The 57,671-nt window shown below is 63.7% G+C and carries 48 protein-coding genes (1 of these 48 running past the window's edge); 22 read left to right on the top strand and 26 right to left on the bottom strand.

The annotated features are described in order from the left end of the window. Positions 1-298, top strand: partial view of an FtsX-like permease family protein gene (locus tag VGH98_24180; protein ID HEY2379101.1) — the 3' end only. It extends 578 nt beyond the left edge of the window; 298 of the gene's 876 nt are visible here — the last part of the coding sequence; the start codon falls outside the window, past its left edge; the stop codon is at positions 296-298. 812 nt (positions 299-1,110) lie between these two features. On the opposite strand, the gene VGH98_24175 is transcribed toward VGH98_24180, so the two are convergent. Continuing rightward, positions 1,111-1,578, bottom strand: a complete 468-nt coding sequence (locus VGH98_24175; GenBank protein ID HEY2379100.1) for a hypothetical protein — start codon at positions 1,576-1,578, stop codon at positions 1,111-1,113. Beyond that, the gene (locus VGH98_24170; GenBank protein HEY2379099.1) at positions 1,575-2,243 is read right to left on the bottom strand and encodes a hypothetical protein; all 669 of its coding nucleotides are present in this window, start codon (positions 2,241-2,243) and stop codon (positions 1,575-1,577) included. The genes VGH98_24175 and VGH98_24170 overlap by 4 nt, the downstream gene beginning before the upstream one ends. Positions 2,244-2,486: 243 nt before the next feature. Between VGH98_24170 and VGH98_24165 the strand changes: the two genes are divergently transcribed. After that, positions 2,487-3,746 (top strand): c-type cytochrome, encoded by a 1,260-nt coding sequence (locus VGH98_24165; protein HEY2379098.1) that lies wholly within the window; start codon positions 2,487-2,489, stop codon positions 3,744-3,746. Positions 3,747-3,790: 44 nt separating this feature from the next. On the opposite strand, the gene VGH98_24160 is transcribed toward VGH98_24165, so the two are convergent. Beyond that, entirely contained in the window at positions 3,791-4,846 is a 1,056-nt protein-coding gene (locus VGH98_24160) for a DPP IV N-terminal domain-containing protein (GenBank protein ID HEY2379097.1), read from the bottom strand. A gap of 140 nt (positions 4,847-4,986) precedes the next feature. Here VGH98_24160 and VGH98_24155 point away from each other — a divergent pair, with 140 nt between their 5' ends. Together VGH98_24155 and VGH98_24150 are read left to right on the top strand one after the other, a co-directional pair. After that, complete coding sequence (locus tag VGH98_24155; GenBank protein HEY2379096.1) at positions 4,987-7,620, top strand: protein kinase; 2,634 nt, start codon at positions 4,987-4,989, stop codon at positions 7,618-7,620. Further along, on the top strand, positions 7,617-8,207 hold the full coding sequence (locus VGH98_24150; GenBank protein HEY2379095.1) for a sigma-70 family RNA polymerase sigma factor: 591 nt from the start codon (positions 7,617-7,619) through the stop codon (positions 8,205-8,207). Before VGH98_24155 ends, VGH98_24150 begins: the two co-directional genes overlap by 4 nt. A gap of 69 nt (positions 8,208-8,276) precedes the next feature. On the opposite strand, the gene VGH98_24145 is transcribed toward VGH98_24150, so the two are convergent. Both VGH98_24145 and VGH98_24140 read right to left on the bottom strand, forming a co-directional pair. Further along, complete coding sequence (locus VGH98_24145) at positions 8,277-9,491, bottom strand: NAD(P)/FAD-dependent oxidoreductase (GenBank protein ID HEY2379094.1); 1,215 nt, start codon at positions 9,489-9,491, stop codon at positions 8,277-8,279. Then, entirely contained in the window at positions 9,488-11,380 is a 1,893-nt protein-coding gene (locus VGH98_24140; protein HEY2379093.1) for a chloride channel protein, read from the bottom strand. Before VGH98_24140 ends, VGH98_24145 begins: the two co-directional genes overlap by 4 nt. Positions 11,381-11,902: 522 nt before the next feature. Between VGH98_24140 and VGH98_24135 the strand changes: the two genes are divergently transcribed. After that, positions 11,903-12,520, top strand: a complete 618-nt coding sequence (locus VGH98_24135) for an RsbRD N-terminal domain-containing protein (protein HEY2379092.1) — start codon at positions 11,903-11,905, stop codon at positions 12,518-12,520. 49 nt (positions 12,521-12,569) lie between these two features. On the opposite strand, the gene VGH98_24130 is transcribed toward VGH98_24135, so the two are convergent. Both VGH98_24130 and VGH98_24125 read right to left on the bottom strand, forming a co-directional pair. Then, positions 12,570-12,809 carry a hypothetical protein gene (locus tag VGH98_24130; protein ID HEY2379091.1) on the bottom strand — a complete coding sequence of 80 codons (240 nt, stop codon included), beginning with the start codon at positions 12,807-12,809 and terminating at the stop codon, positions 12,570-12,572. An 811-nt stretch (positions 12,810-13,620) separates the two neighbouring features. Beyond that, entirely contained in the window at positions 13,621-14,001 is a 381-nt protein-coding gene (locus tag VGH98_24125) for a hypothetical protein (GenBank protein HEY2379090.1), read from the bottom strand. Positions 14,002-14,398: 397 nt separating this feature from the next. On the opposite strand from VGH98_24125, the gene VGH98_24120 reads away from it, so the two are divergent. The 5 genes from VGH98_24120 (at position 14,399) to VGH98_24100 (ending at position 19,849) form a co-directional block, all read left to right on the top strand. Beyond that, a complete protein-coding gene (locus tag VGH98_24120) occupies positions 14,399-14,629 on the top strand; it encodes an ATP-binding protein (protein ID HEY2379089.1) in 231 nt (76 codons plus the stop codon). 682 nt (positions 14,630-15,311) lie between these two features. Further along, positions 15,312-15,881, top strand: coding sequence for a dihydrofolate reductase family protein (locus VGH98_24115; GenBank protein HEY2379088.1), 570 nt, complete (start codon positions 15,312-15,314; stop codon positions 15,879-15,881). A 131-nt stretch (positions 15,882-16,012) separates the two neighbouring features. Further along, positions 16,013-16,240, top strand: a complete 228-nt coding sequence (locus VGH98_24110; protein ID HEY2379087.1) for a hypothetical protein — start codon at positions 16,013-16,015, stop codon at positions 16,238-16,240. 576 nt (positions 16,241-16,816) lie between these two features. Beyond that, entirely contained in the window at positions 16,817-17,149 is a 333-nt protein-coding gene (locus tag VGH98_24105) for a PadR family transcriptional regulator (GenBank protein HEY2379086.1), read from the top strand. Positions 17,150-17,167: 18 nt separating this feature from the next. Then, entirely contained in the window at positions 17,168-19,849 is a 2,682-nt protein-coding gene (locus VGH98_24100) for an ABC transporter permease (protein ID HEY2379085.1), read from the top strand. A gap of 60 nt (positions 19,850-19,909) precedes the next feature. Here VGH98_24100 and VGH98_24095 read toward each other — a convergent pair whose 3' ends face one another. The 3 genes from VGH98_24095 to VGH98_24085 form a co-directional block, all read right to left on the bottom strand. Then, positions 19,910-22,612 (bottom strand): ADOP family duplicated permease, encoded by a 2,703-nt coding sequence (locus tag VGH98_24095; protein ID HEY2379084.1) that lies wholly within the window; start codon positions 22,610-22,612, stop codon positions 19,910-19,912. Positions 22,613-22,616: 4 nt separating this feature from the next. Further along, a complete protein-coding gene (locus VGH98_24090; GenBank protein HEY2379083.1) occupies positions 22,617-22,958 on the bottom strand; it encodes a PadR family transcriptional regulator in 342 nt (113 codons plus the stop codon). Between the two features lie 352 nt (positions 22,959-23,310). Then, positions 23,311-23,445, bottom strand: a complete 135-nt coding sequence (locus VGH98_24085; GenBank protein ID HEY2379082.1) for a hypothetical protein — start codon at positions 23,443-23,445, stop codon at positions 23,311-23,313. 172 nt (positions 23,446-23,617) lie between these two features. On the opposite strand from VGH98_24085, the gene VGH98_24080 reads away from it, so the two are divergent. The 5 genes from VGH98_24080 (at position 23,618) to VGH98_24060 (ending at position 31,161) form a co-directional block, all read left to right on the top strand. Beyond that, the gene (locus VGH98_24080) at positions 23,618-24,427 is read left to right on the top strand and encodes a hypothetical protein (GenBank protein HEY2379081.1); all 810 of its coding nucleotides are present in this window, start codon (positions 23,618-23,620) and stop codon (positions 24,425-24,427) included. Further along, a complete protein-coding gene (locus tag VGH98_24075) occupies positions 24,382-26,694 on the top strand; it encodes a tetratricopeptide repeat protein (protein ID HEY2379080.1) in 2,313 nt (770 codons plus the stop codon). The genes VGH98_24080 and VGH98_24075 overlap by 46 nt, the downstream gene beginning before the upstream one ends. Next, entirely contained in the window at positions 26,691-27,935 is a 1,245-nt protein-coding gene (locus tag VGH98_24070) for a cation:proton antiporter (protein ID HEY2379079.1), read from the top strand. The genes VGH98_24075 and VGH98_24070 overlap by 4 nt, the downstream gene beginning before the upstream one ends. 123 nt (positions 27,936-28,058) lie before the next feature. Further along, on the top strand, positions 28,059-29,846 hold the full coding sequence (locus VGH98_24065; protein HEY2379078.1) for a sulfatase-like hydrolase/transferase: 1,788 nt from the start codon (positions 28,059-28,061) through the stop codon (positions 29,844-29,846). Between the two features lie 472 nt (positions 29,847-30,318). Beyond that, the gene (locus VGH98_24060) at positions 30,319-31,161 is read left to right on the top strand and encodes a phosphatase PAP2 family protein (protein HEY2379077.1); all 843 of its coding nucleotides are present in this window, start codon (positions 30,319-30,321) and stop codon (positions 31,159-31,161) included. A gap of 9 nt (positions 31,162-31,170) precedes the next feature. Here VGH98_24060 and VGH98_24055 read toward each other — a convergent pair whose 3' ends face one another. Continuing rightward, a complete protein-coding gene (locus VGH98_24055) occupies positions 31,171-31,677 on the bottom strand; it encodes a hypothetical protein (GenBank protein HEY2379076.1) in 507 nt (168 codons plus the stop codon). Between the two features lie 21 nt (positions 31,678-31,698). On the opposite strand from VGH98_24055, the gene VGH98_24050 reads away from it, so the two are divergent. Together VGH98_24050 and VGH98_24045 are read left to right on the top strand one after the other, a co-directional pair. Then, entirely contained in the window at positions 31,699-32,085 is a 387-nt protein-coding gene (locus VGH98_24050; GenBank protein HEY2379075.1) for a zinc-binding dehydrogenase, read from the top strand. Positions 32,086-32,124: 39 nt separating this feature from the next. Continuing rightward, positions 32,125-33,018, top strand: coding sequence for a hypothetical protein (locus tag VGH98_24045; protein HEY2379074.1), 894 nt, complete (start codon positions 32,125-32,127; stop codon positions 33,016-33,018). Positions 33,019-33,114: 96 nt separating this feature from the next. Here VGH98_24045 and VGH98_24040 read toward each other — a convergent pair whose 3' ends face one another. Continuing rightward, complete coding sequence (locus tag VGH98_24040; GenBank protein HEY2379073.1) at positions 33,115-33,336, bottom strand: hypothetical protein; 222 nt, start codon at positions 33,334-33,336, stop codon at positions 33,115-33,117. A gap of 267 nt (positions 33,337-33,603) precedes the next feature. Between VGH98_24040 and VGH98_24035 the strand changes: the two genes are divergently transcribed. Next, positions 33,604-34,059 carry a hypothetical protein gene (locus VGH98_24035; protein ID HEY2379072.1) on the top strand — a complete coding sequence of 152 codons (456 nt, stop codon included), beginning with the start codon at positions 33,604-33,606 and terminating at the stop codon, positions 34,057-34,059. 581 nt (positions 34,060-34,640) lie between these two features. Here VGH98_24035 and VGH98_24030 read toward each other — a convergent pair. Both VGH98_24030 and VGH98_24025 read right to left on the bottom strand, forming a co-directional pair. After that, on the bottom strand, positions 34,641-36,641 hold the full coding sequence (locus tag VGH98_24030) for a heavy metal translocating P-type ATPase (GenBank protein HEY2379071.1): 2,001 nt from the start codon (positions 36,639-36,641) through the stop codon (positions 34,641-34,643). A gap of 171 nt (positions 36,642-36,812) precedes the next feature. Next, positions 36,813-37,202, bottom strand: coding sequence for a hypothetical protein (locus VGH98_24025; protein ID HEY2379070.1), 390 nt, complete (start codon positions 37,200-37,202; stop codon positions 36,813-36,815). Positions 37,203-37,258: 56 nt separating this feature from the next. Here VGH98_24025 and VGH98_24020 point away from each other — a divergent pair, with 56 nt between their 5' ends. Further along, positions 37,259-37,468 (top strand): hypothetical protein, encoded by a 210-nt coding sequence (locus VGH98_24020; protein ID HEY2379069.1) that lies wholly within the window; start codon positions 37,259-37,261, stop codon positions 37,466-37,468. A gap of 20 nt (positions 37,469-37,488) precedes the next feature. Here the strand turns inward: VGH98_24020 and VGH98_24015 are convergent, their stop codons facing one another. The 3 genes from VGH98_24015 to VGH98_24005 form a co-directional block, all read right to left on the bottom strand. Continuing rightward, entirely contained in the window at positions 37,489-40,227 is a 2,739-nt protein-coding gene (locus tag VGH98_24015) for an ABC transporter permease (protein ID HEY2379068.1), read from the bottom strand. 3 nt (positions 40,228-40,230) lie between these two features. Further along, a complete protein-coding gene (locus VGH98_24010) occupies positions 40,231-40,563 on the bottom strand; it encodes a PadR family transcriptional regulator (protein HEY2379067.1) in 333 nt (110 codons plus the stop codon). Between the two features lie 115 nt (positions 40,564-40,678). Continuing rightward, positions 40,679-41,086, bottom strand: a complete 408-nt coding sequence (locus VGH98_24005) for a hypothetical protein (GenBank protein HEY2379066.1) — start codon at positions 41,084-41,086, stop codon at positions 40,679-40,681. 544 nt (positions 41,087-41,630) lie between these two features. Between VGH98_24005 and VGH98_24000 the strand changes: the two genes are divergently transcribed. Beyond that, positions 41,631-44,072, top strand: coding sequence for an ABC transporter permease (locus tag VGH98_24000; GenBank protein ID HEY2379065.1), 2,442 nt, complete (start codon positions 41,631-41,633; stop codon positions 44,070-44,072). Positions 44,073-44,404: 332 nt separating this feature from the next. Here VGH98_24000 and VGH98_23995 read toward each other — a convergent pair whose 3' ends face one another. The 4 genes from VGH98_23995 to VGH98_23980 form a co-directional block, all read right to left on the bottom strand. After that, the gene (locus tag VGH98_23995; GenBank protein ID HEY2379064.1) at positions 44,405-46,906 is read right to left on the bottom strand and encodes an ABC transporter permease; all 2,502 of its coding nucleotides are present in this window, start codon (positions 46,904-46,906) and stop codon (positions 44,405-44,407) included. A 545-nt stretch (positions 46,907-47,451) separates the two neighbouring features. Next, positions 47,452-48,363, bottom strand: a complete 912-nt coding sequence (locus tag VGH98_23990; GenBank protein ID HEY2379063.1) for an alpha/beta hydrolase — start codon at positions 48,361-48,363, stop codon at positions 47,452-47,454. A gap of 80 nt (positions 48,364-48,443) precedes the next feature. After that, on the bottom strand, positions 48,444-48,974 hold the full coding sequence (locus VGH98_23985; protein HEY2379062.1) for a RidA family protein: 531 nt from the start codon (positions 48,972-48,974) through the stop codon (positions 48,444-48,446). Between the two features lie 20 nt (positions 48,975-48,994). Then, complete coding sequence (locus VGH98_23980) at positions 48,995-50,068, bottom strand: redoxin domain-containing protein (protein ID HEY2379061.1); 1,074 nt, start codon at positions 50,066-50,068, stop codon at positions 48,995-48,997. A 235-nt stretch (positions 50,069-50,303) separates the two neighbouring features. On the opposite strand from VGH98_23980, the gene VGH98_23975 reads away from it, so the two are divergent. Together VGH98_23975 and VGH98_23970 are read left to right on the top strand one after the other, a co-directional pair. After that, entirely contained in the window at positions 50,304-50,699 is a 396-nt protein-coding gene (locus VGH98_23975; protein HEY2379060.1) for a response regulator, read from the top strand. A gap of 2 nt (positions 50,700-50,701) precedes the next feature. Further along, positions 50,702-51,367, top strand: coding sequence for a response regulator (locus tag VGH98_23970; protein ID HEY2379059.1), 666 nt, complete (start codon positions 50,702-50,704; stop codon positions 51,365-51,367). On the opposite strand, the gene VGH98_23965 is transcribed toward VGH98_23970, so the two are convergent. From VGH98_23965 to VGH98_23945, 5 genes are all read right to left on the bottom strand, one after another. Then, a complete protein-coding gene (locus tag VGH98_23965) occupies positions 51,364-52,410 on the bottom strand; it encodes an alpha/beta hydrolase (protein ID HEY2379058.1) in 1,047 nt (348 codons plus the stop codon). The two genes, VGH98_23970 and VGH98_23965, sit on opposite strands and share 4 nt — an antisense overlap. Positions 52,411-52,452: 42 nt before the next feature. Next, positions 52,453-53,712: an epoxide hydrolase gene (locus VGH98_23960; protein ID HEY2379057.1), complete on the bottom strand. Its 1,260-nt coding sequence runs from the start codon at positions 53,710-53,712 to the stop codon at positions 52,453-52,455. Between the two features lie 249 nt (positions 53,713-53,961). Next, positions 53,962-56,469, bottom strand: a complete 2,508-nt coding sequence (locus VGH98_23955; GenBank protein ID HEY2379056.1) for a PAS domain-containing protein — start codon at positions 56,467-56,469, stop codon at positions 53,962-53,964. A gap of 2 nt (positions 56,470-56,471) precedes the next feature. Beyond that, the gene (locus tag VGH98_23950; protein HEY2379055.1) at positions 56,472-57,098 is read right to left on the bottom strand and encodes an MEDS domain-containing protein; all 627 of its coding nucleotides are present in this window, start codon (positions 57,096-57,098) and stop codon (positions 56,472-56,474) included. A 294-nt stretch (positions 57,099-57,392) separates the two neighbouring features. Next, the coding region (locus VGH98_23945) for a hypothetical protein (GenBank protein HEY2379054.1) at positions 57,393-57,671 on the bottom strand (279 nt) is incomplete at its 5' end.

Below are 57,671 nucleotides of genomic sequence, written 5' to 3'. Positions count from 1 at the left end.
CGTTCGCCTCCGCGGCCGAGAGTTCGGCATTCGCATGGCGCTCGGCGCTCAGAGGTCGAGCATTCGCGGGATGGTGCTCGGCCAGGGCTTGATCGTGAGCGGCATCGGGATCGCGATCGGCCTGACATTGGCGGCCGGACTCTCACGCTTCATGCGGTCGATGCTGTTCGAGGTGAGCCCGCTCAACCCGATCGTCTTCGGCGGCGCGGCGGGGTTCATGATCGTCATCGCCGCGCTCTCGGCCTATCTTCCAGCGCACCGCGCGACGTCAACGGATCCACGGAGTGCGCTTCAATGAACAGTAGAAACGCGTGCATTGGCTCCTCCGGCGTGCGATGGTCTTACTTGCGGAGGTGGAGAGTTGCTTCAACTGCCGTGCGAGGCCGGCGTCATTCGCACGATTTCCGTCAGAAGGCAGCTCAGCCATAGCCGGGTCGGAAAGCCGACTCTGCCAGTAAGTCAACAAAAAGATTTGATAATTTGGAATAACTGCTTTACTCGAGCCGTCCGCGTTGGGGGCGGTGCGCGCGAGGGCGTGCGAGGCCGTGCCTGTGAAGGGACCGGCATCCGAGAGGAACCAGGGTGGGGACGTGCGCCGAGTTAGGCAGCGACGCAACATGCGCGTTCCGGAGCGAGGCTCTTCCGTGGATCGAGAGCGTGCGGCGCTTTGCGCGATCACTGTGTCACAACGCCACCGATACGGACGACCTCGTGCAGGAAACCTATCTCCGCGCCTATCAGTCGTGGGACACATTCGAGCTTGGCACCGACTGCCGCCGGTGGCTCTTCACGATCTGTCGCAACGTGCACCGTCGGCAACTGCGCGATGCACACGACATGGTGAGTCTTCGTGTGCTCACTGTTCGCGAGGGGGTGCGCTCGAACACGGACGCGTCGGATCTCGAGCCTGCCGACGAGTCGAACGAATTCGACCTCATAACCAAATTGGATGTCGCGAGCGCGCTCGAGAGTGCCTTGCCGCTGGTGCCCGAGCCGTATCGCTCCACACTGATAATCGTGCTCGTACAGGATCAGACGTACGAGGCCGCGGCCGCACAGCTCGACGTACCGGTCGGCACCGTGCGGTCGCGACTGTACCGGGCGCGACGACTAGTTCAGAATCTTCTCATTCCAGTAGCGCGTGATGCGGGCGTCGTTTCGGCGGCTCCGCACGTCCGACCACGCCGGGCGGATCACCGCTGCGGAGATGAGCATGGCGCCGGCGAGGGCGACGAAGAGGCCAGGCCCCGGTCGCGCCAGCAGCATCGCGTGCATGCCGAGCTCCTGCAGCGTTGAGTGCAGCCCAACGAGGAGCCACGTGACGAAGAGTGTTTGCATGACGCCGAGGACCGCGGCGGCTGTGTGCAGCCACCGCGAGGGGCAGTGGAGCATCGCCGCTCCCGAAAGAACGGCGAGTGCTCCGCTCGCGAAGAGAACGCGTCCGTACAAGCCAACGAGCCCGGAGAGAGACTGGAGTCCCGCAAAAAAGAACATCCAGGGCAACGCCGTGCCTGCGCAGATCAGCGTACCACCAGCGAAGACGCCGAGAACGACACCCCGTGTCTCATTACTCATCATTTTGGACGTACGTCGAAGAACAAATACGCGTTGGATCGAATATCACCGGTGATGCCGGCGCCCTTCGCTTGCAGCGCGCGCACCGTCGCTAGGCTCTTGCCCGCGACGATCTGATCCCAGACGGCGGGATCGCTCACGCCGATGACCTTGATCTCCCACCAGCCTGCCTGTCCGCCGCTTGCCTGTGATTCGGGAAGATCCGTGTCGATGATGTGGCTGTGCGCAGGAAGCGGCACGTTGGCTTTGCTCGGGCCGAACACGCGCGAGAGATCGAGCGTCGACGGGTGGTTGATACAGAACCCGACGACTGGACATTGCAACGTTGCATCGGCGGGACGGAACCCGACGGGCGTCATCACATAGAGAAATGGAATCTTTCCCGGGCGCGGATCGACGGTGCCGTCCTCGCCGACTTCGCAGCCACTCGGCGCGGCGCTCGACGGTGGTTGCGCGCAGAAGAAGGGCTTCGAGTAAAAGAAGCTCACCGTCGTCCCATTTTCCCAGCCGTCAGTGAAGCCGAACGGGGCACCATCATGCGCATTGAAGCTCTGGTTATCCGATGGAGCGGTTGGCGCACCCATGTTTTGCATGTGCTGATCACTGCAGGCGCCAAGCGATGCGCTAAGGAGCAGTCCGCTGATGAGTGAACACGGCGTGAGTCGCATGTTGCCTCCGGGAGGAATCGAGTCGGTGTCAGCGTCGTTGGAGTCGCTTGTAATCGAGGCCAATCGACGAACGCACCACTTCGTTCCGGGTTGTGGTCGGTTCTATCGCGTTTCTTAGCGCGCGGGAACTCGCGAAGCGTTTTTGGACTTGGCGTCATCGGAGCTCCGCGTTTGGGAGCTCGGCAGCCTCGACCAAAGCTGTCTCACCGAAGTGTCGAGCCGACGACGTTCAGGAGGTAACAGATGCCGTGCTTCGCGTTGGAGCCATGCCGAGGTTCGTTAGGCGCGATCGAGAACGTGGTGGCAGGATTGCTGCTCGGGGTCACGACCCTTGGCTGCTCTGTCGATCGCCGCCCAACGGTACCGGCAAGCGCAACGGCACCGTCGATGTCCGACACGCCGATGAATCCAGCCACGATCGCGAGCGGGCAGCAGATCTTTCGCTTCGACTCGTACGGCGACGAGAGTTACTGGACCGACACGCTCCGAATGCACGAGGTGATCGCCTCATCGGTGAGTCCGGCAACGGCGCTCGCCGTGGGCCTCAAAGTCGACATGGACGCGCTGCCGACCGCTGTCGTTCAGGCGATTCAGCAGGGGAAAGTCGATCTCAATTCGCCGGCAACGACGGTCGCGCTGCTGAAGTTAGGTGCCGTCGTCGGGATCAAAGGGACGGTCGATGCGACGAACACTCTGACGAGCGTCGGAATTACGTGCGCGCTGTGCCATTCGACTGTCGACAACGCGTTCGCGCCCGGTATCGGCCATCGGCTCGATGCGTGGCCAAATCGCGATCTCAACGTCGGGGCGATCGTTGCGCTCTCGCCTAACGTGCCGGCATCGCTCAAGGCGATTCTCAACACGTGGGGACCGGGCAAGTACGATCCACGAATCAACATCGACGGCAAGAACACGCCGCTCGTGATTCCGCCGGCTTTCGGCATGCGCCACGTCGCACGCGAGACGTACACTGCCGATGGCGTCGTGTCGTACTGGAACGATTACGTCGCAGTGACACAAATGCACGGACATGGTAGCTTCTCGGATCAGCGCATCGGTGTGAACATCAATAACCCGCCGGACCTGGTGACGTCGAAGCTCGAGGCGCTGCGCGCGTATCAGTTCAGCATCGAGAAGCCAGAGCCACAGGCGGGACAAGTGGACGCCAGTGCTGCAAAGCGTGGCAAGCAAGTTTTCATGGGCGTCGGCGGCTGCGCGAGCTGCCACTATGGAGTTGCCCTGAGCGATATCAATGCCGGCGTCCTCCATTCACCCGCTGAAGTCGGCCAGGATCCGGCCTACGCGCTTCGGACGGCGACGAAGCTCTATCGCACAACGCCGCTTCGCGGTCTCTGGAATCCGCCGCAGCTGCGTGGGCCCTACTTTCACGACGGAAGTGCCGCGACGCTCGAGCAGGTGGTCGATCACTATGTCGCGGTTTTCCACCTTTCGCTCTCGACGCAGCAGAAAAGCGACCTCGTGGCGTACCTCAAGACCCTGTAGCGGAGATGACAATGGCCTGCCTTTTGTGGCAGGCCATTTCGGCATCACTCTCGACGGTCATCATCGGAGTCGCCCCGAGCGTGATCAACGCCGCGGTCTCTCGGGCGATGCGGCATGCGCGGCCCGCCATCCTCCCCAGCCGATTCCGTTAGGCGCGTGAGATCCTTGCCATCAGGGTTCACCACGAACAGCTCGACATCGCCGTTGGTACTCGGCCGGAACGACATGAAGTAAATCCTGCCACCAGCGCTGGACCACGACGGCGCTCGACTGAGCCATTGCGACGCTTGATCGGTCGCCTTTGGCGTGAGGTTCGCCGCGGGACGATCAACAGTTTCACCCCTTGCGCTCATCAAAAAGACGGACGGATAACCGTCGCGCGTGCTCATGAAGACGATCCGACGGCCATTCGGCGACCATGAGGCCATCTGATTGATCGCAGAGCTCGTGGCCGGCGTGAAGGTGAGCTGCTGAACATTCTGCTCTTCGCCATTGGCGTCAGCGACAGAGAGGTTGTTCCCACGGCGGAAAACGATGCGCTTTCCATCCGGCGACCAGTCCGGCCACTGGTCGAGCACCGCGCTATTCGTTACGCGATGGAGATCACTTCCATCGGCCTTCACGGTGAAGATGTTGTAATTGCCATCGCGGTTGCTGTGAAAAGCGATGCGTTCGCCGTTAGGCGACCATCTCGGCCAGTTGTCGTCGGCCGGGCTATTACTCACGTTGGTGAGCGTTCCAGTACGCCGATCGAAGACGTAGATCTCGTTGTTGCCCGAACGATTGGACGTGAACGCAACCAACCGGCCGTTCGGTGAAATATCTGGCCAGAGGTCGTTGCCGACGTTCGCGGTGTTGGTTCCAGTCAGTGGGTCCTGGTCACGACCGCCAGGCGTCATTGTGTAAATCCTGGGATTACCACCACGAGCGCTGTGGAACACCACGATGGCGGCAGATTCCTCGGTGCGACCGACTTCTCTCGAAAACGCCGGCGCGGATGACTGGTCGACGATTGCTCCGGGCTCGCTCGGCCGCCGGCCCTCGCAGCTGATGAGCGATATCGCAAAGAGAATGGCGGGTGCGGTACGGACGGCTTTCATGGCGTACCCCTGTGTAGAAGGAAGAGGCGTCCTGTCTATCTATCTTCGCGGAAGAAGAGGTCTCAGAGGGGCCAAAACACCCACGATCCAGGGCATCGAGGGTTGCTGCCTCCAGCCGCCGAACGTATGGTAGGCTCTCGATGTCACTGGTCGAGCAATCCCACCGAGCCGACGACGGTCGGGGTATCGGGCCTGCCGCAAGCCATGGCCAGCCCGGGCGGTGGGCTCGCGTCAAAGCGCTATTCCTCGAAGCACTGCAGTACGCCGAGACGGAGCGCAGCGCCTTCGTCATGCGCGCTGCGGGCGACGATGCGGAGTTGAGAAAGGAAGTCGATGCGCTCCTCGCCAGCGACGCCGCCGCGGGAAGCTTTTGCGAGGTCCCCGCCGCGGCCTTGCTCGGGACCCTCGAGCCCGAGGAGCCGCCGGCGCGACTTGTGCCCGGTACGCGTCTTGGGCCGTACGAGATTACTAACTTCATTGCCGCCGGCGGCATGGGGGCGGTGTATCGGGCGCAACACGCGGTACTCGGCCGCGACGTGGCCATCAAGACCGTCGGCGCCAGCGCCATCCTCGGCGCGCAAGTCAAGCGGCGGCTGATACGAGAAGCGAGGCATGCCTCTCTTCTGACGCACCCCAACATCTGCGCGATCTATGACGTCGGCGAGGCCGAGGGACTGCCGTTCATCGTCATGGAGTACGTCAACGGCAAGCCGTTAGGCGAGATCATCCGCGGTTCCCTGCCGCCAGTGCCCACGGCACTGAAGTATGCGGCTGACGTCGCCGCCGCACTCGAGCACGCGCATCAGCGTGGCATCATCCATCGGGACCTGAAGAGCGCCAACGTTGTCGTCAATGCCGAGGACAGGGCCGTCGTTCTCGACTTTGGCCTTGCACGCCATCTTGCCGAGGCTGGCGGCTCGCCGCGCTCGGAGTCGACACTGACGATCGACACGTTCGCCGGCACGCTCAGCCATATGGCGCCGGAACTGCTCCGCGGCGAACGCGCCGATGCGCGGTCCGATGTGTGGTCGTTTGGAGTGCTGCTCTACGAGTTGCTCACGGGTGAGCTCCCCTTCTCTGGTGGCACGCAGTTCGAGACAAGCTCCGCGATCCTGGGTGATCCGCCGAAACCACTGAGTGCTCGCGTTCCACTCGCCCTCCGGCTGATTGTCGAGCGATGTCTCATCAAGGACCGGCGCGGACGCTACGGATCGGCGCACGAAGTACGTGAAGCAATCGACGCCGTTAGGCGCCAACGAACGTGGCTGCTCATCGGACCGCTGCTCATCTCGACGCGACGACGGACCCTCTACGCCGCTGTCGTCGCCGCGCTCGGCATCATCGCCTTCGCGACTGAAGGACCACGGCTTCGAGCGGCCTTGGCGGCGCAGCGGCTCGGTGCACTCGCCGTTCTTCCGCTGGAGAATGCGACCGGCGATCCGACCGCCACGTACTACGCCGACGGCGTCACCGACGCAATCATCGCGCAACTGGGCGCCGCCAGCGACCTCCGCATTTTTTCGCGCGCGTCGGCGATGCGCGTCGCGGGCACCACGACGTCATCGGCGGAGATTGGTTCTCGGCTCGGGGCCGACGTCCTCGTGCGTGGACGACTCCGGCGGCCTAACGATTCGATCGCCGTGGACGTGAACATCGTGCGTTCCGCCGACGGACGCATGCTCTGGTCCGCGAGCTATCAGCGCGGCGCGAGGGAAGTGCTCGGGGTCGAGGCCGATGTCGTCCGTGGAATAGCGAGCGCGATTCGCGCTAGCCTTCCCGCCGCGGCGCGCGAACGCCTCCTGAACATTCGCGCCGTTACCCCAGAGGTCTACGAGGCGTACCTGAAGGGGCGATACGAATGGAGTCGCAGGACCCCTGGCTCGCTGCAGCGCGCCATCGGGCACTTCAAGGAGGCGGTGGAGCTCGATCCCACGTACGCCCCGGCGCACGCTGGGCTCGCCGACTGCTACAACCAGCTCGGCACGGTGATGGTCGGAGGCGGCTCGCCGAATGAATTTCGCCCCCTCGCTGCCGCCGAAGCAATCAAGGCGCTCCAGATCGATCCGTATTCCGCCGAGGCACATGCGGCACTGGGCTACGTGTGGCATTACGATTTGCGCTGGGCGGACGCCGAGCGCGAGCTTCGTCGCGCCATCGAGTTGAATCCCAATTTCGCGCTCGCGCGCATCTGGTATGCAAATTTGCTAATGTCGAGGCGGCGCATGAAGGAGGCGACGGAACAGGTGTACGCCGCGCGCGACCTCGATCCATTTTCACCGGTCATCAACACGAACGTGGGATGGGTACTCTACTACTCGGGCCGCTATGCCGACGCCATTGCCCAGCTCGAGCAGACCCTTGCCCTCGACTCGACCTACGTTCAGGCACACTCGCGTCTCGCGGATGCACTGCTCGCGGCCGGGCGCCTGACGGAGGCACGTGAGCAGGTACAGCGCGTCCTCGTCCTGCGTGATTCGTCTCCACAGGATCTGGCGATGGTCGCGGCGTTGGAGGCGTATGCCGGTCGGCGGGACAGCGCCCGCGTGTTGCTGCGCGAATTGATCTCGCGTGCGTCACACCAATACATTCCCCCCGTTTCGATCGCACTCCGGATGGCGCAACTCGGCGACGTCGATACTGCCTTGATCTGGTTGGAGAAGGCATTCGCCGAGCGATCGAATGCGATTGCATACCTCGCGGTCGAGCCGACGTGGGCACCTCTGCGCGGTAATCCGCGCTTCGAGTTGCTGCTCGATCGCGCGGGGCTCAAATGACACGGGCGCCGAGCAAACGACGGTCCGACGACATCACCGCTCTCTTGCTCCAATGGTCGCGCGGCGATGCCGACGCACTCGACCGCTTGATGCCCGTGATTTACGAGGAGTGCCGGCGCATTGCCGCGCAACAGATCCGGCGCGAGCATCGCGACCATACGCTCGATCCGACCGCCGTCGTCCACGAGTTGTACTTGCGGCTGATCGATCAACGCCGGGCGACGTGGGAAAACCGAGCGCACTTCTTCGCGATCGCCGCCCATCTCATGCGCCGGATTCTCGTCGACTACGCGCGCGCGCGGCGGGCGCAGAAGCGCGGCGGTGCGGCGCTCCTCGTCTCACTCGAGGCCGCGGGCGACACGCCTAACGATTCACCGGCGGAGGATGTCGTCGTGATCGACGATGCCCTCGAGCGGCTCGCCGCAATCGACGCCGATCAGGTACGCATCATCGAGCTGCGCTTCTTCGCCGGACTCACCGTCGAAGAGACGGCGACCATCGTACGACGCTCACCTCGCACCGTCAAACGAGAGTGGCAGCTCGCGAAGGCCTGGCTGTACCGTGAGCTTCACCCGGAGCGCCGCTGAGCAAACGACCGGTCCGCGCCGCCGCCGGAATAATCGCCGCGCGAAGGGAGGGGCGGAGACACGCCGCGGTCAGATTCGCTCCGCGAGCATGTCGTCGACCGTGTTGAGAATTGGCTCATCGGCCAGGATGCGCACGGCGCCGTCGCGAAGACGAGTGACGAGGCCATTGTCGGCGAACATCAGCCGGCACAATCGGCGCGACATCGCCTGAATCCTATCGACCCGACCGCGCCGTCGCGCTTCATATTGCCCCAGACTGTGAATGAGAAACTGCGAATCGGTGCGACACAGCTCCTCGGCGAGCACCGCGGCCGATTCCATCGCCAGTGAAGCGCCCATCCCCATCGTGGGCAGGATTGCGTGCGCGGCGTCTCCGATGAGAACGACGTGTCCTTCAACCCACCTCTCGAGGTGCACCCCGCTGAAGTCGATGGGCTGCACGAGCTCGGGCGCCGGTAGCTCGCGCAACACCCAGGGTACGATGCCTCCAAACCCGCTGAAGGCGCTTCGTAAGCGGTCGTTGCGCGTCTCGACCGGGTCAGCGGCGTTAGGCGCCGCATGTACCGCGGCGACTGCACAAAACCGATTGCGCGTGGGGTGCAGGCCGAGGAACTTGCCGGTGCCCCAGTATTCCATGATCTCCGGCGGCGGTACGAAATCCGGCGGCAACCAGACGATCCAACCCGCGACCCCACTGTACTCGAGCCCGACGTCGCCGAAGACGAGGTGGCGAATACTCGAATGAATGCCGTCGCAGGCGACGAGAACGTCGAATTCCGCCGACGTTCCGTCATCGAAGACCGCGACGACGCCGTCCGGCTTCTCGGCGATCTCTCGGACGGTTACGCCAACATGGATGCGGCGCGGATCGATCGCCGAGCGGAGCAAATCGATCAGCTGAACACGGCTGACATCGACGAGCGGCCCGTGTTGCCTTTGGAGTGGCTCGAACGAAAAGGAGTTCAGGGTGTCGCCGCTCGCGTTGGCGACGATGTAGTGCGAGCACTCGACTCCCATCGAGCAGAACAACGGGAACAGCCCGAGGCCCTTCAGTATTCGGCTTCCGGAGGGCCAGAGGCCGATCACGTATCCAGGGTCAGCGGATTCGGGTCTTTTCTCGACGACCACAGGTGCAAACCCCCGCTGCTCGAGCAAGGCGGCCAGCGTTAGGCCGGCCACTCCTCCGCCGACAATCAAGACGCGCAGCTCCGGTCCGTAGCGGACGTGCCGCCGATGGGGCACGAACTCCTCAGCGATGTTCAATGCGACGCGGGGCTCGGTCATGTGCGCAGCTCCTGCTTGGACGGTTCGCTCGCCGGCGCACCTCCGTCGGCGCGTTGGACTACCGCGCGACTATGGGGTGGCGTCACGCAACTCAGCCTAACGACTGTGCGTTCCACGGTCATCGTCTTGTCGCCGCGCTGTCGCACGCATTCCTCCTCGAAGACAGCGCGGTAGGCGGCGGCGAGCCCGTCGCGGCCCACCATGCCGACCAGCCGCGCCGGGTTCTCGCGGCTGACGACGGGCAGCCGCGCGACGGACGCGCGCACCATCGTGTCGAGCGCGTCCTCCAACAGGTCATCGCCGTAGGCAATGATCGGATCGGCGTTCCCGATCTCGAGCACGCTCGGTTCGCTGTCGCCGTCGCGATCGATCGCCGCGACCAGATCACCGCGGGTCAGTATGCCGACGAGTGCGCCCGTGTCGTCGACCAGCGGCCACGCGTGTCGGCGCCCCAGCACGGGGTCATGTTGCAACAGGCGCTGAAGGAGTTGATTCGCTCGGGTATCGGCGGGAATCGTGGGCACGTCGCGCTCCATCACCTCCTCGACGCGAAAGCGCGCGAACGGGCTCACCGAGTACTCACGCACGACATGGTAGCCGCGCCGCGCGACCTTCTCCGTCAGGATCGAGCGTCTCATGAGCAGCACCGTGACCGCATGCGCCGCAACGCAGCCGACGATCAATGCCGGGAGCGTATTCAGGTCGTGTGTGAGCTCGACAAGAAACGCAATCGATGTCAGCGGCGATCGCATCGTCCCGCCCATCATCGCCGCCATGCTCACCATCGTCCAGAGCGCGGCGTCGCCGGTGTGTATCATCGGCGCCTCGACGGCGCCGAGCGCTCCGCCGATGATCAGCAATGGCGCGAGCACACCGCCGGAGGTCCCGGAGCCTAACGCGATGCTCCAGATCGTCGCTTTGATCAGAAGGAGACCGATGACGGCGGTGCCTAACAAGTGGCCGGCGAGCAGGTCACGAATGGTATCGTAGCCGACGCCGAGCGACCTCGGCTCGATGATGCCCCCGACGCCGACGACCAGTCCGCCAAGCACGGGCCACCACATGAAGTGCATCGGCAGCGTGCCGAACAGATCTTCGGCTCCGTAGACGAGCGCCGTGAGCAGCGCGGAGACGAGGCCCGCCGCGACGCCGACGCCTAACGCGACCACCAGCTCCGGCGACGTCACCGCGCCATGCGGCAGAACGGGGAAGATCGGTCCGGCACCGAGCAGCGGCACTCGTAAGGCGGCGGCGACGGCAGCCGCGGCGGCGACGGGCACGAAGCTTCGCGGCTTCCATTCGAACAGGAGTAGCTCGACGGCGAGAAGCACGGCGGCGAGCGGCGTCGCGAAGATGGCGGACATGCCAGCGGCCGCGCCGGCGACCAGCAGCGTTTTGCGCTCGGCAGTGGAGAGATGGAATGCCTGGGCGAAGAGGGAGCCGAAGGCGCCGCCGGTCATGATGATCGGCCCTTCCGCGCCAAAGGGCCCGCCCGTCCCAATCGAGATCGCGGAGGAGATCGGCTTGAGGAGCGCGACCTTGGCGTCCATCCGGCTGCGACCGATGAGGATCGCCTCCATCGCCTCGGGAATCCCGTGACCGCGAATCTTCTCCGAGCCGTACCGCGCCATCAGACCGATGACGAGGCCACCCGCCATGGGCACCAAAATCGCCCATCCGCCAAGGGTGTTGCTCGCGGGCGAAACGAGCGTCGCGGCGAGTCGATGATAGTAGACGAGGTTGGTGATGCCGCCGATCAACCAGACCAAGGCGTAGGCAACGGCGGCGCCAATGGCGCCGATGACGAGCGCCATGAGCGTAAGACGGACCAACCGCAGATCAGCGGTGAAGTCCCCGAGCCGGGAACCGGCCGGCAGCGGTCCAGCCACGGTGGTGTCTCGGAAGACTTTCTCCGATCGAGCTCGCCGCGTGTGCGACTTGCGCGCGATCCTCGTGCGTCCTCCCGACAAAGTGGGCACGGCCATCGCCGTCCCATCGCCAATTTATATGGGTGGCCCATGAAAAGACGAGGAGCTTCCGTATCTTCTCCTCACATCCGGGGCGAGTTGCCAGTCGCCGAGCAACCGGCGGACTGTTCCTGACCGCGACTTACTCGGTCCGAAGCGCAACGGCCGGGTCCAATCGTGCCGCTCGGCGCTCGCCAACAGCGCCGAACCCATAACGGCAGCCACTGGGCGTTCGGAGGGTGACTGTGTACGCGATCATTGCCCGGCAATGGATGCCCGGGCATGATAGACGTTAGTCCAATGGACGGCGTCAATAGTTTCTGTACTCTGCCCTCCCAGTTGGTCTTCGGGAGATCAGAATGATACTCGAGGCAGACGACCGTTAAACTGCCTAACGAAGATCTGTCCGATTGGTACCGCTCAACTATCTAGCCGGAGGGCATCATGATGCCCACAACCGAAAGCGACTCGGCAACAACGACCGCGCCTGACGCTCCCAGGCGCCTGTCTGGTCCCAATCCCCGCAACGCTGAGCTGCGTGAGGACCTCGCTCTCGTGATTGCGGAGTGGGATGCGATCAGCCGCGACGAGCCATGGCACGTCCACCCCGAACACTATGGGCTCGACAGCCTGCACGAGACGATACGCGGTGTGCTCGACGTGGCGCTGGGCGCCGGTGGCGACGAGGACGCGTCGGAGCGTCTCGTGCGCGCAGCGGCCTCGCACGGCGACCAGCGGCGGCTCCAGGGCGTGACTGACGACGCCGTCCTCCGCGAGTACCATGCCCTCCGCACGGCGTTGTGGCGCCACCTGATCAAGGCGCCGATGCCAAGATCCGAATCGCTGACTGCGATCATGCGAGTGGATGTCATCATCACGGTCGCCACAAGCGCAGCCCTTCGCGGGTTTCATCGGAGCGACCTAACGCCAAACCCGGAATGGGCGACTCAACTGCTGAGCTACATCGCCAAGGGGTCGCGGCAGATCGTGGACGCCTTGGGGCGCGAAGGGAGAGGACCAGACCGCGCTGAAGAGAAGGGTGAGCTGCTAGTTCATGGTTGAAACGTTAAAAGCATTGCTCGGTCACAGCCCACACACTCAACGCCCCACATCAAGTCCGCCGGTATTTCATCGTGCTATCGACGTCTCGCACGTAGACAATGGGCGGATTCGTGCCGATCACGATGCGTTGGGCTGGCCCCTTTTCTGGCTCTGAGTAGATGCGCGCCGAGGTCAATGGATGGATGGCGTAAAGGAGCGACTCAACGTCGATCACCTCTACGTGGTCGCTGACCACGACCGACACACTGTCGAGTGGACCACCGATCAGCATTATGGTCTCACGTTGCATATGCCGCGCTCTCTCAAGCGGTGCTCGAGGCTATCCACGGCGTGACCGGTAGTGGCGCCGATCCCGCGCGAATCGTTAGGGGTGCTTCCCTTGCAGCCATTGCGCAAGGGCACGGCGCCGGTCTATCACAGGCAACTTCGAGAGCCGTCGGTGAACCCCGATCTCTGCACGAGCAATGCTGCGGAGTGCGTGCGCACGCGCAAGCGCAGTTGGGGAATCCTCAAGTGTCACCGTGCACTGCTGCGCTCGGTGATGAGAAACTACGCCCTTGGCATCAGCCACGGTGCTCCCGGTTTTCAATCTTTGAAACCTCGCTGGTCACGCACCTGTGCGATAGGGGCGCCTCGTATGAGCGACACCGGCCTCAAGCCCGCACCCGGCCTGGAACTCCGCCGCCCTCACGACGACCGATGGGCTTGCGCTTTTGACTCCCGTTGAGCAAGTTTAAAACAGCAGGGTAGGGGCGGGTACCGAGAAGCGGCATCCGGGAGCCAGAGCAAGAGCCAGCGACCAGAGTCAAACGCCTTCGGGCCAGCGACCAGAGCCCAGCGCCACAGCCCAATTCCGGCCGGACCCACGAGCTCACCCTTGCCGCTGTGAACGGCCCCACCGACTAGGTTGGGGTCGTTCTTCTATTCTGAAATTGGTGCGCCGGTCTCGAAAGCCTGGCGCCGGTCGGCAAGAGTCGCGAGCGCACCGAGGTGCCCGTCGCGAACGCTCCCGTGCCTAAAGGGCACCGGCTCGCGCGCGATTGCCTCCGGCGTGGCCAACGGACCGTGGACGGGCGAACGCCGCCCCCAGAGGACGCCACTCATCGGTTTGACACGATCATTGGCGGCGCCAGCGGCACCTCACCGGTATCAGCGGTGGCACAAAGCCCCACACCCTCACCGCCAAGATGACCAAAGTACGCTTCCACGCACCAGAGAATCACGCGTCGCATCACGACGTCGCGCACGGATCGCGGTGCAATCGTGGACGATTCCACCATCTCGGTGAGCGTGATGATGACGCTGCCAGGCCGCGTCCCCAGGTCGCGCTCCGCACACACGTACGTCCATACGCCGCGGCGGAGTGCGTGGTCATCCACCGGTGTCGTCGCGAGCGACGCCGCAATCACCGATCGAAGATCCAGCGCGTCCTCGACCTCTTCCAGACTCAACGCTCTCGAACCAACGCGATGCCGATCCACGGTGTCCTCCTCACGAATACTCTGCGGGCTGACCGGAACGGCTCGGGTGTCGATGCGCGAACGCGCGAAAAAGACCGCCAAAGTAAGGGGCGCGGTGCCACTCACCAGCTGTGAGAATAATCTAATCGGCGGACCGCGATCGCGCTCGCGCGAAGCTCATTCAGAGGCGCCACCACGGTTCGAACAGCCTCGGCCCGCGTCGATCCGTCGTCGTGATTCTCGGGGAGCTGGCGCCTAACGATCTTCGGGCGGCTCAGCCGGCCTCCTGCGTCACACTATCGTTCAGCGTGAACCGGACATAACTTCCTCGTTGCGCAGCGGGACGTTCACACCAGCCCGCGCAGTGATTCCTTGCGCTTGGCGCTTCTGGCGACGCCTCCTTGTCCCGAGGCGCGTCATGCGATCTCAACGAATCGTTCTCCGCGCCGGCCCCTTGGGGCTCGCGATCAGCCGGCAGCTCGCACGCTTGATGGGCGGCGACGTCACCGCCGAGAGCCGTCCCGGTTGCGGCAGCACGTTCACGTTGCGGCTGCCCTATTCGGTGGCGGCCACAGCCGAGGGAGAGTCGGCGCAAGCGCATTCGGGATTCCGCGAGCGGCGCGCGCGGGCGCGGATAGGAGCTCCCTAACGAGGCTGAGCCAGCGTTGTCGCCGACGACGGACCAATGGCGCCCGCCGCCCCCGTGAGGGCACCGATGGCGCCCTTCTCTCAATGGCCGGCGCTCACGCAGCCGGCCAGGAGGAGCGCGACGATGATGAGAATGAAGGCGACGACCACGAACGACTTCCGGCCGTTCCAGCGAGCGGTCTTGTACACGTGAGACCTCAATGGCGGAGCGTCGCCGGGCGGAGTGGGACGTGACCATCCGTCGAGAGTGCGGCACACGAACCGAAGCTCGAGCATGGGCGACGCATCGAACGACTGTCGGTCGGCGAAGGCAGCGGGCGATCGTGCCGCGACGTCGTTCTCGAAAGCTACTCCTCGGGCTCGGTGATTCCTAGGCGCTGCCAGGTTCTGGCACCGCCGCGTTGACCATGTGGTCAATAACTACTACCTTCGATCTTGACCAACTGGTCAATACGCGGCGTGACGCTTGCCCTGTGTTCTCCTTCCGCGAGGCACTTGCATGGCCACCAAGCAGATCACATCCGTGAGAGTCGCTCCCCCCGCTGACCGCGTTGTCATTAGAGCGCTGGACGTTGGCTGAAGTGACATCGAAGAAACGAACATCCGGACATCACATCGTCAGGAGCCACATGGGCGATCAGAATCAGTTTAGTAGTGATCTATCAGTTGGCCGACGGACGCCTATGGCGAAGTGCTCTGTCTTCGTGGGTACGAGTGTCGACGGCTTCATCGCTCGACGCGACGGCCGATTTGACTTTCTGCCGCCAGACGGCGGAGAGGAGCACGGATATAAGGCGTTCATCGCCACCGTTGACGCCATCGTGATGGGCCGAGGCACCTTCGATGTCGTTGTGGGACTCGGCCACTGGCCCTTCCGACAGCCCGTCTTCGTCCTGACCACGCGCCCGTACATGCCGACGCTCCCGCCGGGCGCGCGAATCGAGTTCATGTCGGGCGAGCCGACCGAGATCGTGGCACGTCTTTCTGCGCGCGGATACAGGCACCTCTACGTCGACGGCGGCCTTACGATTCAACGCTTTCTTGGCGCAGGGTTGGTGCACACAATGACGATTACCCGTGCGCCCGTCGTCATCGGCGAGGGAATTCCGCTCTTTGGCCCGACGCACCGAGATGTGCGTCTCGAGCACCTCGAGACGCGATCCTATCCCAGTGGGCTCGTCACGACAGAATACGCCTTAGCAGGGTCGCCCCCATCGGAGGGCGCGGTGATTCCGCCCACGCCGCGCCGATAATCGTGTCGAATCGAAGAGTCGCGACGAGCAAGCACCGGTCGCCTAACGTCGACTGTTAGCAGTCGAATTTCAGATCAGACGGGCTGGCGATCACGTTTCCGGCTGATCCGGACCAACTCGAGGAGCCGTTGATGGCTCGAAAGAAGCCGCGTGATCTCCGCGGACCGCCAGTTGAGCATCCGAGGCTGCCCTGCATCGGCGGACCGAAGGACGGCGAGATGCTCTCGGTCTGCGATCTGCCGATGGGCGGCGTCATCGGCCCCGATGGCGCGGGCGGCATGCACGTTAGGTGCGATCGCTACGTGCGCACGGAGCGCGAGGGGACGGACGCGTGGGTGTGGCGCGAGCTGCAACGATGAGCGACACGTGGAGTGGCGGCTCGCCTGGGGAGGGTGGCACTGTGTCATGAACGGGTAGGTCATTTCCGTCGATCGCGATTTTGAAATTGCCAGCGACGGTGCCGAATTGCACCGTCACGGCCGTCCGCCCGGAGCTGTCGGTCCACTCTTTCATCGCGGTCTGAGGGCCAGCGAAGTAGACGTATGTCGTGGGATTCACCAGCGCTGACGCCGTGCTGACTCCCGGCATTGACAGCACAGTGAACGTGACGGGCGTTTGAATTGCCGGCTTGCCCTTCGTGTCGTGCACGCTGATGGTGAGCGGAATACTCAGCCACACGCTAATCGTATCTGTTTGGCCCAGACCGGCGACGACCTGAAGCGAGGCGGGCACCTTGTGCGGCTCGGTCACTCCGCTGCAGCCGATGCCCGCAAGCGGGCCGTTCGAGGTGACATCGGGTCATTTGCCCGTGCTCGCTCAATCGAGACTACTTCGTTAAGGAAGTGCGACGTACACGGCGCGCCTGACACGATCGGTGCTTGCAAACTATCGGGGAGGCAGTAGTGTCTTATAGGTAAGACGCTTACTTATCAGCCATGACGCGACCTTCGCTCGACCTCCTGCACGGCACACTCGACCTTCTCGTGCTGCGCACGCTCGCCTGGGAACCGATGCATGGGTACGGTATCGCCCAGTTCGTGAAGGCGCGCACCGACGGCGCTATCGCCATCGAGAGCGCGGCACTGTACCAGGCACTTCACCGCCTCGAGAAGCGCAAGCTGCTGCGCGCGAAGTGGGGACTGAGCGAGACGAACCGGCGCGCCCGATTCTATGAGCTCACCGCCGCCGGCCGCGCGGCGCTCAAGGCGCAGTCAACCGACCTGCGCGCGTACGTGACAGCGATCTACCGCGTGCTCGACACTCGGTAGCTCGCGAGGAGACGCTCCATGCGACGCATACCCTGGTTCCCTCGGCTGCCGCGCTCCGCGGCGCGTATTCGCACCGACGTCCAGGACGAGATCGCGTTCGACATCGACATGCGCGCCCGCGACCTCGTCGCACAGGGCATGGACGCTCGTGAGGCACACGAGCGCGCCGTGCGTGAATTCGGCGATCTCGACGCGACCCGCCGTTATCTGGAGGACACCGACATGCAGATCGAAGCCGAGACGCGTCGCGGTCATTTGCTCGAGGACTTGCGCGCCGACCTCACGATCGCGCTGCGCGGCATGCGCCGCGCGCCGGTGTTCGCCGCTGTCGTGCTACTCACGCTCGCCCTCGGTATCGGCGCCAACACGGCCGTCTTCTCCGTCGTCAGGCGCGTGCTCATCGCTCCCCTGCCCTTCCGTCATCCGGAGCAGCTCTACCGACTATACACCACGCCCGCGGCCACGGACGGAGACAACGACAAACTCTCACTCGTCGAACTGACGGAGCTGGCTAGAGAGAGCAAATCCCTCGCGGGGCTCACGCTGTTCGGTGCGTATCAGGGCGTCATGTACTCCGACGATCGCACGAGCGATGCGTGGCAGGCGGTGTCCGTCGCGCCGAGCTTCTTCCCCGTCCTTGGCATCCAGCCCGTGCTCGGCCGCGCGTTTCGGAGCGACGACTTCCTGCGCGGCGCGCCGAGCGTGTTGGTCATCACGTATCAGGTGTGGCAGCGCGTGTTTGGCGGGGATCGCGGCGTCGTCGGCCACGTCATACAGGTCAACGCAAGGCCGTTCACGGTCATCGGCGTGCTGCCCGAGCATTTTGTCGGCCCGACGTTCAATGCCGACGTGCTGCTCCCATTCAACGTCGACGCGGCGTTAGGCCGACAGTCGTCCGCAAGGTCTCGCGAATGGCGTTCCGTCGTGCGACTCAAACCGAATGTGTCGCTCCAGAACTGGCGTTCCGAACTAGCGGTGCTGCGCTCGCGTATTCAGGCGGCGCATCCGGAGATCAGGAACGCGGGGGTGGTGCTGCCCACGCCGCTCCATGAAGCCATCGTCGGCAGCGCGGGACCGGTGCTGCGCCTGGTGATGGGCGGCGCGCTCATCGTGCTGCTCGCTGCCTGTGTGAACATCGCCGGCCTCTTTCTGTCGCGCGCCGCCGCGCACCGCCGCGAGCTGGGGATCCGAACGGCGCTCGGCGCCGGACGCGGACGCCTCATCCGGCAGACGCTCGCCGAGACGATTCTCTATGGTATCCTTGGCGGATCGATCGGATTGGTGCTGGGCGCCGCGCTCAAGGCGTCGCTCCTGCGCATAGCCGGACCGATGCTGCCGAGGCTCGGTGATATTCGCATCGATGCCGGGGTGCTGCTCTTCGCGCTCGCCGCGTCGATCGTCTGCGGAGTCATCTTCGGCGCGCTCCCGGCCCTCGCCGCCACGCGCGTCGACGTGCGTCAGACGCTCGGTGACAGCGCGGCGCGCGGATCGTCGCGTGGCGCCTCGTCAGCGCACACCTCGAGCTTCCTCGTCTCGGCGCAGGTGGCGCTTGCCGTCGCGCTCGTGGTGGGCGCGAGTCTCTTCGTGCGCACCTTCAGAACGCTGCTCGGCACCGATCTCGGTTACGAGATGTCTAATCACCAGACGTCGTTCTTCCTCGTCGCGGGCCCGCGCTATCGCGACCCGGCCGCGCAGAGCGCCTTCGTCGAGTCCTTCGTGCACCGCGTGCACACGCTGCCCAACGTTACCGCGGTCGGCTATACCGTTACGAATCCATGGAATGGCTCCTGGATCTCGCCGCACTTCGAGATCGAGGGACGGCCATCGGAGCCCGGCGAGCATCCGAGCGCCATCCTGGCGACGGCGTCAACGGAGTATTTCGCGGCGATGGGAATCCGAGTGCGTGCGGGGCGCGGATTCAACGCCGGCGACACGCCCGGCAACGCTCCGGTGCTCGTGATCAGCGAGTCATTGGCCAAGCGCTACTGGCCTAACGAGAGTCCCCTCGGCGCTCGCATTCGGCTCACCGATTTCTATGCGCGGAGCGCCGGCGACACGCTGCTGATGCGTGAAGTGGTGGGCGTCGTGAATGACGTCAGGGACGACGCGATGTCCCCGGCGCGGCAAACCGTATATCTCCCGGCCGAGCAGACGCAGATTGCTGGCGGCTCGGTGGTAGTGCGCACCACTGGAGACGCCGCGTCGCTGCAGCCGTTGATCGCCGATGCCGCGCGCATGCTCGATCCGAAGGTGCCGGTGCTATTACCGATGACATTGCGCGAGGTCCGTTCCGACATCGTACGTCGTCAGAACGTCGCGATGACGCTCACGGCGCTGTTCGCCGTGCTCGCGCTGCTGCTTGCGGGGTTGGGGATCTACGGGGTGATGGCCTACAATGTGTTCGCGCGCACGCGCGAATTCGGTATTCGCTCCGCGCTGGGCGCATCACGCCGAGCAGTGCTCGGTCTGGTGCTGCGTGATGGACTGACGACAACAGCGGTCGGGCTGATCGCGGGGCTGCTGCTCGCCGCGGGACTTTCGCAGTTCGCTGCGTCGCTTCTCGTGGGAGTGACGGCGCACGATCCCGCCTCGTATATCGTCGCGGGCGTGATTGCGGTCGCGGTGGGGTTGGCCGCGTGCGCAGTTCCGGCGCGCGCGGCAACGCGGATCGAGCCGGTCGAGGCGCTCCGATTGGAGTAAGAGTACGATGGTCTCAAGAAAGAGCTGGCTCGCGGATCGTCGGCGAGTCTTGTCGGATCGCTACTCGCCGCGGAGCACCACAGCCGGGTGGGTGCGCGCTGCTCGGCGCGCGGGGAGAAGCGTCGCGAACACCGATACGACGACGAGCAGTACCGTCGCGACCGCGAACTCCGCGAGGCTGGTCGGCTTCACCTCATAGAGAAGGGCGCGGAGAAATCTCGCGGCGCCGAGGGCTGCGACGAGGCCCGCGAAGGTGCCGAGCCCGACCAGCCTGAGTCCGTCGCCGAGTACCATACTGCCGACGCGCGTCGGCGCGGCGCCGAGTGCGAGGCGGATTCCGAACTCTCGCACCCGTCCCTTTGCCGCGTAAGCAACGACGCTGTACACACCGATCACGCCAAGCAACAGGGCGGCGATGCCGGCGATCGCGATCAGCAGCATCGTTAGGCGCACGCGGGCCGTCGCTTCGTCCACCAGACCTCGGAGCGTGCGGAATCTCGTAGCAGGCACACGAGGATCGAGCTCCTTCACAATTGCCTGAATCGTCGCCAACGAAGGCAGTTGCGTCCCACGTATCGAGTACTGCATGCTCATCGGCTGGTACCGCAGTGGGTTGCTGTCGGCAGGCAGCCCGTCACCGTCGCGCAGGAGCGGAGAGTACACCATCGGCACGTAACCGTCCTCGATACGGTCCCAGTGCACGTCGCCAACCACGCCGGCGATGCGCAATGCCGTCGGCGGGCTCCCTTCCTGCGTTCTGTTGATGTGTCGTCCGATGACGTCCGTCGTCCCGAACAGATTCATCGCGAGGCGTTGGCTCACCACCACTGCCGGCGTGTCGCGCAGGTCGCCCGACTGGAAGCTGCGGCCGGCACGCAGCGGGATCCCCATCGTGTGGAAGTAGCCGGCGCTCGCGACGTTGAACGCCGCCGCGACCGTCGGCCGCCCCGGGTCACCGTTGGCATGGAGTTGCACGTCGAGAATCGGCGCGCCGCGACTCGCCAGAGGAAGTCGTAGCGCGACGCCGACGGAACTGACACCGGGGAGCGCTGCCACTCGATCGAGCACTTTCGCGTGGAACGCCGCAGCCTTGCCGTATGACACGTAGCCGTCAGGGCCCCATGGCAGCGACACCTGAAAGGCCATGGCGTTCTCCGGCGCGAACCCGAGCTTCGCGTGGCGGAGATTCCAGAAGCTGCGGCCCAGCAGTCCCGCCGCGACGAGCAACACGAGCGCCACCGCCACCTGGAAGACGACGAGGCCGTTCTGCGCGCGACGCCAGGTGCCGGTCGAGGTGGAGCGCGGCGCGCGGAGTCGGTCGAACAGCGCCGCCATTTCCACGCGCGTCAGCGCGATGAGCCCCACGCAGGCGCCGATCAGCACCGCGCACCCGAGCACCAGCGCAACGGTGTGCCAGGTGAACGACACTTCATGAAGACGTGGGATCTCGCGCTCCGTGAAGCCGAATTTCGTGGACAACGCGAGCGCGGCGGCAGGAAGCGCCACGATCGCCGAGGCCGTGCCCAGCACGATCCCTTCCATGACGAAGCGCTGCGCAACCGCAACGCGCGTCGCGCCGAGCGACAGCGCTATGGAGATCTCCTGACTCGCGCGCTCCGTGCGGAGCACGAACAGGTTGATGACGTTGGTCGTCGCGATGAGCAGCACGACCGCGACCATGACGCCGAGCAGCACGAGCTGGGGACGTACCGAAGCCACCGTGGCGGCCTTGAGTGACTCCACCGATATCCGCGCGCGGCTGTGCCGCAGCATGTCGGGTGTGATCGCGGGAAAGCGCTCCGAAAGTGACGGAATCAGCTCGTTCAGTTCAGCCGCGGCGCTTGCTGGGTTGACGCCGTCGCGCAGACGGCCGATGACGCTGAAGTAACGCGAGGTGATCTGCGGCGGGGTGACCGATATCGCCGCGGGATAGAAGACGTCCACCGACGGTGACGGAAAAGCGAACGAACGCGGAAGAATCCCGACGACGACGCGGGAGCCGTGGTCGAAGTAGACGCGGCGGCCGATGATCGACGAATCGGCTCCGTACCGCCGCCTCCAGAGGTTCTCCGAGATGAGGATCGCTGCACGGGGGTTGGACCACGCAGTGTCGTTAGGCTCTAAGAGCTGGCCGAAAAGCGGGCGAACACCGAGCAGAGTGAGCGTACTCGGCGTCATCAGGGCGACGGTCACGCGCTCGGGCGCGTCGCCGTCGGTGATATTGAATCCGTCGTTGATTGAATACGCCCCGAGCTCTGTGAAGGACCGCGCGCTCTTCGCGAAGTGGAAGTAGCTGGCTGCAGAGTGTAGGTCGCCCGTCGTCGCGACTCCATCGGTGATGAAGCCCACGCGCACCAGCTGATCGGGCTTGTCGTACGGGAGATCGCGCAGGAGAACGCCGTAGACGATCGAGCCGATGCCGGCCCAGGCGCCGATCCCGATGCCGAGGGTTGCGATGACGCCGATAGCGAATCCTGGCGCGCGGCGCAGGCGGCGAACGGCGAAGCGCGTATCACGCGCCAGATTGTCGAGCGCGACCACGCCGCGCGCAGCGCTCGTCTCCTCGCGGAAGCGCTGCATGCCGCCAAAGCGAAGAAGGGCGGCGCGCCGAGCTTCGGCTTCGCTCATTCCCCGTCGGATATTCTCCGTCGTTTCCATTTCCAGATGGAACGCGAACTCCTCATCTTGCTCGGCGGCGGCGCGTGAGCGGCGGCGGAACAATTCCCGGACGCGAGTGAGTGTAGCACGGACGTGGTACCGCATCGGTTCAGCTCTCCGCGGCGAGGACGAGACCGACGGCGCTGACGAAACGATTCCAGGACGCGAGCTCCTGACCGAGCGCGCGGCGTCCGGCGGCGGTGAGCCGGTAGTACTTCGCGCGCCGGCTGTTCTCGGTGATGCGCCACTCCGTGTCGATCCAGCCTCTTTGCTCGAGCCTAACGAGAGCCGGGTAGATGGAGCCCTGGCCGACCTGGAGCGCGTTCCGGGAGAGCTGCTCGATGCGGTGGGTGAGCCCCCATCCGTGCATCGGCGTGAGCGAGAGCGTCTTGAGGATGAGCAGGTCGAGCGTGCCCTGCAGGACCTGTTCGTTGGCGGTGGGTTTGGCCAAGGGCGTTCCTCCCGGATGTCAGGAGGAAGGTTGTGTCTTTCCTCCCGAATGTCAAGAGGACTGAGGCTCGCCACCAAAGCGCGAAGGCAGTTGACCAGAACCGCCGAATCCTGATCGCTACGAGCGCGCGGCTGATTCACTTGTGCACCGCCCAGCTTCACTGACGATGTCGTCACCACGCCGAGAATGGACGCAGGTCCGAAGAGAGAAAGAGCAACTCGGCGAAGAAAGTAATGTGTCATCATGGCAAGCATGGCCGTGGGTCAATGGGGGAATTGCCTCCAATTGGGTGCATCTCGAGACGCAGCGATGTGCCCTGCCGTCTCGAATTTGTTGCAAAGAACGAGGAAAGTTACTTGAAGCGATACGTGGCGCCGAGGATGAAGCCCTTCATGTCCGTGTCGTACAGGAAATTGTCGTGATCGTAGTCGACCGACAGCCAGCGCGGCCGCGCCGCTTGCCAGCAGCGCGATGTGTTTCGTGACACGAGACTTGCTCAACCCCGCTGAGGTGTCGCGCGAAAGTTGGCGCTCGGCCTTGCGAAGTCTCATGCGACCCTGGACGCACATTGCCGGATCCACGTACGGCCTTGGTCCAATGCCTCGCCGCCGCTCAACCGCTCACCTTGCCCAACGTCCCATCCGACCGCGAGAAGCGACATGAGACGATCACGATGGCTCGTGGCGCGGGTGCTCGCTGCGTGCCTAACGGCGCTGGCGTCGCGCGCTGGGAGCGCGCAGAACGAGTCTGACTTGGCGAAAGCATCTCAGAATCCAGTCGCGAACCTGACGTCGTTCCCGCTGCAGTTCAATTACTACTCCGCGGGAGCATTCGAATCGCGAACCTTGCTGCTCAACGTGCAGCCGGTGATGCCGCTCCCGATCAATAAGGAGTGGATCGTCATCGCACGCACGATAATTCCGTATGGCAACGTCCCCATGCCCGGCAACACACGCGAGACCGGCATCGGCGACATTCAGGAGCAGGTCTATTTCACACCGCGCCAACCGGGGCGATTCGTCTGGGGCATCGGACCGATCCTCTCGATCCCGACCGCCACGAACGACGCGTTGCGAACCGGACAGTGGGCTCTGGGACCGACGGGAGTGGGCCTCGTCTCCGAGGGGCGATGGGTTGTCGGCGTTCTCGCCAACAACCTCTGGAGAATTACTGGTCTGAACAGTGGCCCCGATATCAACGCACTCACCGTTCAGCCTTTTATAAGCTTCAACATCCCGCCAGGCTGGTCGATCACGACCGCTCCCATCATCACCGCCGATTGGAGCGCGCCGGAAGGACAGCGATGGACACTGCCGGTCGGGATCGGACTCGGAAAGGTTACGGAGATCGGCCGGCAGGCGGTGAGCCTGGGCATGCAGTACTATCACAATGGCAAGCGTCCCGACACGGCCGGCGGCGACCAGTGGCGATTCATATTCGCCCTGCTTTACCCGATCGAGCGTCGTTAGGTGGCGTCTTGCCGGCTGCGAGGAATCAGCATTGCCCTGCACCTGCGCGGCATCGCCGTCTCAGACGGGTCGTCGTCATCGCGAGCGCCGCCGTCTCGATTGCAGCGTCACTGCTCGTGCTCTTCTGGGATGGCTGCGCGCGAAGTCTCGCCCACCGCGATGCGCCGACCGCGACCTACGTCGGGACGGAGACGTGCGCGAGCTGTCACGCTGGCGTCACCGCACGCTGGCGCGGGTCGCATCACGACCTCGCCATGCGCGCTCCGAACGATTCGACCGTTGCCGGCGACTTCGCGAATGCGCGCTATCGGTACGCAGGCGTCACGACGACGTTCTCGCGCCGCGATGGCCAATTCGTCGTCAACACTGATGGACCCGACGGCGTACTGCGCGACTATCCGGTGCGTTACACCCTCGGGACGGCGCCACTTCAGCAATATCTCATTGCGCTCGGTGGCGGCCGCCTCCAGGCGCTCGGCGTCGCCTGGGACACGCGACCGCGCGCGGACGGCGGCCAACGCTGGTTTCATCTCTACCCGAATCAGCGCATCGCTCATGGCGACGAGCTCCATTGGACCGGAATCCGGCAGAACTGGAACTATATGTGCGCCGAGTGTCACTCGACTGGGGTAGAGAAGAGTTACGATCCGGCGACGCGGAGCTTTGCCACGACCTTTGCGGCGCCCAACGTTGGGTGCGAGGCGTGTCATGGACCCGGTTCGCTGCACGCTTCGTCGAGGGGGAAGGTCGCGTTCGCGCCACTGACGCGCGCCAACGAAGTGGAGCGATGCGCTCGTTGCCACTCGCGTCGCGAAGAGTTCAGCGAGGATTATGTCCATGGTCGTCCCCTCGGCGACACGCATCGCGTCGCCATGCTCGACGATCAGCTCTACCATGCCGACGGTCAGATCGAGGACGAAGTCTTCGAGTACGGCTCATTCGTCCAGAGCCGGATGTACGCGCGCGGCGTCGTCTGCTCCGATTGCCACGAGCCTCACGCGGCCACACTGCGTGCGCCTGGAAGTCAGGTCTGTGTCCGCTGTCATTTGCCGGCGGCATATCAATCCTCGCAACATCACTTTCATCAGCCCGGGTCGAAGGGCGCTGATTGCGTCGGCTGCCACATGCCGACGCGGACGTATATGGTGATTCATGAGCGACATGATCACAGCATTCGCGTTCCTCGCCCGGATCTCTCCGTCTCGCTCGGCGTACCTAACGCGTGCACGAGCTGTCACGCGGACCGTAGCGCGTCGTGGGCAGCCCGGCAGGTGAAAGCGTGGTACGGACACGTGCCTCGTGGCTATCAACGCTATGCCGAAGCGTTTGCCGCGAGCACGCGCGACGACTCCGGTGCAACGCGATTGCTGATCGGCATCGCCGGCGACTCTGGAGAGCCGGCGATCGCGCGCGCCAGCGCGCTCCAGCGACTGGCGTCACGACTCGATCCGTCGTTCAACGGCGCGTTCGACGTCATCCGGGCGGGCCTGTCGGACAGCAGCGCGCTCGTTCGGCGCGCGGCTGTTCTGAGCTTGGCCGAAGCCGACGCGAGCGTGAGGGTTCGCATGCTGTCGCCATTGCTCGGCGATAACGTGCGCGCCGTACGCGTCGAGGCGGCACGCGCGCTCGCGTCCGTGGCGAGCATTCCGCTCGATGAATACCTCGCCGGAGAGCGCTTCAACGCCGACCGACCGGAGTCGCACGTCAAACTCGCCCTGCTCTACGCGAGCAGACGGCAGTACGTCGATGCGGAGCGCGAGCTGCGCGAAGCATTGACGATCGACCCGCGTTCCGTGCCGGCGTTGGTGAACCTCGCCGACGTGTATCGCGCGACCGATCGCGATGCCGACGCCGGGCGCGTCTTGCGCTCCGCCGTGACGATCGATCCAACCAGCGCCGCGGCGCACCATGCCTTGGCCCTGTACTTCGTTCGTGCCAAACGCGGTGACGAAGCATTGTCCGAGCTCGCTCGTGCCGCGCGGCTCGCGCCCGACGTCGCGCGTTACGCAAACGTATACGCGATTGCGCTCGGCGCCGCGAATCGACGCGCCGAAGCGCGCGCGGTATTGATCGGCGTGCTGTCGCGACACCCGTTCGACCGCGATGCGCTGTCATTGCTCATCTCGCGGCTCCTCGAGCACGGCGACACGACCAGCGCCATCGAGTACGTGCGTCGTCTCGCCGCGATAGAGCCGTCGAACATGTCGATGCGGATTCTCGCCGGCCGACTGTCGGAACGACACAGTTACGAGGCGCGCCGGCCATGACTTCTTCATGGGAATGGTTGCGCGCATACGCGCTGTCACTGCCGCTCCTCGCGAAGTTTGCGGTGGGATTGGCGGTGATCGTCGTCGTCCCAGCGCTCTCGCGTCGGGCTCGCATCCCCGCCGTCGTCGGATTTCTGCTGGCCGGGGTTTTGTTCGGACCACACGGTCTCGACGTCATCGGCACGAACAGACCGATCGCCGATTTCTTCGGCGAGCTAGGCAAGCTGTTGCTCATGTTCATGGCGGGCCTCGAGGTGGATCTGGAGTTGTTTCGGCGAGTGCGAGCGCGCTCGATCTCGTTTGGCGCCATCACCACCTTTATGCCGCTGTTGCTCGGCACGGCCGTTGGTCTCGCGTACGGATACGACGCGATTGCCGCGACGGTGATCGGCTCGCTGCTGGCGTCGCACACACTTCTCGCCTCGTCGGTCGTCTCGCGACTGGGCCTGACGAAGCTCGAGCCGATCACGGTCGTCTACGGAGCGACCGTTTTCTCGGATACGTGCTCATTGATCGTGTTCGCGATCTGCCTGTCCATCTTTCAGCGCGGTTTCTCGGTCTCCGGCATCGCGATACAGATACTCGAGATCGCGGGCTTCATTCTCTTCGTTCTCTTCGGCCTGAGCCGTGTTGGCGCGGCGGTGCTGAAGAGAGTCGAGAACGACGACAGTGCGTATTTCGCGGTCATGGTCGCGATCCTCGCGGTCGCGGCCGTGCTCGCGCAAGCGATTCAACTGCCCGGGATCGTCGGTGCATTTCTCTCCGGCCTCGCGCTCAACGCCGCCACGCAGGGGAAGCGCGCGAAGAACGAGCTGCGATTCGTCGCCAATGCCCTCTTCATCCCGATCTTCTTCGTCACGACTGGGTTCCTGATCGACCCGCGCTCGCTCGCGCACAGTCTTCGAAACGACCTGGGCCTCGTCGTCGCGATCGTCGGCGCGCTAGTGATCGGGAAGTACCTGGCCGCCGAGATCGCTGGCCGCCGCTTTCGCTACACGCGCGACGAGCGGCTGACGATCTGGTCGTTGACCCTGCCCCAGGTTGCGGCAACGCTGGCAGCGACGCTCGTGGCCTTCGCCACCTTCGATGCCAGGCGTCAGCGATTGCTCGACAATCGGATGCTGAATGTGGTGCTCGCGCTGATGCTGTTCACATCGATTCTCGGGCCGATCCTGACCGAATGCTTCGCGCCGCGACTCACATCGCGAGCGCCGGCGGATCGCACGAAGCGCGCTGCCTAACGAGACAAGCTTCAGGCCGTCGCGACAGGTAATGGCCTTAGGTCCGATACTCGACACATTTGCTCTTCGCTAACTACCGCGCTCGGGCCATTTCCATTCGATTACCCGAGGAGAGCGATGAAGATGCACAAGTCCAAATCCGCGACGATGCTCGCCATCGTCGTCCCCGCGCTGTTGGCGTCGTCGCAGGGCGCCGTGGCGCAGAACGCACGTGGCAGCGCCGAAGGACCAACGAGAGCGAGAGGATTCGATCACCCCGACCAGTTCATGCATCTCAAAGACGTGAAGCTGGTGGACAACATGTATCCGGTCATCCGGCATCCCGATCAGGAGCAACAAGCGCGAGCGAAGCTCGCCGCGCTCGCGTCGCGAACCGGACGGAAGCCGAACATCCTGATCTTCCTGCTGGATGATGTCGGCTGGATGGATCCCGGCTTCAATGGCGGCGGAATCGCCGTCGGCAATGAGACGCCGGTGATGGACAAGCTCGCCAATGAGGGCCTGGTGCTCACGTCGGCGTACTCGACGCCGTCATGCTCTCCGACACGCGCGACTATTCACACTGGTCAGAACCCGTTGCACCACGGCATCCTCCGGCCGCCGATGTACGGTGAGCCGGGCGGACTCGACGGCGCGGTCACCGTTGCGAGTGTGCTCAAGCAGCTCGGTTACGTCACGCAGGGTGTCGGCAAGTGGCACATGGGTGAAAACAAGGGATCACTTCCCCAGAACGTCGGCTACGACGACTACATGGGATTCTTGGGCGTATCGGACATGTACACCGAATGGCGCGATACGTACTTCAATCCTGAAGTCGCGTTGAGCCCCTCCCGGTTTCGCATGATGGAGGAGGATCCGTTCAATCACGACGAGGTGCACTGTTCGACGGCGAATCATGAGAAGTGTGAAAGCGTGCGAACGATCGACCTCACGTACATCAAGGATCTCGACAAGCACTGGATGGACTACAGTGTGTCGTTCCTCCGTCGAATGAAGGACAGCAAGCAGCCTTTCTTCTTGTATCACGCGACACGAGGGTGTCACTTCGACAACTATCCCTCGGACGAGTGGGCCGGGAAATCACGTGCGCGCACCGTGTTCAGCGACTGTATGGTGCACATGGACTACATCCTCGGCCAGCTCGTGAAGACGCTCGAGGAAACGGGCCAGCTCGAGAATACGCTCATCTTCCTGACATCTGACAATGGTCCCGAGTGCGAGATTCCGCCGCACGGGCGGACGCCATTCCGCGGATGCAAGGGATCGAGCTGGGAGGGCGGCGTGCGCGTCCCGACGTTCGCCTACTGGAAGGGGATGATCAAGCCGCGCCGATCGGAAGGCCTATTCGATCTGGCCGATCTGTTCAACACAGCGATCAGCATTGCTGGGAAACCGGGCGCGCAAGTGGCGGAGTTCGTGCCGAAGACGACGTACATCGATGGCATCGATCAAACGGGTCTTCTGCTTGCGGACAGCGGCGAGTCGGCGCGAAAGAGCCGGCCGTACACGTTGAATCAGTATTTCGCGATGATGCGTGTCGACGAGTTCAAGTACATCTTCACCGCGGAGATTCAGGGTGGCTTCTTCGCAAAAGGCGACGTCGGCGGATTCAGTGGGCCCATCGCGACCGAAACCGGCGGCGCCGTCCTGGTCAATCTCTATTCCAACCCGCAAGAGGACGTGAGCATCGGTGTGCGTCACATTCCGATGGCGGTCCCGGTAATGGGTGAGGCGGGCTGGTACATGAAGGAACTGATGAAATATCCGCCACAGTTCAAGATCGGATTCGCCTCGAACAATCCGCCGATCTACGATCTCGCGCCAAAGCTCGAGAAGAAACAGGCCGAGAACGCGAACGAGAATCACAATGGCAATGGCAAAGAGAAGGACACCAAGCGGAAACAGCGGTAGCGCCGCTTGACGACGGCGCCATGACGCCATGCAGCCACGCGCCTAACATCATGAGGGTGGCGGCGACCCGAAACGCCCGCGCCCAGACGTCAGCTCACCGACGGCATCTCCGTCGCGCATATTTATGAGGTGGACGCGAAATCGCATTGGGAGCAGGCCTATCGCGCCAAAGGGGCGACGTCGGTCAGCTGGTATCAGCCCGAGGCGCGGTTATCGCTCGATCTGATCAAGCAGGTCGTACCAGACCAAGGTACGCCGTCTAGGTGCTGCAGTTGGCCAGCTCGAGTGCGGCATTGTAGCCGTCCCGTAACCTCGAACTCCTATTTTGCGAGAGATGCGAGTCCGCTCCGCCATCCCGTTCGGCCCCTGCTGGGTAGAGCCGGCATTCATTCTAGCGAAGTGCGTGCGCCATGGGTGCGCGCCGCTGTCGACCGCGGAGACAAGGACTAGCTCGCTCAATCTCTCCTCCGCCATGTTGCTCCGCGTCCTCCTCGCCCTCGCCCTTGCCGCTCCGGCGACTTCGCTCGCGGCGCAGTTGGCGGACGCCAGTGTTGGATCGCCCACGATGGCCGCCGATTCGGCGCACGTGCCCAAGACCTTCTTCACGCGCCGCGACCTCGTCACGGCGGGCATCGGCGTCGCGAGCAGCGCGGCGGTCTCGCTCTTCGACACGCGCATCGCCCGGTGGATGCAGCAGCCAGACGTCCAGGGCACCTCGTCACGTCATCGCTTCGTGCAGGACGTCAGCAATCTCACCGGCGCGACGACCCTCACTTGGGCGACGGTGGCGACCTACGGCTATGGGCGCCTCGCGCACGACTCGACGTTCGCGGACGTGTCGCTGCACCTGATCGAGGCGCAGGCGCTCGCGAGCGTGATGGGCCAGGTGGTGCGGGGTATCCTGGGCCGCGCACGGCCGAGCGTGAACGTCGACTCTGCATACTCGTTCCACTGGGGAAAGGGGTTCACAAAGTACGACTACCGCGCCTTCCCTTCCCTCCACTCGGCCGCGGGCTTCGTCGTGGCCTCCGGGATCCTGCAGGAAATGCGCGAGCGGAACGCCGGCGGCCAGGCCATCGCGGCGCCGCTACTCTACGGTTTCGCGCTCCTACCCGGCGTTTCGCGCATGTACCTGAACCAGCACTGGGCGAGCGACGTCGTCGCTGGCGCCTTCCTTGGCACCTTCTTCGGCACCCGCGTCGTGCACTACGCCCATACGCACAAGCGCACGAAGCTCGACCGCGCGCTGCTGGGGGCGATAGTCATGCCGACGGGAGAGGGTGGCGTGATGGTGGTCGAGACGGTCGGCTGGTAGCCGGACACGCTACCACGCATCCACCGATGCACGAGACTCTCGCCCACCTCGTCGAGAGCTGCTGCAACGCCATTCTCCTCGTTTGAAGACCCGCGCCAGCTCTTCAGCCGGAAGATTTGCAGTCCGATCCTGCGTATAGAACTGCGGCCAGTTCTCGAAGAGCATGTCCCGGCCTTGCTGCACGGTGTACAGCTCGCGATTCGCCGGATTCATCGCCGGTGCCACGAGGTTGCGATAGCCAGTGGCGTAATGCGTTCCCGAGGCCTCGGTCTGATTCGTACCGCGCGCATCGAAGAGCCACACGCCCGCGCGTACTGGGAGCTCCGGGCAGGGGAACACGCCCGGCGATTGGGCGACGCGGTTCGCCACCTGACAGGAGTTCGAGGCCGAACCGATGTTCACGAACAGGCGGCGGTCGTCGACAACGACCGTCTTGCTGATATGGTCGCCCGTGTTGGGCAATCCGCCGACGACCATCTCTCCGCCATCGTTAGGCGTTAGGCTCCCCGCCGGCAAGATTATGGGAACAATGACTCGGTGACGGTGAGGGAGGGCGATGCGGTCTATGCGCGTGTGGACAAGGACCGCATTGGAACCTTTGCCGAATTTGCCGCTGTACGCGAAGGCGCCGCGGCCCTCAAACCCACCAACCTGACGTTCGAACAAGCGGCGTCGCTTCCGTTGGTTGCGCGCTTGGGCGCCGATGTCGCGATTGATCACCGGCGTTCACGGTTTGAAGACGTGGCCAAAGAGTGTGACGTGGTGCTGGACAGTGCGGGCGGTGACACACTCGTGAGGAGTTTCCAGTGTGTGAAACCCGGCGGTGTGGTGGTGAGCATTGGTGGCACGCCGTCAGTAGCGTTCGCGCGCCGCTGGGGACTCGTTGAGCGGGACGTGCGTCACCGTTACGCCATGCCTCGGTGAAGCGTTTACCAGACGGTACGTGCGCCGAGACCCAACCACATGGCACAACCACAATCAGGCGCCACCGGCGTCCAAGACCAGACTGGCCTCGCGCGGACGACACTCGGCCTGCTCGGCGTGATGCTGCTGTTCGTCGCCAGACATCTCTACCGCGACACGCGACTGAACGACGCGGTGTTCCAAGTGATCGCACCCGGCAGCGCGGCGGAGCGGATGTGGCGCGGCATCACCGTCTGCAGCTTCATCGTTGCGATAGCGCTCGGCGCGAGCGCCGTGTACTGGCGACGGACCGCGAGGGCGACGCGACTGGTAATCCTGGCGTCGCTCGTCGCGCTCGGGGCCTTCCTCACCGAATACCGAATTTTCGGCGAGTTCGGTGGTATCATGGCGAATGCGCTGCCGTACTGCAGCTGCATCGTGACGATCGCTTCCGCATACCGACCGTCATTGGTCCGCCTCGAGACGCTCCTGGCGTCCGGCAACAATGATCTCATATGGATCGGCACGGCGCTCTACGCGATCGCCTACGCGGTTCTGTTCCGCATTTTCGGCCAGCATTCGAACGGCGCTTCGCGACGCCCGCTCATTGGGCTGTTCGTCTTTCTCGCGATTGTGTTGCACCTAACGACTCGCCGACCGACGCGGTTCGCGGCCGCGCTCGCGTCGGGCATCGGCACGGCGGGCGCGCTGTATCTCCTGCTCCTCAGTTTCTTTCCGCTGACGTACATCGGATTCATTGGATTCGTCTTGCTCCGCACCCTTTACGGCTGGGTCTTCTATGCCGCAGGCATCGGCGGTGTGTGGGCCTACCTTCGGCGCGGTCGACAACTGCGCGCCGAGCTGAAGGCTCCGTCGAGCGATGGATGGCTCGGAATTCCGATCGCGATCGCCCTGAGTGTCGCGATCGTTACGATCTCGTCGCTGCTGAAATAGCGGCTGCCGCCGTTAGGCTGCGCGCACGCCTTCAGATGTCGTCGCGCAGATACTGCCGGCTACCGTGCGGCTCTCGTTGGAGCAGCAGTAGCGACATCACATCGTGAGACGCGACGGCCACTGCGCGACATCCTCGATCAGCTCCCCGAGCAGAGCGATCGATTCTACCGCATTTTCTTCCGTGAGAAAATCCCAGTCACCGTGTCCCACGCCGATCGCGCCCTCAAAACCGCGCGAGAGCCTCAGCTTCCCCGCCGCCGTTTCCAATGTGAGCCCGTACCGCAATTGCGCGTACTGACCACCCCAGTCGATCGACATGAGCACGCGGCCGGGCTGGGACTCTCTCGCGACCTCATCCGAGCAACGATTGATATCGTCGGGGGGCGCTAGGAATCATGGTTACCGGAGTCTTCCCAGCCAGTCTGAGAAGCGGGTAATCGCCGGGAATGGTTCTCGGACGAGCCGTACCGGGAGCCACTTGCGCCATTATCGCCTCAGCAGCGTCTTGTTGTCCGCTATGATCGCGGGCAACGCCTTCCCTGTGATGGCGCAGCAGTCCGACGCCTCGATCAGCCCGCGCTTTCGATGCCCGCCAAGACCGGCACGGGCGCGTTGGGTGGTCTGGCACTGACGCTCGCAAGCAGCCCGAGGTTCGCCCTTCGCGCGTCGGGACACGTCGCACTCAGGAACACATCGGCGAGCACGTTGGGCGCTACGATGTGGTTGCGCCCCTGGACCGCAGATGTTGACGCAGTCTTCGCGCTGGTTGGACGGCCGTTAGGCAGTCGGAACCGAACCGCCGCTTCGTACGGATTCGTCGGCATGGGGAAGTCGGCGATGGATACGGCGAACGTGCGTGCGACCACCAAGAACTGGAGTTATGGAGTTGGGAGCATGGTCCCACTCGCTGCCTCTGTCGATCTATTTGCCGAGTGGCGTTGGCGCATGTCGAGGTTCGTCCTTCCGACGGCGCGCCCCAAGCCTACTCGTTCAAAAGAAATTCGATTCGGGATGTCCTTCCATCTGGCTCAGGGCGACTGAGCCGAGACTGCGAGCTCCGTCGGGCGCATAGCGGCCGTGATCGGAGTGCCCACTGGTACCGTCGCGAAGGCTAGCCTTCTTAATCATTCGGAGTGAGTGCCTGCGGTATTTGCGCTCGCCGTGATCACCGCCGTAGCCGGTGTCACGTGTGGCTCGTCACCGGATCACTATTCGGCATTGCAACCGCGTTGGTGTAATCGGACATTGCTGAGGGTTCTGATCGCTTTCGCGTTTGTCGGGCCGTTGTTCGGCTGGAGCATGCTGCGCCTAAGGTATGGCGTTCACTCCGGACCTGCTTTGCAGGCCATCGGCGCGTTCGGATTGCTCCTTGTCGTTGGTGCGCATCTGTGCGAAAGCGTGCGGCTTCTGCCCGGAATGGGGTGGGGCCAGCCACACAGCGCTGGCCACTACCTCGACCTCGCTGGTTCACGCTCGGCTTCGCTGTCGCCTGTTGCCTCGGATCGGCGTACGGATTCCTGCAGGGCGCATGGCCGTTCGGAGTCATCGAGGCAATTTGGGCGCTTGTCGCGGCGCGTCGGTGGCATATCGCGCGACGAGAGGCGACGGCGGCATCCGCCGCGCTATAGTTTCGCCCGGCGCAGCAGCTGTGCGTTGACGGCGACGATCACCGTGCTCGCTGACATCAACACCGCACCCACGGCCGGTGAGAGAACGATGCCCCGCGACGCGAGGACACCGGCGGCGAGTGGAATAGCGACGATGTTGTAGCCAGCGGCCCACCACAGATTCTGAATCATCTTGCGATAGCTCGCGCGGCTCAAGGCAACGATACGTGGCACGTCCCGCGGATCGCTGCGCACGAGCACGATGTCGCCTGCTTCCACCGCGACATCCGTCCCCGCGCCGATGGCTATGCCGACATCGGCGGTCACGAGTGCGGGCGCATCGTTCACTCCGTCTCCGACCATGGCCACGCGCTTCCCACCGTGCTTCAGCTCTTCGATCTTCGACGCCTTCTGATCCGGCAGCACCTCGGCGAACACGTGATCGATCCCCAACTCCGAAGCCACTGCTTGCGCGACTGGGCCAGCGTCGCCCGTCATCATGACGACCTCGATCCGCATGTCATGCAGCGCGCGAACGGCTTCATGCGACTCGGGCCGCACGACGTCGGCAAGAGTGAATGCTGCCAACACCGACGTGCGGTCAGCGAGGTAGATCGAAGCCTTGCCTTCCTCCTCGGCCCGTTTCGGCGCGGACGCGAGCTTCTCGGGGACGGTCAAGCCAAGCGCTCGAAGCAACGCCGGACCACCTATATAGAGCTCACGGCCCTCCACGCGCGCTTTTGCTCCCTTTCCCGGAATCGCCTCGAATCCTTCCGGCGAACGCACATCGAGCCCGCGCTCTCGCGCTGTCTTCACGATGCCCTGCGCGATCGAATGCTCCGAGTCGGCCTCGACGGAGGCCGCGAGACGCAATGCCTCGTTAGGCTCGATGCCGTCGGCCGTGGCGATATTGGCGACGCCGAATTCACCCTTGGTAAGAGTGCCTGTTTTGTCGAATACCACCGCGTTCAGATTTCGCGCCGCTTCCAGACCGCGCCGATCGCGAACGAGGAGCCCGCTCCGGGCGCCAAGCGTGGTCGAGATCGCAATGACGAGCGGAATCGCGAGACCGAGCGCATGCGGGCACGCGATGACGAGCACCGTCACGACGCGTTCGATCGCGAAGGCCGGGTCGCCGGGCCGGATGGCACGCCACACAATCAGCGTGACGACGCCAGCGCCTAACGCGATGAGGGTAAGCGCGAACGCCGCACGGTCGGCGAGCGTCTGCGCTCGCGATCGCGAGCTCTGCGCGTGCTCGACCAGTCGCATGATGCCGGCGAGCGCAGTACGGTCGCCGGTGCCGGTGACTTCGACGCGCAGCGAACCAGAGCCGTTGACGGTTCCGGCGATGACCTTGTCCCCTTCCTTCTTTTCGACGGGACGCGATTCGCCCGTGATCATCGACTCATTGACGCCAGTCGCGCCCTGTTGCACGATGCCGTCGGCTGGGACGCTCGCGCCGGGCCTAACGAGGACGACGTCTCCGTCTTTCAGCTCACTGATGGGCACTTCCTGAGTGCGGTCGCCAACGACGCGCGTGGCGGTGTTCGGAAGCAGTTTGGCGAGCTCCTTCAAGGCGCCCTGTGCCTGAGAGATCGAGCGCATCTCGATCCAGTGGCCGAGGAGCATGATCGTCACGAGGGTCGAGAGCTCCTCCCAGAGCGGCATGCCAGGAAAGCCGATCGTGACCACCGCGCTGAACACGAACGCGACCGAGATCGCCAGGGCAATGAGCGTCATCATCCCCGGCACTCGATCTTTCAGCTCGCTGATCGCTCCCTGAATGAAGACGCTCCCGCCATAGAGAAACACCGCTGTGCCGAACACTGGCGCAATCCACATCGCGCCTGGAAACATCGGCGCCTGATAACCGAACGCGCGCTGGAGCATGTGGCCCCAGAGGAGCGTGGGAATCGTTAGGGCAAGTGAGATCCAGAACTTGTCGCGGAACATCGCCACGCTATGACCGGCATGTCGATCATGTCCCTCGTGCCCGTGCGCGTGGTCTGCCATTCCGTGCGACTCGTGACTCTTCTCTGACAAATGGTCGCCGGAAGGCGTGTGGTGCTCGTGCTGTTCGGGAGAATCGTGGGTCATCGTTCGCCACCGAGCTCGGGATTCGTTCGCGCGGAGTCGTTGGGCATCTTCATTCCGGCATGTGCTGCATTGCCGGCATCGCCTCGGTTACCATGCGCCGGTCCCCACGCGGCGCATCGCCATCACCATCTCCCAGTCGACGATGCCGAGCTGCTTGTCGCCGCGCTTGGAGCCCTGGTCATCGTATTGTCCGAAGGCGACGCCGTGGAGCATCACCGTCCAGTCGCCCCACATCTTATGGTTGGCGTGCATGGGCGAGGAATCGGGCAACCAGGAGGTACCCGATCCCATGCGGACGTGCGAGATCCCGAGTGGGCCGTTGATCATGTCCCCCATGCTGTGGCCGCCGCCTGGCATGCCCGGCATTGAAGGCGTGGTATCGCGCGCCGCGGCTCGCTTGGCCAGAGAGTCGCCGTGCGTCGAGTCGGGTTTTGCTGCCGGGTGACGTTCGTGCTGCGCGGATGCGGCGTTAGGCACGGCGAACAGCGCGAGGAACGCAATGACGCCGGCGAGGCGCCGACCGTCAAGGATGAGTGGGGCTGGCCGGCATCGCGACTGGTCTCGCGGGCGGTCTCGTCGCAGGTAGATTGCTCGGCCACCAGCTCTACGGCGTCGATGCACTGGACGTCAAAGTGTACGTCGTCGCCGCGCTCGTCCTCGCGCTCGCGTCGATCGCGTCGACCTATCCGGCGGTGCTTCGCGCGCGGCGGCTCAGTCCTCTCGTCGCGATACGAGCGGAGTAGCGAGCGCGGCTCATGGCTCGCTACTCCAGCCGCAGCGCTTCCAACGGGCCGACGTTCGCCGCTCGTCTCGCCGGCAAGTAGCTCGCGACGACGGCCGTGGCCACGAGCACGAGGATCGCCATGCTGAGCGACGGCAAGTCGATCGTGCCGACGCCAAAGAGCTGCGCCCGAATCAGCCGCGTTGCCGCAAGACCGGCCGGCACGCCGATTACAACTCCTACAATCGCTAGGCGCACCGCCTCGCCGAGAACCATTCTCGTCACATCGCCCGGCTCCGCGCCGAGCGCCGCGCGCAATCCGAACTCGCTGGTGCGCTGGCTGGCCGAATACGCCGTGACCCCGTACAGACCGAGTGCCGCGAGCACCAACGTGACGATGCCGAAGAAGGTTGTCACCTGCACGAGCAGCACGTCCTCCGAGAGGGTGTCGCGCACGAGGTCGTTCACCGGATCGACGGCGATCGGCAGCGTCCGATCGACCTCTTCGATCGCACGACGAATTGGTCCTACAAAGCGCGACGGATTCCCGCGAACGTGCACCGAGAGTTTGGCTTGCCCAGTCTCGCCCATGGTCGGATCGTTGAACACGAGGTACATCTCGCGACGCGGTTTGCCGCGGACGTCGCTGCTTTGAAAATCCCGCACGACCCCGACGATGGTGTACCGGACGCTGTCGACCGTCACTGTAGCACCGAGTGGATCGCGAGCAGCGAAATACCGCTTCGCCATCGTCTCGTTGATCACCGTGGCAGGCGGCCCGGTCTCGAGATCGCGCGCCTCGATGTCGCGGCCGCGAATCAAGCGCGCGCCGATCGCATGGAAAAAGTTCGGGCCGACGTTGTCGCATGCGACCTGGCGTTCCGAATCCGCTTGCGGAATGAAACCCGACACATCGACGTGACGGCCGCACGCGCCCCCGCTGAACAATCCGTGATCGGCGAAGGCGGCCGCATCCACACCGGGTAATCGGGCGACGCGGTCGACGAGGTCGCGCCTGAATTGCGCCAGCCGCGCGCCGACATACTGCGAGCGCGCTGTCCGCACGCGCACCGCGACCACGTGATCGCGATCCATTCCGAGGTCGCTATGCAGGAGCTGTTGCATGCTGCGCACGAGCAAGCCGCCGCCGATGAGCATCCACATCGACAAGGCGATCTGCGCCACGACGAGCGCGCGCCCGAACGGAAGGCGGCCCCCCCCGACTCGCGCCGCGCCCATCAGGTTGCGCCCCTGCGAGCGCAACGACGTCGCGAGATCGACATGCGTCGCGCGGAAGGCAGGCAAAAGCCCGAACAGAAGCACCGACGCAAGCGCCATCGTCGCGGTGAAGGCGAGCACCCGCGCATCGGGCGTCGTATCGATGGCGATCGGGTTCGAGGCGCTACTCACGTTCGCGAGCAACACCCGAGTGCCCCAGGTCGCCGCGAGCAGCCCGAGCACGCTCGACACGATCGCGAGCACGGTGCCTTCGATGAGCATTTGCTGAATCAACCGCCCGCGGCCCGCGCCGAGCGTCATGCGGACCGTCATCTCGCGGCTACGCGCGACGGTGCGCGCGAGCATGAGACTCGACACATTCGCGCAGACGACGAGAATGACCAAACCGACCGCCGCCATGAGCACCCACAGGGCCTTTCCATACTCGGCGCGCCGCTCGGAGAACCCGCGGGCACCCGACACGACATGAATCGGAGTTTGCTCGAGATTCTCGTCGAACTGCGACAACTCGAGGCCGGACAGATGTTCGCGAATCGCGTTCGCCTCGATCGCGCTGATCTCCTGACGTGCCTTCTCGAGCGTGACACCCGGCTTGAGCCGGCCCATCATCATGAGCCACGACCACCCGCGGTCGTTCAGCAGATTCATACGCGGCTGAATCACGGGGTCCATCATCATTGGGAGCCAGAAGTCCAACGGCTGGCCGACGATGTCGCCACGGAACCCCGGCGACGTGACGCCGACGATCGTGATCGCGACGTCGTTCACGCGCATGACGCTGCCGATCGCGGCGAACGACCCCGAGAAGCGACGCTGCCAATAGTCGTACGTGAGGACGGCGACGGGATCTTCGCCCGGCGCCTCGTCTTCGGCCGCGGTGAAGGTGCGGCCCGCGTACGCGGGCACGCCGAGCACGGAAAAGAAATTGCCGGTCACGAATCGTGCGCGCGGCTGTTCCGCGGTTGCATCGGTGCCCGCACCCATCTTCACGTCGATCGGACCGGACCCCCCACTCGCGTACATGTCGGTGAACAAGGCGTTGTGTGCGCGCACGTCCCGATAGAGCAGGAACGACACGAAGTCGGTGACCGGAGAGCCAACGTTGTTGTTGTTCACCTGAGCGGGATCGCTCACGATCACGAGTTGCTCGGGATGCGCCACCGGCAGCGGGCGCAGGAGCAGCGCGTCAACGAGCGTGAAGATGGCCGCGTTGGCGCCGATGCCGAGGGCAAGCGTCGCGATCACGGTGAGTGTGAAGGCGGGTCGGTTCTTGAGCGATCGAATCGCGTAGCGTATGTCGCGCGCGATGGACTCGATGTGCGCGGTGCCGCGCGTGTCGCGACTCGCATCTTTCATTTGCTCGACTCCTCCGAATGCAACGCGGGCCGCCCGCTGCGCCTCGTCGAGCGACAGGCCGCGCCGGATATTGAGCTCGGTCTCTCGCTCCAAGTGGAACTGCATCTCCTTCGACATATCCCGTTCGATGCGGTCGCGATGAAAGAGCGCGCGCAGCCACATTCGCACCGACGTAACGCTGGGCATCGGTCAGCCCTCCGCGACGAGAACGAGATCCACGGCATCGGCGAAGCGGCGCCATTCGCGCTGCTCGCTGCTGAGGGCTCGGCGGCCCGCCGCGGTGAGCTGGTAGTACTTGGCTTCGCGATTGTTCTCGGTGGTCGACCAGTCGCTCTTGACGAATCCCTTTCGCTCGAGCCGATAGAGCGCGGGGTAGAGCGATCCCTGGCCGATCCGTAGCGCGTCGCGAGAGAGCTGCTGGATGCGCTGGCTGATGCCCCACCCGTGCATCGGCGCGAGCGCCAGCGCCTTCAGCACCAGGAGGTCGAGGGTTCCCTGAAGGACGTCGGACGAGGCGGCCATGCGGTCTCTCTTGTCGAATGGACAAGGGAGAGGGTAACGCGCTTCTGTCGAATGGTCAAGGGAGGGAGAGATGCGCGTGCACAACACCAGTCGGCACGCTTTCAAGCTTTCAGATTCATCGATAGCGTCTGAGTATCCGCACGCTGCCGTCGGACTCGACCCAAACGAGTCCGCCGCCGCCCGGGGTCACTGGTTCAGGTCTCAACTTGATCAAATACCCGCCGTCAACAGCTGTGAATACAGTCACGCTGAACAGACCCCTTGCGGAGTTGCCGCGCAGTACACGCTCGGCGATCCTCACCGCCTGAAGGCTATCCTTCGGCGCCCCCAGCGAGGGATGTACCAACTGTCCGGGCCTGGGCACCGCCGCAGAAGCTGCCGTGCTGTGCCGCGTGCTCGAGTCCTTTTGCGCGGCTTGCGCGTTCACAGGCGACGCAAGTAACAACACGAGGATGAACCCCGGGCACAGCTTCGCGAGAACAGCCCCGCGCTCGCCTCCTCGCGCCATTGAGAAATTGCTCACGTGAACTCCCGTGTCATTTCGGACAAGTTACGATCGGACCGTGTGGCACGGCCGCGGAAACCGAATCCTTGGAAATCGCGACTACCCTTTGCAGGTGTTCTGCTACCATGTATGCCGTGTTGTCCTCGCTGAGGCTACCGTAATTTCGTCTCCTCGTCCGTAGCTGAGATGGTAATTCTGACATGCAGTGAGTGAATGCTTCCCTCGCGATTCTTACGGGCGCGACCGCCGGAACAGGGAGGCAGAAGACTCACTAGCTAGCCAGTTGATCAAGCCTCCCTCGGTCTCGCGAGCCATGCCTTCATCCTGCAGGTCAGGGAGAGGCTGCATCATGCACCCGGTGGCGTAGCAGCCGGGCTGGAGCATCAACACCTGACCTGCCTCTCGCAAATGCGCACGATCCGATGGCGATCGGTCGCTCAGATGCTTTTTTTGCTCCATTTTGTCGAATTCCGTCCGCCCGTTCGACGTTAGCATGAAGCCACGGCTACTCCGTTGGCGACGGCCTACAGGCTTCCCCTTCAACCGGTCCAAGGCATCCCCCATGCTCGCCTCCGATCTTCGCTTCGCGCTGCGCAGCCTCTCCCGCTCCCGCGGCTTTGCCCTTGCCGTGATCGTCACGCTCGGGCTTGGCATCGGCGCGAACACGGCGATCTTCAGTGTCGTGCGCGGCGTCATGTTGCGCCCCCTGCCGAACCGCGACGGCGATCGCCTGCTCTATCTCCGCCAGTCGACGAACGCGCCGGGCGGCGAGGACATCGCGTTCTCCGTGCCCGAGATCAACGACTTCCGCGAATCGTCGAAGACCCTCGGCGGTATCGCCGAATACTCGCCGTACACGGTCACGCTGCTCAACGATCATCGAGCCGAGCGGCTGTCGGTGGGGCTCGTGACCGGCAACTACTTCAGCGTCATGGGACTCTCGCCCGTCGTCGGGCGCGCCTTCGGCCCCGAGGACGATGGACGCGCCGCCGCGCCCGTGATGATCCTCACGCACGAGTACTGGGAGAAGAAGTTCGCCGGCGACCCATCGATCGTCGGCAAAACGCTGCGCGTCGGCGGCAAGGTGGTGACGGTCGTGGGCGTGCTGCAGTCCGCGCCGTACTTCCCCGCGAAGATCGACGCCCTCATGAACATGGTGAATAGCGAGCATCATCTGAGCGCGACGATGATCACCGGCCGCACCCATCGCATGACGGAGATGATCGCACGGCAGGCGCCCGGTGCGACGCTCCAGCAGACCCGCGCCGAAGTCGCCGGTATCACCGACCGAGTGCACCGGCAGTATCCGGAGTCGTACGACGCGGGATCGCACTTCCAGGTGACTGTCACGCCGTACCGCGACGTCCTCGCGCAGAAGGCGAAGTTGACGCTCTATCTATTGATGGGCGCGGCGGGGTTCGTGTTGATCATCGCGTGCGCGAACGTCGCGAACCTCACGCTGATGCGCGGCGTGCGGCGCGAGCACGAGCTGGTCATTCGTGCCGCGCTCGGCGCCGGCGTGGCGCGGCTCCGCAAGCTGTTGCTCGTCGAGAATCTGCTGCTCGCATTGACCGGGAGCGCGCTCGGACTCGCGATCGCGTTCGGCGGGGTGCGAATGTTGACGGCGCTCGCGGCGCGGTACAGTCCGCGCGCCGACGAGATCCGCATCGACGGCGTCGTGCTCGCATTCACGCTGCTGCTCGCCATCGTCGTCTCCATCATTCTGTCGTTCGCGCCGAGTCTGGCGCGCGAGTCGTCGCTGAACGCGTCGCTGTCGGCGGGTGCGCGGCGTCTGACCAACGTCCGCCGCCAACGGCTGCAGCAGACGCTCGTGGTCGCGCAGGTCGCGGTCTCAGTGATGCTGCTAAGTGGCGCGGGACTGCTGATGCGAACGATGCAGCAGCTCTCGCAGGTGAGCACGGGATTGACCAGCGATGCCATGCTCACGATGGAAGTCCCCAAGGACTTCAACGGCGTGAAGAAGGAAGAGATGATCGCCGATTATCAGCGGATGCGGCAGCAGCTCCTGTCGCTCCCGGGGGTGCAGCAGGTCGGCCTCGGATCGACGATGCCGCTGCGCGCGGCCGGCATCCTGCTCGACGTCAAGGCGGAGACGCATCCGCTCGCTCCCGGTGAAGCACAGCCGCAGGGCGAGTATCGCAGCGCGGGTCCCGATTACTTCCAGGCGTCGGGCATTCCGCTGCTGAAGGGACGCGTGTTCACGGCCACCGACGACGAGAAGTCGGGGAAAGTCGCCATCCTCAACAAGACGCTGGCCGATCGTTTGTTCGGCGACCGGGATCCGATTGGCCAACGGATCGCGTGGACTGGCGACGTACTTCGATTCATCGGCATCTCCGAGAACGATTGGCGAAGGGTCGTCGGCGTCGTCGGCAACACCAAGGACGGTGGTCTCGACGCGGTGCCGCTGCCGGCGGTGTTCATTCCGTTCGCGCAGACCGATTTCCCGATCGGGGGCTTCGTCATTCGAGCGAAGGGCGATGCGGCCGCACTCGCCCCCGCGGCGACGAAGGCGCTACGACAGGTGGCGCCTGATCAACCGATCGAGCACGTGATGACCGTTGCGCAAATCCGCGACGAGAGCGTCGCGCCGCGGCGCCTGAACGCGATGCTCGTCTCGTCCTTCGGGCTGCTCGCGCTCATCGTTGCCGCGGTCGGTATCGCCGGCGTCCTCGCCTTCGCGGTGAGCGCGCGCACGAACGAAATCGGAATCCGCATGAGTCTCGGCGCGGACGGCGGCCGCGTGCAGCGCATGATCATTTCCGAGGGCGGTGTGCTCGTCGTGCTCGGCCTGGGCCTCGGCGTCATCGGCGCGCTTTCGTTGTCGCGCCTGATGCAGGGATTGCTGTTCGGCGTGCAGCCGCACGATCCGGCGACGCTCGTCGGCGTGTCCGCGGTGATGGCGCTCGTCGGCATTCTGGCGTGCTGGATTCCCGCGCTCCGCGCCGCGCGAATCGATCCGGCGGTGGCGCTGCGAAGCTAGGACATTTCGAGAGTGACCCGATCGATGACCCTCGCCGTTCGGCGCGCGCGATGTTCTCACGCGCGCCGAAGAACTTCCTGCTCGATAGCCTTCGAGCGCACTTCGATGAGCAATCAGTTCGCGAATGTAAGTGCCGATACGAACGCGACGAGGCGCAGTCAGGATGTTCGATCGCAACTGCTGCGGCGAGCCGTTAGATCAAGACCGACTGACTACCCTGACCATTGCGAGGCAATCATGAGAATCGGTAGCTGGCGTGACGTCCTCCCCGAAACGGAGCCAGGGCATAAGTTCATTGGCTCGTTAGGCTCCCGGGTTCCTCCATGCTTCCCTTACTCGTACCGCAGTGCTTGCATCGGATCGATCCGCGATGCTTTGAGCGCCGGGAAGAATCCCGCCAGGAAGGCGACCGTCGCGAGCGCAACTGCCGCCGCGGCGATCACTACTGGGTCATATCCGTTGAGCTGATATAGTAGCGACTGCGCGGCTCGGCCGAGCCCGATCGCCGCGGCGATCCCGATGGCGCCGCCGACCAGCGTCATTGCGCCCACCTGACGTAAGACAAGCCCTCGCACGTTGCTCATGTCGGCACCGAGCGCCATGCGCACACCGATCTCTCGCGTGCGTTGCGTTACGGAGTAGGCCACCACTCCATACAAGCCGATCGCCGCAAGGACCGTAGCGAGGAGCGCGAACGCCAATGTCAGCGTGCTGGTCATCCGGTCGAGGTAGACGTTCTCGTGGACTTGCTGCGGCAAGGTCTTGAGTCCGTCGAGCGGCAGATTGGGATCGATGTTCTTCATCGCCGCTCGGATGGCGCGGATGCTCTGGTCCGTGGGCAACGCTGTTCGCACGTAGAAGGTGTTGTCGCCCACGTCGTAGTTGCGGCCGGCCTGCCGCCTGGGAATCACGAACACCGGAGGAATCTTGTCCTTCACCTTCGAGTATTTCGAATCCTTGGCCAATCCAACGATCTCGATGTTTAGCGAGTCGTTGTATACGGACATGCGCTTGCCGACGGCATTGCGGCCAAGATTGAACTTCTTCGCGAACGTCTCATTCACGATTGCGACTCTCGCGGCGCCCGCGTTGTCCGCAGCGGTGAAGTCGCGTCCCGCAATGAGCGGCACACCGAGTACATGGAAATAGTTCGGCCCCACGACGGTGTAGAGAGACCCCGCGTCGGTATCCGGATCTTTCTTGAATCCCTGGACCGACACGTCTCGGCCCCGGTTGTTGCCCCCGAACAGTGCAACGGTAGACGAGGTGACTCCCCTGACGCCGGGAAGCGCCGCGAGCGCCTGCTCGATTCGGTCGTAGAGCGCTGTAGTGCGGATATCGTCGTATCCGCTGCGCCCCGGCGAGACGCCGAACTGAACGACGTTCTCGATGTGTATGCCGAGATCGACGCGGGCGATGTTCTGGAGGCTCTTGAGGAACAGTCCCGCCGAGATCAGGAGCGCCATCGAGAGCGCGATTTGGACGGTCACGAGCGACGTGCGGAAGCGTGCGGCCCGCCGACCGCCGGAGAGCTTGCCGGAATTGTTGCGCAACTCCGTAACCAGGTCAGGCCGTGTGCTCGAGACAGCAGGGGCGAGTCCGAACAGGACCCCGGTCGCCAGTGATAGCACGGCGGTGAACGCGAATACCGGCGTGCTCAGGTGAAACTCGTATACACGAGCGGCCTCCCTCGACAACAGCGCGGTGATGCCGGCCAACGTCCAGTGGGCGACGGCGACGCTCACGATCCCACCGAGCGCGGCGAGCAGCAACGACTCGGTGAGGAGCTGCGCGATGAGCTGGCGACGCGTGGCGCCGAGCGAGAGCCGCACAGCCATCTCCATGGTGCGGTTCGCGGCACGTGCCAGGAGCAGATTCGCGATGTTGGCGCACGCGATGAGCAGCACGATGCCTGTGACCACCAAGAGCAGCGTAAGGGGCGTTCGTGAGTCCTTGATCGCCGAGCTTTGTCCTTTGCGCCCGTCGGTGAGCTTGATGACTGCGGCCCGGAATTGTGCCGCAGTCGTGGCGCTCAGGCCCTGTTGCATCGGCCACTCCACGTCGGTGATGATCGCGTGGTAGACGGAGTTGATCGAGGCACTCGCCTGGTCGACGGTGGCGCCAGGCGCGAGGCGACCAAAGAGATAGACCCAATGGTCGTTGCGGGCGGTACTCTGTTCTCCCCCCGTCATGACACCGACATTGCTGATCGGAACGAACACGTCCGGACGCGCGCCGAGGGTCGTGCCGTCGAAGGCGCGCGGCGCGACGCCGATGATCGTTAGGTGCTGGCCATTCACCGTGATCTCTTTCCCGAGCACGGCCGGGTCTGCACCGAGGCTGTTCTCCCAGAAGGCATAGCTGAGCACCGTCGCGTTATTCACGCGGACGGCCTGGTCGTCAGTGCGGTCGAACAGGCGGCCGATCGCCGGCTGAATGCCGAGCACCGGGAAATAAGACCCCGATACCAGGACGCCGTCGGCATTGATGGGGGTCTGTCCGGGCATCGAGAGGCTGACCGCAAACGGCATGTGGCCAGCGATCCCACTGAACGCAGTCTTCGCTTTCTCAAGGTCGCGGAACATCGGGTAACTGAAGACCTCGGAACAATCCCCCGCTCGGCCGCAGTTATAGAATCCCACCTGCGGGCCCGTGGTGGCGAGATTGACCAGCCGGTCGGAATGTGGAACCGGCAGCGGCTGCAGCAACATTTCGTTGAACAGCGAGTAGATGGCGGCGTTTGCGCCGATCCCCAGCGCCAGTGACAGGATTGCGACGACTGTCACGAACGGAGTCCTGAACAGCGCGCGGAGTGAGAGTTTGAGATTGCGCATGGCGGACGGGGTTCGAGATCTCCGACGGTGCAAGGCGATCGGCCTGCTCAGTCGAAGCGTTCAGGTGGATGAGACACTCCTATTGATTCGAGAGTTGACGCCAAGCGGTTCGGCTTCTACTCCGGCCGCCACCATGAATGGTGTGGCGCAACTCATACCCCGATTCAGAAACTCATACCCCACGCCTAACGAAGTCGATTGCCCGACCGTCGATCCCCGCGCCAAAAGCCCTTGCCGGGTCGAGACATACGCGCGAGTGGTTTGGGGTATGAGTTCTGGAGACCCCCTGAATGACAAACGGCGGCCGCAGCCGCCGTAAGTGGTTAGCAATTACTGACTTAATCGGGACGGCGGGATTTGAACCCGCGACCCCCTGAACCCCATTATGGTTGAACAGCGTGGTCGACGCGTGCAAAGTCGCTAGAATTCGCACGTTACCGCACCTGACTACCTCGAAAGTCGCGAACGTTTTGGCGCCTTTTGAGGCGCAAAACATACACCAGCATACACCACCGACTGTAACTGGCAGGTGGCAATCAGAGAGCTCACCGCGGGATAAAGTCCCGGATCAAATCGGCGATTTCATCAGCCGCCGTATCGAGCGCGAAGTGGCCTGCGTCGAGCACGTGAACGCGCGCGTTAGGCACGTCGTGCCGATAGGCCTCCGGCTCCGAGCGCTCGAAAGAGAGGTCGTGCTTCCCCCAGATCACGAGAAGATGCGGCTGACGATCGCGCATCCAAGCCTGCCATCTGGGATAAGCCTCGACGTTTGTGCGATAGTCGTAGAAAAGATCGCTTTGAATCTCCGCCTGGCCCGGTTGGCTCAGGAACGCGAATTCGTCCGTCCAGAGATCGGGATCATACCGCTCGACGTTCGGATCATCGCCGACATGGCGTGTGCGTGTCGTAGCAAGGGACAGGAGATTCTTGCGCAGCGCGCTTTCGTTATTGGCACGATCGCCCCAGAACGCGCGGCGAGGGCCCCAGTTCGCACCCAAACCCTCGTTATGCGCTACCGCATCCTGAACAATCAAAGCGTCGACGCGCTCGGAATGCGCGAGCGCCATGCGAAATCCGACCGGCCCGCCATAGTCCTGCATGTAGAGCGTGTAGTGCGCGAGATCGAGTGCCTCGGTGAAATGATTCATGATGTCGGCGATCCGATCGAAGGTATAAGCAAACTGTTTTGGATCCGGCCAGTCGCTGTGGCCGAAGCCAGGATAGTCTGGCGCTACCAGATGATACCGGTCGGCAAGTCGAGCAAAGAGCGGCTCGAACATGCGCGACGACGACGGCAGTCCGTGCAGCAGGAGAATCGTCGGCGCGTCCTTCCGGCCCGCCTCTCGATAAAAGATGGAAAGCCCATCGATCCGGACGGTGCGATAGGCGGTCGGCTTGTCCCGAGCAGCGGAAGCGCCGTCGGATTGCGACAACGACTGTGTCGGTGCGATGGTCATGGGAATCAGGGTTACTCCCGCGAGTCGCAGGAATAGAATCCAACTCAATAGGCCGCGGCAGCGCATCCCGTCGGCGCCGATTACACCGAGACCTCGAGCGTTACTTCCAATTCGACGGGCACGCCGAGCGGAAGGCTCGCGACTCCATAGACGGAGCGGCAGGGGTTCTTGTCCCTGCCGAAAATCTCCTCCAGCAGTTCGGACGCGCCGTCGGCGACCCTGGGCTGGTCGCGCACATCGCCCGACGTGGCGATCATCACCGTCAGCCTAACGATGCGCGTCACCCGGTCCAGCGATCCGAGATGCGCGCGCGCCACGGCGAGCACATTGATCGCGGCGAGGCGAGCCGCCGCCCACCCTGCCTCGACATCGAGCTCGCCACCAACGCGCCCCTGGAACTTCGCTGTCCGACCCTCCGTGGCGAGCACGCCGCTGAGGAAGAGCAGATTACCCGTTTGCACCGCCTCGACGTACCGGCCGAAGGGTTCCGGAGAGCGCGGAAGCTGGAGACTCAGTGCGCGTAGTCGTTCCTCGGCGTTAGGCGGCGCTGGCCTGACACTTTCCGCCACGCGTTCGCTGCCGGTCACGTTTGCCAGTGCTGATTCTCGCATCGATGTGTGGGATGGCGTTCCTAGCCAAACGTGAAGGAGAAGAGCTCGATCCCCGGATCTAGAAACTCGACCTGCATCACGCGATCGACGACCGGCTTCGGCTGACGAATGAGCTGGTACAGCCGCTGCTCGCTCGCGACACCCTTCCCTTGCGAGTCCACGTCGAGTCCACGAGCGCCATTGGGTGGATTACCATCGAGCAAGACACGAAATCGCACCGGACGCGATCCGCTCGGCGGGCCCATGACGAGATGGAGATCGCGGCCATGAAAGCAGTAGGCTAGCCGCGCGTTAGGCTGATTGGGCGAAATGCGGTCCTTGTCGATCGTCCAATCCCCCTGCAGCGCCCATTCATTCTGTCGCAGCTCGGCAGGCAACGCGTAGGTTCGCCGGCGTCGAGGCGCGATGTCGCCAGGAGACGCGAACCGCTCCGTCCGCTCGTAACCGAGATAATTCTCGGGGGACCGGAGGTCACGCCAGTCGGCAGCCGCCTCGAGGCCCCGTCCCTCCACTGAGCTCAGTCCCCCGGTAACGTCGCGCGAACCCGCTTCCGTGAGCAGCTGCTGAACCATTCGTTCGGACGCGGCGTACTCACCTTCACCGAACTGGTGGTAGCGAACGCGTCCTCGACCGTCGAGTAGATACAGGGCCGGCCAGTACTGGTTGTTGAAGCCGCGCCAGATTGCGTAGTCGCTATCAACAGCGATCGGATAGTCGACCTTCAGCGCAGCGACCGCTCTCCTTATGTTGTCTAGGTCGTGCTCGAACGTGAATTCCGGGGTGTGGACTCCGATCGACACCAGCCCGGCGCTCCTGTACCTCTCGGCCCATGCCCGAAAGTATGGAAGTGTGCGAAGCCAATTGATGCAGGTAAACGTCCAGAACTGAACGAGGACAACTTTGCCCTCGAGATCGCCCCGAGAAAGCGCCGACGAGTTGATCCAGGCAGTCGCCATCCCGAGCGCGGAGAGCTCGTCCGAAGCTACCGATCGCTCTGTTGGGGTTGAAGGCTGCTGCCACGAGCGCAACATGTTCAACCTCCCGCCGGCAAGCGTGATTGCTGTTATCTCGAGAAAGGTGCGACGATCGGGCATCGGTCTCATGCGGGCTGGGATGCAAGCCGCTAGCTCACCGCTTCCAGGGCACAAGAGATGGGATGAGCGCCCCGTTGGTTCCATTGTACCATGGTATCGACAGGGCGCGCGTGGCACCCATCGCCCTCGAGGCAACACCAAGGTATGATGGAGATCGGCCCTGGCGACGGTGTACCATCACTTGGTTCTGTGGCACTTTACTGCCGCCCGGTGCAAGACGTGAGCACTCCCTAAAATGATCAATCGACCACTCGTTGCCGTCGTCGACGACGATGAATCGGTACGAGAGTCGCTTCCCGACCTGCTGCGTGAGTTCGGGTTCCGCCCGCAGACGTTCGCGTCGGCGGCGGCATTTCTGGCATCGGCGTCGCTGGACGAGACACAGTGTTTGCTATTGGACATTGCCATGCCCGGGATGACCGGACCCGAGCTGCAGAAGGAGTTGGCGCGTCAGGGTCATTCAATCGGGATCGTCTTCATCACCGCCAACGCCCAGGAGAGCACGCGTTCGCGCTTGCTCGCGACGGGTGCTGTTGATTGTTTGTTCAAGCCGTTCACGGAGTCGGCGCTGCTCACGGCCGTGACCCTGGCCCTCGGACAGAGCCAGTCGACCTCCTCACCGCCACGGTGATTATGGTAGTCGCCCAAGCGTTGCAGGCGCCGCGAACAACGCCGCTAGAGACAGAGAGCAAGCCAGTCGTCTTCGTCGTCGACGACGACGTTTCGGTGCGCGAGTCATTGGAGCTGCTCATCGGGCACAGTGGCTGGCCGTGCGAAACGTTCGCCTCGGCGACGGAATTCCTGGCTCGCCCGCGCGCCCGCAGGCCGAGCTGCCTCGTGCTCGACGTTCATCTGCCAGACTTGAACGGCCTCGAGCTGCAGCAGCGACTCGCCGGTGATCGTCTCGAGATGCCGATCATCTTCATCACCGGCTACGGTGACGTACCGATGACGGTCAGGGCGATGAAGGCAGGGGCTGCCGAGTTTCTCACGAAGCCTTTCGGCGACGACGCATTGCTCGGCGCGATTCAGAGCTCGCTGGAGCGCAGCACCAAAGCGCTCGTGCGTGAGGAGGAACTGCTAGCACTCGAGAATTGCCTTGCGTCGCTCAGCCCACGCGAGCGCGAGGTGATGACACTGGTCGTGACCGGCCAGTTGAATAAGCAGGTGGCCGCGTCACTCGGCATCAGTGAGATCACGGTGAAGGCGCATCGCGGGCGTATGATGCGAAAGATGCACGCCGAATCATTGGCGCAGCTCGTGACGATCGCGGCATTGCTTCGACCGCCTGGGGCCTAACGCTCGGCGCGATCCGCATCGATGATCGCCTGCGCAAATGCCTCGGGCGCTTCCTGGGGCACATTGTGCCCAACCCCTTGCAGCACACGGTGTGAGTAGTGACCACCGAACTGTTTGGCATAGGTGGCTCCATCCGCCGCCGCACCATCGAAATCGCTCGCGATCGTGATCGTCGGGAGCTTGATGAGGGGCGCCGCCGCGAGCCGCTGCTCGAGATCATCGTACCGCGCCTCCCCGTTCGTGAGACTCAGTCGCCAACGATAGTTGTCGATGACGATGGCAACGTGATCCGGATTGTTGAATGAGGCGGCGGAGCGATCGTAAGTGGCGTCAGCGAACTTCCACGTCGGCGACGCAAGCTGCCAGATGAGTCTATTGAACTCATAACGATTCTTGTCGTAGCCACGTCGGCCGCGCTCCGTTGCGAAGTAATACTGATACCACCAGCCGAGCTCCGCGCGCGGAGGCAGCGGCTGCTGGTTCGCCTCGCGATTGACGACGAGATAGCCGCTCACGAGCACGAGCGCTTTGCATCGCTCGGGCCAGAGCGCGCCCATAATGGCGGCCGTTCTCGATCCCCAATCGAAGCCTCCGACGATTGCCTTATCTATCTGGAGCGCATCCATCAGATCGATCATGTCAACGGCCAAGGCGGACTGCTGGCCGTTTCGCGGTGTGTCGTTCGAACGGAATCTTGTCGTGCCGTAGCCCCGCAAAAAGGGCACGATCACTCGATAACCTTTGGCGGTAAGCAGCGGCGCAACGTCTGCGTAGCTCTGAATGTCGTACGGCCAGCCATGCAATAGCATCACAGCCGGGCCGTTTGCCGGCCCGGCTTCGGCGTAACCGACGTTGAGCGTTCCCGCATCGATCTGCTTTACGACCTCGAACCATTTCGATGATATCGGCGCGTCTGCTTGCACGACGCCTTGATTCGAGTGAGATAGACCGCTGTCGCCGGCGACTGGCGCACGAATCGCCGCAAGCGTCATCGCCGCCGCACCCAAGAATTCTCGGCGATCCATCTCTGCGCCATCGATCATGTTTTTATCTCCGAAAAGGCACTGGGCCGATCGCAGGAGTCATTAAGACGTTCTCTGCCCCACCGCTGGGTTACGCAAGGTTCGGAATCCAGCGCGAAGGTCCTCGGTAAGCAGGTGCGGCTGCTCCCACGCCGCGAAGTGGCCACCTTTGTCATGTTTGGCGTAGTAGATCATCTTCGGATACGCGCGTTCGGCCCAGCTTCGTGGTGCGGCGTAGATCTCGTCTGGAAAGACGGTCACGACCACCGGCAGGGCCACTCCTCGCACATCGAAGAATCCTCCCGTCGCCGGTAGCTGGGCCGTGTCCCAGTAGAGACGCGCGGAGGAGATCGCGGTGTTGGTCAACCAGTACATCGTGATGTTGTCGAGAATGTCGTCTCGCGTTAGGCCTTCCTTCTCGCCAGCGAAAACCCGCGCGATGAGGTCGTAGCTGCGTGCGTCATGATCGAGAATCCAGGCCGCGAGACCGACTGGCGAATCCGCGATTCCGTACAGCGTTTGCGGACGGAGTGCCATTTCGTTGGCGTAACCCAGTCCCTTTTTATAGAAGAAGTCGAGCTGATTCCACGCGTTTCGCTCGTCTGGTGAAAGACTGGCCGGCGGTGCTTCGCCCGTCGCCATCGCCTTGCTGATCTCCGCGGGAACCGTTGCCGCCATGTTCGTAGAAATGCCGAGCAACCCCGGCGGTGCTTGGAGCGCCATGACCTCCGAGACGGCGTTTCCCCAATCGCCGCCTTGAGCTACGAACTGAGTGTAGCCGAGCCGGTGCATGAGCGTCGTCCATGCCTTCGCGATGCGCGGTGGATTCCAGCCGGGCGCCGTCGGCTTGGCCGAAAAGCCGTAGCCGGGCAGCGATGGAATCACGACATGAAACGCATCCGCGGCACTGCCACCATGCGCCGTGGGATTCGTGAGCGGCTCGATGATTTTCAACTGCTCGATGACCGAGCCCGGCCATCCATGCGTGACGATTAGGGGAAGCGCGTTCTCGTGCTTGGAGCGCACGTGAATGAAATGGATGTCGAGCCCGTCGATCTCGGTGAGGAATTGCGGGAAAGAGTTGAGCTTCGCTTCGCACTTGCGCCAATCGTGCTCTGTTGCCCAATACCGCGCGAGCGCTTGCGTGGTCGCGAACTGGACGCCCTGAGTTGTATCCGAGACTGTCTCGCGCTCGGGCCACCTCGTCGCTTTGATACGCCGGCGCAAATCGGCCAGCTCCTCGTCCGAGAACTTGACCCGAAATGGACGAATGTCCGTGTTCTTCTCACTAGCCGCTTCAACTTCGGTCATCACACTGGTCATGGCGTTAACTCTCCTGGAGAAACCGGGAAGACCAAGCTGACTCGCAGCAACGCTTGCCGCGGCAGCAGCAACAAAGCGGCGGCGATTGAGGTCGGGCACTTCTGGCATACGATTGGCCTCCGGCCCACCAAGGTGAAAATGCGCCCCGTCCGCGTATGCGATTGCGTGCAATCGACGCGGGAGCAATCTCATTGGTTGTGCGAAAGGCCACGTATTGGACGAAGGTATCGATTGATACCTTCGTATTGGCTACGCGCGCGGTTCTGGCAACGGAATCGAAAACGAGAACGTCGCGCCGCCGCTGTCGTTCGGCGCCGCCCACAACCGGCCGCCGTGGCGCTCGATGATCGATTGACTGACGGACAGGCCGATGCCCATGCCGTTGGCCTTCGTCGTGAAAAAGGCGTCGAAGACCTTGGCGGCATGTTCGGGAGCGAGGCCGACACCATTATCCAGCACTGATAGCTGTACGCCGTCGCGCACCACTGTCTTGATGACGATTCGCCGGTCATCCCGCTCGACTGCTCTCAGCGAATCCACTGCATTGAGCAGAAAATTGAGGATCACTTGCTGAAGCTGGACTCGATCGCCAGTGATGATGGGAATGCCGTCGGCAAAATCCGTCTGCAATGTGACGCGTTGGCGCCGCAGCTCCTGGTGAGTGAGCGCGATGACTTCGCGCGCCGCTTCGTGGATGTCGAACTCTTCCGCGACGATCTCGGTCTTCCGAAAGAGTCCGCGCAGTCGCGTGATCACCTCCGCGGCGCGATTGCCGTCTCTGATCGTCCGCCGTGCCGTCTCCCGCGCGCCGGTCACGTTAGGCGGATCTGCGTCGAGCATCCGGAGGCACGTACTGGCGTTCGTGATGATGCCGGATAATGGCTGGTTGACTTCGTGCGCGATCGATGCCGCCAATGTGCCAAGCGTCATCACTCGCGCGACGTGCGCGAGATCCGATCTGACCTTGTTGAGCGCATCTTCGGCGTGTCGCTGCGCGGTGACGTCCTGCGCTGCCCCGATGCACTCCAGCCGTCCGTCCGCGTGACGGATCGTGCGCCCGAATACGAGAATATGTTTAAGACGCCCATCGGGCATGAGCAGCCGAATTTCATAGTCGGGACTGTCGCTTCCACCGCGCACTGCCGCACTCTTTTCGAAGAAAATCGGAACGTCGTCCGGATGGATCCTCTCGACGAGGCGCGCGAATGTCAGTTTGATGTCGTCCTCGAACTCGAATATCCGACAGAGCTGCTCGGAGAACGAGTGAATGTCGTTGTCCACCAGCCACGAGAAGGAACCGGTCAGGCTGAGGTGCTGCGCGTCCGCGAGCGACGCCTGGCTCCGACGCAGCTCGTCCTCGGCCTCGAGGCGCTCGATGGCGATGCTCGCGATGTGGGTAGCGCGTGCGATGATGTCCTGATGATGGAGTGAGGGGACCGCACGCTTGCGCTGATAAATACATAGCGTTCCAAGCACACTTCCCGTCTTCGAGCGGATCGGCGTGCTCCACACCGACCGCAGTCCATGATCGAGCACGTGATTTCGAACGGGCGCCGTGCACCAGCGTGGATCGGTATCGAAATCCTCCGAGATTACTTGAGTATTCTCATTCGCCGCGATGCCGCAGGGGACGACGTCGCCACGCAACGGCGTCCCAGCAATCGGATCGGTGTAGCTCCGCGGAAGAGACGGTGCAACCGCGTACGCGATGGTTGGGCCGCTCCAGTCGATCGGATGAATGTCGCAGTAGCAATCGGGAGCGGCGCCTTCGACAACCTTGCACAACGCGCTGAGGACGTCCGGCAACGATCGGCCCGATGCAATCAATTCGAGGAGTTGCTTCTCTCCCGCGAGCAGCGTCTCGGCGAGCTTGCGGTCATCGACGTCCGTCAGCAGGACATACCAACGACTAACACGGCCTCTGCTATCGCGAAGGGGAACGCCGCGGTTGTCGAACCATCGATAAACTCCATCATAGCGCTTGAGACGCTGCTCGATTTGGTAGGGAACACCGGCAGCGATCGACCGCCCGAAGATTCCCACTACCTGCGAAAGGTCTTCCGGGTGGACGATTCCGTTCGTGCCCCAGTTTCGCAGTTCCTCGAGCGTCGCGCCGCAATAGTCGAGGATTTGGCGATTCACAGTCTCCACTGCGCCGTCCGGGCTCAAGACGGCGACCAGCCCGGGAATGCCGTCAATGGCAGCGCGCGCATCGAACGCCATTTCGCGCAGTGCTTCTTTCTGTTCCGAGCGGAGTCTCGCCTCGTGCAGCGCAACCGCGGCTTGGCTCGCGCACACGTTCAACAAGAGCCTGTCCTGCGCGCTTGGAAAATCAGCTCGCGCGGCGCCGGCAACGATCACGCCGACGTCCGAGCCGAGGCCAAGACGCACGATCGAGAACGCCAGGTCCTTCGAGAAAAAGGAGCCGCGGGCGGTCGCCGGCCACTGGTCTCGCCGCTCGCCCAACAGATAACGCAGCTGCGCGCCGACGTTCGAGGCGCCGCTGCGCAGCTCAAGACTCGGCGACGCGAGTGCTTCTTCGATCGCCGAGCCGTCGCTCGTCGACGCGAGCGAGATGTAGATAAGATCGAGCGCGAGCATGCCGCGCAGCGCTTCGGTGAGCGTGTGAACGATTTCGTTCGCCCCGTTGCCGCTCCACATCGCGGGCAACGCGACGACGCTGAGAAGGTCGTTCATCGATCGGCGAAGGCTCTGGACCTCCGCGTCTCGCAGATCGATTGTCTCCGCAGCCGTCACGATCACCTCCCCGCTTTGCTCCGCCGTTCGCGCAGGAACTGGTCGGGCGGAACGAAGAATGGATTCTCGTGCAGAACGTCGCCAATGAGCACGATTGGATGCGTGCGCATGATGTCGATGGCCATGTCACCGCTCATCTTCTTCAAATCGTAGACGCAGATGACGATGTCATCGTGGCGGTTCCACACGTCGTTGACCCGTGACTCGAACTCGATGATGTCGTTATGCATCACTGGCGTTTCCGCCACCCAGTCCATGTCGCAGACGATACGGCTGAGGGGGAAATCGCTGTTGGCGCCACTCGCCATGCCCTCGAAGGCGGCAAGCATCCGATCCTGGTCGAACTTGCCGTTGCGCAGATAGGTCTCGGAGTCCAAACGAAGCTCGAGTTGACCCGCGGCTTGTTTCTCGTCCACGTCGAGGCCCGCGGCGGCGAGCCGCTCCAGGTGCTCGCGCTCGTGGCCCGCGCGAACGACGTGCACCGCCTTGTCACCGCGAACGAAGCCATCAACGATGAATGGGACAAGCACGCGGTAGGCTTCGTCGTCGCTGGCGAAGAAGGCGCATACGTGCCGTATCGCACCAAGGTGCGAGCCGCCAAGGCGAGCTGGGGATACCGCCGTGCTCATACAGGACCTCGCGCAACGATGGAACCGTGCCTCGCCGCCGTCGGTGTTGGAAGATGGACTCTCCTGATGGAGATAACCACTCCTCGTTTCATCGTTTCAAGACTGTGCCAGAGAAGCCGTCTCGACGACGACACAAGAGTTTGTCGCTGAGCGTGACACGAATGTGTCGCGATACCACGTCCGATCGCTGGGATTGGTGGGCGCGCGCTGTTTTCTGTCGCGCCTCGGTGGACGAACGTCACGGGGCGCGACGTCGCTACGCGATGACCAAATGCAGTATTGGTCCCGCCATCCTCAAACTGCGGTATGTTCCTGGGCCGCCTGCTTGTTCCACCCGTGGAAGGGCGTGTAGTCGCCCGCATCCCAGCGCTCGCGCAGGCCGGGCGTGCTCAGATCCTCGTCTGGGCGAACCCTGCTCGAGACCGGCCGCAAGTCATGCCAGAGGTCGACGGTCGATGGGCATCCCCGTCGGTCGCGATTGTCACGATCTGCGTGTACGCAACGGCAATCTTCGAGTAGAACGCCGCGAGCTCCGCTGCTGGGGTTCCTTGGGGCAGTGGTGGCCTCGAGCGA

The sequence above is a fragment of the Gemmatimonadaceae bacterium genome (genome assembly GCA_036496605.1).
Classification (GTDB): Bacteria; Gemmatimonadota; Gemmatimonadetes; order Gemmatimonadales; family Gemmatimonadaceae; genus AG2.
Note: the sequence above shows the minus strand (reverse complement) of the source record. Positions and strands in the feature narration are given on the sequence as shown.

Bases quoted from the DNA above. Each gene is read 5' to 3' on its own strand.
- VGH98_24115 (HEY2379088.1), top strand. From the start codon at position 15,312: ATGGCGAAGTGCTCTGTCTTCGTGGGTACGAGTGTCGACGGCTTCATC.
- VGH98_23990 (HEY2379063.1), bottom strand. From the start codon at position 48,363: ATGACCATCGCACCGACACAGTCGTTGTCGCAATCCGACGGCGCTTCC.
- VGH98_23975 (HEY2379060.1), top strand. From the start codon at position 50,304: ATGATCAATCGACCACTCGTTGCCGTCGTCGACGACGATGAATCGGTA.
- VGH98_23965 (HEY2379058.1), bottom strand. From the start codon at position 52,410: ATGATCGATGGCGCAGAGATGGATCGCCGAGAATTCTTGGGTGCGGCG.
- VGH98_24145 (HEY2379094.1), bottom strand. From the start codon at position 9,491: ATGACCGAGCCCCGCGTCGCATTGAACATCGCTGAGGAGTTCGTGCCC.
- VGH98_23970 (HEY2379059.1), top strand. From the start codon at position 50,702: ATGGTAGTCGCCCAAGCGTTGCAGGCGCCGCGAACAACGCCGCTAGAG.
- VGH98_24030 (HEY2379071.1), bottom strand. From the start codon at position 36,641: ATGGCAGACCACGCGCACGGGCACGAGGGACATGATCGACATGCCGGT.
- VGH98_23950 (HEY2379055.1), bottom strand. From the start codon at position 57,098: ATGAGCACGGCGGTATCCCCAGCTCGCCTTGGCGGCTCGCACCTTGGT.
- VGH98_24120 (HEY2379089.1), top strand. From the start codon at position 14,399: ATGCGATCTCAACGAATCGTTCTCCGCGCCGGCCCCTTGGGGCTCGCG.
- VGH98_23980 (HEY2379061.1), bottom strand. From the start codon at position 50,068: ATGCCCGATCGTCGCACCTTTCTCGAGATAACAGCAATCACGCTTGCC.
- VGH98_24100 (HEY2379085.1), top strand. From the start codon at position 17,168: ATGCGACGCATACCCTGGTTCCCTCGGCTGCCGCGCTCCGCGGCGCGT.
- VGH98_24165 (HEY2379098.1), top strand. From the start codon at position 2,487: ATGCCGTGCTTCGCGTTGGAGCCATGCCGAGGTTCGTTAGGCGCGATC.
- VGH98_24010 (HEY2379067.1), bottom strand. From the start codon at position 40,563: ATGGCCGCCTCGTCCGACGTCCTTCAGGGAACCCTCGACCTCCTGGTG.
- VGH98_24065 (HEY2379078.1), top strand. From the start codon at position 28,059: ATGCACAAGTCCAAATCCGCGACGATGCTCGCCATCGTCGTCCCCGCG.
- VGH98_24170 (HEY2379099.1), bottom strand. From the start codon at position 2,243: ATGCGACTCACGCCGTGTTCACTCATCAGCGGACTGCTCCTTAGCGCA.
- VGH98_23960 (HEY2379057.1), bottom strand. From the start codon at position 53,712: ATGACCAGTGTGATGACCGAAGTTGAAGCGGCTAGTGAGAAGAACACG.
- VGH98_24095 (HEY2379084.1), bottom strand. From the start codon at position 22,612: ATGCGGTACCACGTCCGTGCTACACTCACTCGCGTCCGGGAATTGTTC.
- VGH98_24175 (HEY2379100.1), bottom strand. From the start codon at position 1,578: ATGATGAGTAATGAGACACGGGGTGTCGTTCTCGGCGTCTTCGCTGGT.
- VGH98_23985 (HEY2379062.1), bottom strand. From the start codon at position 48,974: ATGCGAGAATCAGCACTGGCAAACGTGACCGGCAGCGAACGCGTGGCG.
- VGH98_24080 (HEY2379081.1), top strand. From the start codon at position 23,618: ATGAGACGATCACGATGGCTCGTGGCGCGGGTGCTCGCTGCGTGCCTA.
- VGH98_24110 (HEY2379087.1), top strand. From the start codon at position 16,013: ATGGCTCGAAAGAAGCCGCGTGATCTCCGCGGACCGCCAGTTGAGCAT.
- VGH98_24105 (HEY2379086.1), top strand. From the start codon at position 16,817: ATGACGCGACCTTCGCTCGACCTCCTGCACGGCACACTCGACCTTCTC.
- VGH98_24160 (HEY2379097.1), bottom strand. From the start codon at position 4,846: ATGAAAGCCGTCCGTACCGCACCCGCCATTCTCTTTGCGATATCGCTC.
- VGH98_24045 (HEY2379074.1), top strand. From the start codon at position 32,125: ATGGCACAACCACAATCAGGCGCCACCGGCGTCCAAGACCAGACTGGC.
- VGH98_23995 (HEY2379064.1), bottom strand. From the start codon at position 46,906: ATGCGCAATCTCAAACTCTCACTCCGCGCGCTGTTCAGGACTCCGTTC.
- VGH98_24035 (HEY2379072.1), top strand. From the start codon at position 33,604: ATGCCCGCCAAGACCGGCACGGGCGCGTTGGGTGGTCTGGCACTGACG.
- VGH98_24060 (HEY2379077.1), top strand. From the start codon at position 30,319: ATGTTGCTCCGCGTCCTCCTCGCCCTCGCCCTTGCCGCTCCGGCGACT.
- VGH98_24135 (HEY2379092.1), top strand. From the start codon at position 11,903: ATGATGCCCACAACCGAAAGCGACTCGGCAACAACGACCGCGCCTGAC.
- VGH98_24130 (HEY2379091.1), bottom strand. From the start codon at position 12,809: ATGCAACGTGAGACCATAATGCTGATCGGTGGTCCACTCGACAGTGTG.
- VGH98_24070 (HEY2379079.1), top strand. From the start codon at position 26,691: ATGACTTCTTCATGGGAATGGTTGCGCGCATACGCGCTGTCACTGCCG.
- VGH98_24000 (HEY2379065.1), top strand. From the start codon at position 41,631: ATGCTCGCCTCCGATCTTCGCTTCGCGCTGCGCAGCCTCTCCCGCTCC.
- VGH98_24150 (HEY2379095.1), top strand. From the start codon at position 7,617: ATGACACGGGCGCCGAGCAAACGACGGTCCGACGACATCACCGCTCTC.
- VGH98_24040 (HEY2379073.1), bottom strand. From the start codon at position 33,336: ATGTCGATCGACTGGGGTGGTCAGTACGCGCAATTGCGGTACGGGCTC.
- VGH98_24155 (HEY2379096.1), top strand. From the start codon at position 4,987: ATGTCACTGGTCGAGCAATCCCACCGAGCCGACGACGGTCGGGGTATC.
- VGH98_24015 (HEY2379068.1), bottom strand. From the start codon at position 40,227: ATGCCCAGCGTTACGTCGGTGCGAATGTGGCTGCGCGCGCTCTTTCAT.